Here is a 56,618-nt window from a genome sequence, read left to right as displayed (position 1 = left end):
TTCGCCCTCGCCCACATCGACGAGAAGATCAGCGGCGAGGCCCGCTGCCTGCGGGCCTTCCGGCCGATGCATCAGTCCTGGGTCCTGCGGCGCACCTTGGTCATCTGCAGTCAGGTCCGCGTGGACAGGTTCGTTCTGCCGGCCCCGTGCACGAGGGGGCCGGCGACGGACGGGCACTTCACGGTGCCGTCCTGCCTGTGGCTCGGCTGGCACGTCTGGCGGCTCCGTGGATGTCGGTGAGATCCGCACAGCACCGACTCCCGGGTACGGGTACGTACCCGTACCCTGAGGGGATGGGAAGGAGCACCACGATGTCCGATGCCAACGTGAGAATCCCCGAGGAAGCCAAGGACCGCCTGGCCGCGATCGCGGCCGCCGAGGGGCTGTCCCTGCGCGCGTACCTGTCTCGGCTGGCCGAGACGATGCTGACGCCGGCCGAGCGCGCCGAGCGGGCGGAGAAGGCGCAGGCCGCGTTGCGGGCCTGGAACGGGTACGCGCCGACGGCCGCCGAGCAGAGCGAGCTCGACGACGAGCTGGACCGACGCCTCGCGCGGGTGCAGCGCCCGTGAGTGAAGCGATGCACATCGTGCTGGACGAGACGGCGATGGCGGCGGCCGGGGCGGGCAATGTGTTGGCCTCCCGGCTGATCCATCGTGCGCACGCCGAGAGCGGCTGGTTCCTCTACGCCCCGTCGTGCGCCCTCGTGGAAGCCGACCGGGCCCGCCCCGGCACCGCCGAGCACTTGGCCGCCCTGCCCGGCATCACCGTCCTCGACCTGGACCTGCCTGCCGCGCTCGCGGTGGCGCAGCAGGAGACGTGGGCGGCTGCCCACAGTCAGCAGGCGGCACAGCCCACCGCGGACCGGCCCGATGGCGCGATCGTGGCCACCACCCTGCCGAAGCGCTGGGAAGGCCAGCCAGTACGGATCCTGGACCTCACCCCATGATCTGCGACCTGGCCGGCGCCCCGGTGAAGCACTGTGAAAGGAACTTCGCGTCCGGTCTGGCCAAGGTTCGTCGCCACCGTACCGAGCTGCGGCAGGTTCGCGGGCTCACAGGCTGTCCGGCCTGCGGAGCTACCTGATGACGGCGAGCCCGACCCCCAGTAGACCGGTCATCAGGGTCAATGTGCCGCCGAACGCGACCCCCGCGCGGAGGAGGGACGCAGGGAGGGTTGCACCGTCGATGCGAGCCAGCACGCCGGTGAGGGCAGCGGCCAGGCAGGCGATCGTTGTGGAGATGAGGAGGATGAAGGCGAGCACAGTGATCGCTGCAATCGAAGGACGCATAGTTTCTTCCATTCCGTAGAGGTACGGCTTCGGTTTGGAGGACCATGCGGTGATCGACGTACACCGGCGTTCAACCGAACGAAGATGTACGTCCGGGTACTTGGGTGAGGGGCAGCGATGAGTAGGGAGCTTGCCGAGCTCAAGGAGCGTCTTCGTCAGTTGCGTGCCGAGCGCCGGCTGTCGATGGCGGGTCTTGAGCTGAAGGCTGGGCTTGGGCATACGACGGTAAGCCGGGCGTTGAACGGGGCCACGGTGCCGAGTGAGTCCACTGTCGTTGCACTTGCCGGAGCTCTAGGAGCAGACGCTCGTCCGCTGTTGCAGATGCGCCGGGCCGCTCTGCCCAATGAGCAGCCCGCCAGCGCTTCTGTCTGGTCGGCCCAGAACTCAGAAGAAGGGCCGTTCGAGCATCGGTACCGGCGCTTTGTCGAACACCGACACGGACAGTTGTCGATTGTCGGCCTGGATCTATCCCGTCCGGACCGTGCCCGGTGGCCCCTGGACGCCGCTTACCTCAGCCTGGAGTTCGCTACGTCCATCCCCCGGAGTGCACGGGATGGAGGAACAATTCGCGACTCTGTTCTGGAGCAGCGAACGTACCGAGCGGAGCAGGCTCTGGCAGGCAAGCGGCGCGTTCTGGTCCGCGGGTTGGCCGGCGGAGGCAAGACCACCCTGCTGCAGTGGCTCGCCCTGGCAACAGCCACCGGGAAGCTACCGGGCGGTCTCTCCCACTTGGAGGGCTGCCTTCCGTTCTTTCTGCCGTTGCGCTCCATGGTTCGGCAAGGAAAGTTGCCCAGCCCGCAGCAGATCCTCGGCTCACTCGGCTGTCCTTTGGCCGACGCACAGCCCCCAGGATGGGCGGACGGTGTCTTAGCCGGGGGCAGGGCGCTTCTCCTGATCGACGGGCTGGATGAGGTTCCGGAGGAGCAGCGCGCGCTGGCTCTGGCGTGGCTGCGCGACCTTGTGGCTGCCTATCCCAATTCTTCCTACGTCCTAACGACTCGTCCCTCCGCCGTGGCCGAGGGGTGGCTTGACGGCGATGGGTTCTCCGAACTAACGGTCCGCCCGATGAGCGCCAGGGACGTGGCTGTGTTCATCACCCGATGGCACGTCGCGGCAGCCGCCGGATCGTCCACGCCCGAGGAATACGCTCGGCTAAGTGCCTTGGAAGCATCTTTGAAGGACACCGTACGCTCCGAGCGGGATCTGGCCCGGCTGACAACCACGCCACTACTGTGCGCCCTCGTGTGCGCACTCCACCGAGATCGCGGTGGACATCTCCCGAACGGCAGGATGGAACTGTACGAGGCGGCCCTCTCCATGCTCATGGTTCGCCGAGACCGGGAACGTGATATTACGGCTCCCGAAGGAATCGTGCTCACCGAACGTCAAAGCGTGCAGTTTCTGCAAAAATTGGCTTACTGGCTGATCCGCAACGGCCAGTCGGAAATGGACCACGAAACGGCTGTCGGGATCATCGAAGATGCTCTCCCTGCCATGCCTCACGTCAGTTCTCAAAGCGACGCGGCAGGAGTGTTGTGCCATCTCTTGGCGCGTTCCGGTCTGCTCCGCGCTCCAGCCGTAGACACCATCGACTTCGTACACCGAACATTCCAGGACTACCTCGGAGCGAAAGCAGCTGTCGAAGCCCGAGACCTTCCTCTGCTGGTACGACACGCCCACGAGGATCAATGGGAAGACGTTCTACAGATGTCCGTCGCGCACGCCCGACCCGACGAACGTGTTTCACTGCTGCGTCGGCTGATCGCCCGAGGCGATCGCGCCCCTAAGCAACGAGCTCGACTCCACCTGCTTGCCATGGCGTGCCTTGACCACGCCATCGAAGTCGACCCAGCGATACGGGAGGAAGTCGAGAGACGAGCCGCAGCCTTCATGCCGCCGCGTAGCCCCAAGGAGGCAGCAGAACTATCTGCAATCGGGCCCGTCATCCTGGGTTTGCTCCCCGAACCTGATGCACTCCAGAACGATGAGATGACAGCCGCGATCCTGACAGCGGCACTCATTGGCGGAGATTCGGCACTCACGGTGCTGAAAAAGTTTCGCCACTTCGAAGCTGCCGCGTGGGAACTTGCCGAAAGCTGGGTAAATTTCGATGCGCAGCAATATGCCCAAGAAATCTTGTCGCACCTGCCAGTGCCGGCCCCACTGATCGTTCAGTCAGCAGACCATTTGCGCGAAGTATCCAACCTCCGCCCTTCATATTTGACTCTACGGGGAGACTTCGGAACCGAAGAAATCGAAACCTCTCTAGGGCACTTGAACTTGAGCCTTCTAGCATTAGATTCCAACCAAAAGGTCAATGATCTTAAATTCGTTCGATCCCAGCCGAACCTAACACACTTTCACTTGTCTTCATGCTTGGAAGTTTCATCCTTTGATCCAATTGCAGAGCTGTCAAATCTGACCAGTCTCAATCTGCGCCATGCTAAATTTATGGATCTATCGGTACTGAGCAAGCTCTCCGCTCTATCTCGGTTCCACTTCGACCTACCGATACAAGGCGATCTGGGCAAGCTACCTCTGACTCCGAAGGCCGCTGAGCTAGGCTTAGGTGTTATCGCTTGCGCCACACTTACTCTTGAAGGGGTAATGCGTTGGCGCAACCTGGCGCGATTGACGTTGCTCGGAGGAATTTCAGGGGTCTCAGAAGTCGCCAAATTGCCAAACTTGAAAGAACTCATTCTAATGAACCCCGATGCCGTCTCGTTGCTCCAAGAGATGCCGCCGATGCCGCAAGTCAATCAGCTCTCACTGGGTCCGGTCCAGGGCGATGTAGAGGTTGTTCGCGTGCGTCAAATTTTCCCAAATCTGCAATGCCTTCGACTTTGGCCAGCTAGCCCCAGCGCGACGGTCGATCTCGGCCCGCTTCGTGACATGGACAGCCTGGCCATCACCATCGACGGGGAGTGCACCGTGGTTGGTGCAGAGGACTTTCCTGGGCGGAACATTGTTCGCATTCCGCGCCTCCGGTATCACTGAAGGCCAACGGGCCCACTCGTGAGTTGTCGAGGCGTTCGCTACCGGCCAGCGGGCACGCCGGCGCAACACCAACAGACCTGGTGTCGTAGCCCTGACCTGCGAAACCGGCGCTCAACGGCTGCGCTCAGGTGTGTTGGATGCTCTTGTCCGCCGCCGTGCACTGTCACCGGTGCTCGCTGATGCGGGTCTGCCGTTCCTCACGAGTTCCCGCCACCGGGTCCGAACAACGTCCGGGCCGTCTAGCCAAATGCTGGGACGGGAGCGTGCACGGGCAGGCCGGCCATGTCGTGAGCGATATCGGCGTAGTAGGCGTAGTCGCCGCGATCGGCGAATTCGCGCAGCCGATCTACGCGGGCCTGCTGCCCCTCCGGTACGCCGCAGTGACGATCGCGGTCCTCTCGCCGCTCGCAGTGTCCTGGGCTGGTGGAGCGAGCTGGTCTGCGACACGATCGCGGCCCGCCGGTGCGGACGTTCCGCCACGATCCGCGCCCTGACGCACCGCCTCGATGAACGTAGGGCCGAGCCCCTACGACTGCGCTACCTCTCCGCCGTAAACGGGCTGCGCAGTCACCCGCCGCTCCTGCTACGTCGCTGGTGGATCCGGATCGCACCGGGGCTGCCTGCCACGGACGCGGCGACGCCTACTGCGTTCTGGAACATCGGGCGCTGACTCGGCGACCGGTACGGGTCATGTGCGGGAGAGGGCCTTCACCAGGTCCTCGCGGGTCATGTTCGAGCGGCCGGGAAGGTGGGCGGCGGCCGCCTTCTTGTAGAGGTCGGCCTTCGACAAGCCCTCCAGGTCCTGCTTGGGGGTGGATCGGATCCGCTTCTTCACCGTCGGCTTCTTCGCGCCGGTGGTCGTGCCGGATGCGGTGGCCTTGCCCCCGGTGGCCTTGGAAGTCCCCGGGCGTTCGACGCTGGCCCGCAGGGCTTCCATGAGGTCGATGACACCGGTCGGCTCGGCGGCCGGCTCGGCCTTCTCGACGGTCTCGCCGGCCTTCTTGGCCTCGATGAGGGCGGCGACCTTCTCCTGGAACGTGTCGTGGAAGGCGCCCGGGTCCCAGTCCATGCTCAGGGCGCCGATGAGCTGTTCGGCCATCTTCAGCTCCTGGGCCGATGCCCTGGTCTTGCCGGGCAGGCCGTCGATCTCCTCTTTCGGGTCTCGTAGCTCGTCGGCCCAGTGCAGGGTGTGGAGGGTCAGGAGTCCGTTCTCGGCCTTGAGGGCGACGAGGTACTCGTGCTGGCGCATGACGAAGGTGGCGATTCCGGCCTTGTCGGTCTTGGTGAGGGCCTGTTCGAGGAGGCTGTAGAGCTTGCCGAACCCCTTGCCGCGGGGGCCGAGGTAGTACGTCTTGTCGAAGAAGATCGGATCCACGTCCGCCAGGTCGACGAACCCTTGGATCTCCAGCGTCTGCGAGCGGCCTGGGGCGATCTCGTCGAGCTCCTGCGGCTCGACCAGGACGTACTCGCCGCCGGTGTCGTAGCCCTTGACGATGTCGTTGAGCTCGACCTCCTTGCCGGTACGTTCGTTGACCCGGCGGTTGCGGATCCGGTCGGAGGTGCCCCGCTGCAGTTGATGGAAGTGGATCGTGTGGCTGTCCGTGGCCGTGTAGAGGCCCACCGGCAGGCTGACCAGCCCGAACGACAGATTCCCGGCCCACACCGGACGCGCCACGACCGCCACCTCCTCCACCGGCCCCTCTTCCAGGACACGGCCCCTGCACGCTCCCCACCACCCGACCAGCAGCGGGCCCCGAGGCGCGGTCGTTGAACGGGTCGCCAACCGGAGCGTCGACTTCCCAATTGGATTCGAACAGATTTACGATTCAATGGTGACCGACATCAGCTCCTTCCCCGACGACCTCCTCCAGCTCCAGGAGCGCCTCCACCACGCTCACGCCGAACACCGTGCCTACCTCGTCGGCCTTCCCTGGAGCGTGGAACCCCTGACCGGGTGGGCGCGGAGTGAGCGGTTCTCCCACCGCGGCGACGTTCCCGACAGTCCCGGCTGGAGCGACGAGCAGAAGGAGACCGTCGACCGGGTGTGGGACGAGATTCGGGAACTATCGATCACGGTCGTCGACCACCCTCGCTGGGCGACGGTGGCCCGCGAGGAGATGGTGGCCGCACGGATGCGGCTGAAGAAGCAGACCCACCCGATCGCACCCGGCGACGTGACCGAGGCGGCGTAGCCCGCCATGCAGGTCCCCCTCCTGCCCCTGCCCCCGGCCCTGGACCAGCTCCTGGTCATACGCCGCTGGTTGGAGCTCACCCTGGCCCGCGTCGACGAGCGCATCGGCGCCGTGCGGGAACTGGAAGAGGAGCGGGCCCGGCGGCGGCCGCTGCCGGAACCGCCGCGCTGGTGGATCGAGTACGGCATCGGCGTCTCCCGCCGCCCCGACCGCGTCCACACCGGCGAATGCCGCATCACCAGCCGCGGCAAGCCGGCCACCCGCGAAACCATCATCGAGGTCCTGCGGACCGTTCCCTCGGTGATCGCGTGCCTACTGTGCCGCCCCGCCAGCGAACTGGGCCTCCTCGACAGATGATCAAGTACGCCTTCGTCTCGCGTCACGGGGCCTGGCGTCGTCGCGGCTACAGGTGGGCCAGGTGCTCGCGTACGGGGTCGGCGAGTTCGGCGTAGAAGTCGGTGAGGTCCTGGGCCTAAAGGATCTGGGCGCACACGGTCAGTAGACCGGTGCGGGCCTCTGGCCGGTCCAAGACGGGGGCGAGCTCGGTGCGGATGCGGGCGGCCGTGGCGGGGGTGAGCAGTGGCCGGACGTATGCCACACCCGTGGCTAGGACTCTGCCGACATCGTGGCAGCGTGCTGGGTGGCGGTTCTTCGACCCCGGCGGCCTTCCGGGGCCGGGACGGGTCGGTTTCGGTGCACCGGCTGGGGTGCCGGTCTTCGCGCGCAGGTTCCTGAACCCGCGACGGACCCGGGCAGGGGTGAGTCTGTTCGGTTCCGCCGGCCGCTCCCACGGCCGATGGGGGTGTGTCCGGTGCGGCGGATCTCGAGGAAGCGGGAGACGGCGAGGTCGAGGTGGAGGGGCAGGCCGGTGCGTGACGACATCATGGGAAACGGGAAACTGGTGTGGCCCGGACCGTTCCGCAGCCCGGGCTACACCAGTCTTACCGCGCATCGAACTCAGTTCAGGCAGAGTCCGGCTTCGGAATGGCATTGAGGAATGGTCGCCCATGCTCGCGCATCTGCTGAAGAACTTGGGTGTACTCGTCCTCATCCTCGATAAGGAGCGCCATCTGGGATTGGTAGTTGTAGACGGTACCGCCAGACTTCGTCAGGATAACTACCCACCCTTCTTCGGATCCATCCCACAAGTAGTCGTAGGTCTCGTCGGTGGTCACCAGGGTTGCCATTCCGAAAACTCCGAAGTGCCATTTTTCGTGAAGGTCGTCACAACTCCACCAGATCCTACAGGAATGATCTTCGACGAGCGCATAGGCGATCCTGCCATTTCGAACAGCTCCAGCAGAGCCTTGTCCGCGTCACTGGCTGACGGGGTCCCCCTCGGATGCGTGTGATAAACCAGAATGCTGTCGGCGGTGACGGGCACCTTCACTCTGGCGACCTGACCCGAATAGAGCGTGTACTGCCCGCCCCTCCCTCCACGGCCAGGCCCCAGCTCGTAGACAACGGCAAACTCCACGTCGTGCTTGACGGTCATGTTCTCCAGCTCGGTGACAGTCGGACGCCGATCGATCTTGACTCCTGCAGAGCCAGGAAGTCCTTCCCCCCTGCGTGCTCCGTACAAGAGTCTAGTGACCGGGCCCTCGGCAGCGACTGCGCTTGGGTTCGCCGCCGTCCCCCGGCTCCATATTCCCCTGACTCCGTTCCAGGCTGGGCCGATGAGACTGCTGCCCGCTCCGCCTGTGGCGCCGATGAGGAGGTCCGAGGGGTCGGTCGGGCGGCAGTAGGCTTCGTTGACGGCGTAGGAGAAGCCGGCTCCGACGCCTGCGTTGACGGCGGTGGAGGTGGCGAGTGCTCGTCCGCCGGTCAGTCCGAACCCGCGGGCAGCGACGTTGCCCGCTCCGGGCATGAGAAGCCCGGCCACTCCGCCGACAACTGCGCCCCGGCCTGCGGCCCTGCCGAGTCCAGAGGCGGTGAAGCCGCCGTTGCGGTGTTGCCAGGTGTAGATCCCTCCTTCGACCACCGCCCCGAAGGCCGCTCCAATGCCGGCGCTGACGCACAGGGGGCATGCGCCGGAAGGGTCGGACTGGTTGACAGGGTCGTTGTTGGCGTAAGCGTAGGTGGAGGTGTTCGTCGGCTGGGCTGTATCGGGTCGTGGGTCCGGGGTGGTGAAGCGGCCCGTCTTGGCGTCGTAACTGCGCGCTGGGAGTTGGGTACGGCCCGTGAGGAAGGGGTCCTTGATCGTGCCGTTGTAGCCGAAGGAGCTTCGTTGCTGGGTGCCGCCGCCGGCCGTGCCGATGACATTGCCCCACGTGCCGTAGCTGTACTTGTACGTGTCGACGTTGTTCAGGTCACGGACCGCGGTGATGGAGTTCTGGCGGTCGTGGAGATAGAAGAAGCTTGAGGTGCTCGTGTCGAGGGACTGCGGCTCGCCGAGGGGGCCGTAGTGGTAGTCGCTGAGCAGGGCGCCGGTGGCGCTCAGATCGGTGGCGGCCCGGGGAATGGGAGTGTTGACATCCCACTGGGTGGAGCGCTGGAGCGCCCCGTTCTTCTTGGTGGCGGTGCGATTGCCGTCGGCGTCATAGGCGAAGGTGAAGGTGTCGGCGCCGACGGTGTTGGACTTGACCCGGCCCAACGCATCGTAGGTGTAGGTGCCGGCAACGTCCTTCACCTGATTGCCATCGGCGTCATAGGTGAAGTCAGTAGTTGCGCCACCGGTTGTTGAGCGGGTCAGCTGATCAGCGACATCGTAGATATTGGTTGTGGTGGTGGCACCCGTTGTGGCTGTGAGGCGGTTTCCGACCTTGTCGTAGGTATAGCTCTCTCCACTCGTGCCCGGCAGGCAGGAGACGTTGGTTGCAACGTCGCTGCAGGCTCGCGTGACGCGGCCGGTGTTGTCGTACTCGTAGCGCTTGGGGTAGCCGGTGGTGGTTGCGTCCCGGTACTGCTCCGCGGTAACGCGGCCTGAACCGTCTCGGGTGAACTGACGCACGCCGGCGCCTTCGCTGATGGAGGCCATGCGCCCGGCCTGGTCGTAGGTGCGACTCTCGGTGGTGGCCGGCGTGGTCGGGACGACCGTGGTCAGCAGGTTGCCCGCTTGGTCCCAGCCGTAGGTTGTCGTCCGTCCGTTTTGCGTCTGAGCCGTAATGCGGCCGTCAGCATCGTAGGCGTATGAGGTGGCCCGCCCGTTGGGGTATGTACGGCTACTGACTAAACCGTTGGCACCATAGGTGTACTTGAATGGGTTCGCGGAACCAGGCGCGCTGATGGTCAGCGGTCGTCCTGTCTTGTCGTACGTGATGCTCCGGGTTCCCGTTGCGTCAGTGATCGTGGTGGGCTGGCCAGCGTTGTCGTAGGCGTAGGAAACCTTCGGCGTGCCATCCGAATAGGTGCTCGAGGTCAGCAGGTTTCGGCTGTCGTAGAGGCTCGTGATTGTTTGGCCTCGGGCGTTCGTGACCTTGTCGCGGTTGCCGTCCACGTCGTAGCTGTACTGCGTGACTCGGTTCAGCGGGTCAGTGACCTTGGTAAGGCGCCCGGTCTTGTCGTACTCGTATGCCGTGGTGCGCTGGTTGGCGTCGGTACGGGTAGCGAGGTTCCCGCTGCTGTGGAAGGTCATCTTGGTGACGCCACCGTCAGGTGCATTCGTTTGCACCATCCGGTTCAACTCGTCGTATGTGTAGCTGGTCTTCTTGCCCTGGGGGTCGTTTCGTTCGATGAGGTTGTTGAGAGCGTCGTAGGCGTTGGTGATGCTGTTGCCTAGCGGGTCCGTCTCACTGATGGCGTTGCCGGCGGCGTCGTAGCCTGTGCGCCAGGTAAACCGGGCAGGGTCGGCGCCAGTCAAGTTGCCACGTGGCTCGGTCCGGGCTACCGGTCGCCCGTCGACATCGTAGGAGTACGTCGCCTTGAAGCCGAGCGGAGACGTCTCAGTGATTCGGTTTCCGTCGCTGTCATACGTATAGGTGAGCGTATTTCCGTTCGGATCCTTGACAGCGGTCATTTGATTTGCTGCGTTGTAGGTGTAGACGGTCTTCTTACCGAGGGCGTCGGTGGTCTCAACTAAGTTATCTGCGCCGTCATACCTGGAAAGTGCGATGTTTCCAATCGGGTCAGTCATGGAAATGGGACGGTTTTCCTTGTCGTAGGAAGTGAGCCTCACGTTGCCAGCAGGGTCTGTACTGCTGATTCGGTTTCCAACCTTGTCGTAGACGTACTTCCAGGTGAACCTTGCGGGATCAGCGCCGGCGACGTTACCGCGGGGGGCCGTCAAGGTGATCAGTCGGCCCGCCTTGTCGTACGTATAGGTCGTCTTGGCTCCGGCAGCGTCAGTGCGCGAGCTCAGCTGCCCCATATTGTTGTACGTGAACCATTCGGTGGCGCCGCCCGGGCTCTTCGTGGAAGTCCGTCGATTCGCGAGATCGTACGTATGTTCAGTAATGCGGCCGGCGGGGTCCGTGACTGTGTGAAGGTTTCCTGATGCGTCGTAGGAATTTAGCGTTGCGCCACCCTTCGGGTCTACGACGGAAATGATCCGATCAGCACTGTCATAGACATACGCAGTGGTGTACTGCGCCGGATTCACGCCAGGAGCGTTTCCTCTGGGATCGGTGACAGTCCGCAGGCGTCCAGAGGGGTCGAAGGTCCGAGTCTCCCTGCCACCTGAGGCCGTAGTTACTGAAGTTTGATTTCCGTCCGCGTCGTACTCGAATACAGTGCTGCCACCGGCTGGTCGGGTCACTGACTTGATCTGTCCAGCGGCTGTGTATGTGTAGCGGGTCAAGCTGCCCAGGGGGTCGCGAGTTTCCGTGAGACGCCGCCCAGTATCGGTCCTGAAGGACCACTGCCCTTCGCCCCGGCCCAGCAAGCTGATTACACCGTCGGATCCGTACGAATAGCGCGATGACGTGTGAGGGCCTTGCGCCTCGACAGGCCGCCCCGCCGAATCAAAGGCTGTAACGAAACGACTTCCTAACGGATCGACTACCGCCACTCGATCCAATTTGAAGCTGTACTCGAAGGAGGTTTTATTTCCGAATGGATCGTATTGCGCTTGCAGAACGTTCTTCGCGTGAACGTCTGTCCATATACCGCCGTCAGGCATTGTCACATCGGTGGCATCACCATTATAGGAGAAAGTGATCTTTCCCTTAAGGAGGCCTATGGTTTGCTCAATCACCCGGCCGGCACCATCGTAGACATTCTGAATGGCTTCGCCGCCCTGTGTGACACTTTGGATTCGGCCGCTTGAGTCGTAGTTGTAGTCTACTTTCCTTCCATCGAGCCCTATGAAAGATGTAAGTCTGCCACCGCTGTAGCGATAGGACACCTTCCGGCCGTCCCACAGCGTTACATCGGTCAGCAGATTCTCGGCATATGAGAAACTTGCCTTTCGTCCCAAGTCCGTGCGCAGGGATGTAAGGCGGCCTGCCGTATAGTCGTAAGTCACCTTTCGCTGTTGCTTATCCACCCGCTGGGCGAGGTTTCCAGCGGCATCGAAAGCGAGGGTTTCCCCTGCCCGCGACGTGAGTTCATACCCTCCAGCAACCTTTCGCAGTCCGGAATCAACTCCTGCGGGAGCGGTAAATTGACCATCGGGATTTCGAGTGAATAGGTACTCGGATCCATTTTCAGATTCGAATACTAAGCTTCCGTCGCTCTGGGCCCGCAGGTGAGAGTCCCAGGAGCCGGACCACCCAATACCAAGGGCCCCTACGTGAGGGTTGTTGGAAGAGTAGTCGCGGGAGATATCGACAGGAAACCCTCCCGGGATGCTCAGATCTGTACTGTGCTGGGAGAACGCTCCGGTTGAAGTGTTGACGCCAGCTCCATGCGAACCAGAGCATCTTGACGCGCTGGCCGCATTTCCGCCACACTTGGAACCTAAGGTCTGGCCGGTCGGAAGCTCAGGAAATGCACTTCCAACGAGATAGCTACCATCAACTAATCCCCATCGTACATAATTCCCACCATTGTCGAAATCCTGCACCGATATGGTGGTCGTGAAGTTCATCGAGCGCTGGTAAGGCTTGGGTCTCGGTTGCGCCTCATTTTCCTTCACCAAATCAGAACACATGCTCTCGCGATAGGTGAGGGAATGCGTAACCGGAATGCCTCCACTTTCAATGCTGGGCGCGGTAATTGATATTGGATCCGAGTAGAATATCTGCTGCTTGGAGGTCGGATCCCCATCGAGTGCGCAAGCCCAAGCGAACTTGAAACTAACGTTCTGCGGATATGAGGGAATACCTATACCGACGGGCACCGAAGTGATGAAGTACTTCAGCGTCAGCTGCTCCCCATCCTTCGGCACGTAGCGAGGTACCACAGGATCCCTGTTACTCTGCGCTGCCCGCAGCCGCCCGGAGGAATCCCAGATTTCTGCACGCCCGACCCCAGCCCTGTACTTTAATTCGTCTGCGGAGGACTTGCCGACCGGTTTCGGTTTTCCGGGGACGGGTTCCTGAACATCAAGGCGAATTGGATACGAGGCCGCGAAATTGTCTTCGCTGACTTGTTTTCTCCGCTGCTGGAGAGTCATTGGTTGCTGAGGTGGTGGCGCAATGGTGAAATCGACCCTTTGGGTTCTTTCGATCGCGCGCACGGGCTGCTGATCGGCGAACGCTCCGGTTGTGGCGCCTAGCAGGATTGACAAAATCAATCCTATGGTCAGCCCGATGCATGGGTGTGGAAATCTCGTCACTCGGCGGTCTCCTTGGTTTCGCCAAACCCACGGTTCTTGTCGAGAGGAACACTTCACCAGAGGCGCTGCGAAGCGAAGATGAATCTCGTGGAATGTCTTATTCCTGACCCGAGTTGACCATCAAGCCCTTCTTGACGATGCTTCGGTGTTCGGCGGCTCGTGCGTTCCCTGGCGGCCGCTCTTCCAGAAGGGTGACTCCTTTGCAAATTGTTTGCAGAGCCTCGGCGCGCTTTGCTCCTGAGGTTGTTCCATTTTCTGGACCCGATCGACGACGCGATCGGACGCAGGCAGCCCCGCACGCGCTCCACGACCTGATGACTCCTGAGTTATTCGGTGGGCTTGGCCGTCCAATCGTTGTCCAGGAGCCGTTCGTTCCGCGGCGCGCGCACCCAGACCCGCTCTTCGGGTAGCTCCACCATGTCTTCTGCAGACCATTCCGATGCGCCCGGAGAACGACCTTCTGGTCCCCGGTCAGCAACTTCCGGATGGAGACCGGCACCGGCTCGAAAGTGAGGGACCGTTGCAGGGCCTCCACCGTAGGTGCCAGTGCTGTGACCTTGACTGATAGCTGGCCAGCCCGGGCCGCAGACATGGTGGTGTCCCAACCGCGTTGATTCGTAGATGGCCAGAGATTTGACGTCGACCTGGCCAACGCGGGCTTCCATCGGGGTGATGCCTGTGGTCAGGAGGCGATGGGAACGCCGTCATCGCGTTCAGTGCGGGCGGGAATCAGGCGGGGGACGAGGCGGACGTAGGCGACCATGCCCAGCACTTCGAACAGGGTCTGGGTGACCACGGCCACCGAGGCGACGGCGAGCGAATCGGGCAGGGCCAGGGCCAGGGGTAGGACGACGAGGGAGTTGCGGGTCGCGCCGGTGAAGACGATCGCCCGCCCTGCGGGGGCGTCGAGGCGGAACAAGCGGGCCACGGCCTTCCCAGCGAACGCCATGACGACGAGGAACAGCACGTAGAACGGGACGACGGCGGCAACGTCGCCGAGGCTGTCGCCGAGCTTGGGGACCTGGGAGGCCACCACGGTCAGCAGGGTCGCGGCCATCAGCGAGACCATCGTGGTGGTCGCCGCGGCGGAGACCTTCTGCCCGGCGGGCCGGCGGCTGGCCCACGCCTGGAGCGCCCAGGCGAGGGCCAGCGCGATGACGATCAGGATCAGGAACGCCTCGAGGAATGGTCCGACTTCGACGATGTCGGCGAGCTCCGAGCCCATGAACAGGTAGAGGAACCCCGGCAGCAGCAGCATCTGCACGACGAGCAGGACCGGGGTGGCGGCCAGCAGGCGGCGGCTGGAGCCGCCAGCCAGACCGGAGAAGACGATGACGTAGTCCACGCACGGGCACAGCAGCACCAGTAGGACGCCCAGGCGCACGGCCTGGTCGGCCGGCAGGAAGGTGAACATCGCGGCGACGACCAGCGGCACCACCACGAAGTTGACCACCACAGCGGCCGACAGGAACCGGCCGTCGCGCAGCGACCGGAGCAGTTCGGCGGCGGGGACCTGGAGGAAGGTGACGAACAGCAGCGCGCCGAGGACCGGGTTGATCGCGTGCTCCAGCCCCGGGCCGAGGCCGGGGGCCGCCCAGCCGAGCAGTCCGCCAGCGGCGAGTGCCGCCAGGTAGATCGCGACCTGGTGGTGTTCCATCCGCTCGACCAGGCCCTGCGGTCCCTGCTGCGACACCCGAACTGCTCCTCCGTACGGTGCCGACCGCCCAACGGCGGCCGGACGCTCCATGCTCACAGATCCCCGTGCGGGGTCTGATCGGCGGTTTTGTTCAGTGCGCGGTCTTGCCGCCCTCCGGCGGCGGGCCGAGGGTCGGCATGCCGAGGTCGGCCTGGGCCGGGGCGGTGCGGCAAGCCGTCGTACGGCGCCGGTGCCGTACGACCAGGACGCCGAGTCCGGCGGCCACGGCCAGCACCGCGAGGGCGGGCATCCACAGCGCGCCGATCGCGGAGGTGACGCCGATGCCGCCGAGGACGGCCAGGACCGGGCCCGCGCAGCACACCGCGCAGGCGGCGACCGCGGCCGCGCCGGCGCCGAGCGTGCCCCAGGTGCGGGACGGGCGGGGAGAGGACGGGGTGGTCATGCGGGTGCTCCAAAGAGGTCGGCCAGCATTCCGGCGGCGGACTTGGGTGCCCGTACCTCCAGCTGGAGCGTGGTCGGGGCCAGGTGGAGGGTGAAGTCGAAGAACGCGCAGCAGCCCTGTTCGGCCGCGGCGAGCGCCGCGAGTTCGCCGGCGAGGTCGGCGCCGGCGGGGAAGGACAGCCGCATCCCGTCGGGGATCGTCTCTCAGTGCTCGGCTTTGCCGACCAGGGCTCGCCACTGCTCGGTGCGCTCGCCCAGCTCGGCGCCGCCGAGGGTGCAGGCGACCGGGACGTCCCGCCACGGTTCGGACGTGGCCTGGGCGGGGCGGGTCGGGGACAGCTCGATCGACACTGGCCCGGCCGCCGGGGTGCCGGTCGTGGTGCAGCCGCAGTCCGGGCCGCACGCCCCGGCCGGAGCCGGGCCCGAGAGCTCGGCGTGGACGCCGGCCAGGTGCGAGGAGAAGGCTCGCAGCTCGGCGATGCGGCCGTCCGTCTCGGTGATCCGGCCGGCGACCAGGGGCAGCATCCGCGCCCGCACCGACGCGCACACCCCCTCCTCGCGGACGTCGAGGAGGTCGCGGATCCCCTCCAGGGCCAGGCCCAGCAGCTTGGCCGAGGATATGAAGGCCAGGCGCTCCACCGCGTCCTCGCCGTACATCCGGTAACCAGACGGCGTGCGGTCGGCGGGCAGCAGCCCGGCGTCCTCGTAGAAGCGCAGCGTCGTGGCCGGAACGCCGGAGCGCTCGGCCAGCTGCGAGATGCGGTAGGTCGTCACACCGCCGACGGTAAACCTTCGACCCGACTCGAAGGTCAAGCCGCGACCCACACGTCCCAATCATTCAAGATTCCCTGAATTCAGGAAGCGCTGTATTGTCGTGGGGTGCTGACCGTTGCTTCCGATATCGACGTGCTGGCCCGCTTCGGCCGCGCGCTCGCCGATCCGATCCGCTGCCGCATCCTGCTCGCCCTGCGACAGGAGCCGGCCTACCCCGCCGACCTCGCCGACACGCTCGGTGTCTCCCGCACCCGGCTGTCCAACCACCTGGCCTGCCTGCGGGACTGCGGCCTCGTCGTCACCGTGCCCGACGGGCGCCGCACCCGCTACGAGCTCGCCGACGAACGCCTCGGCCACGCCTTGGACCACCTCCTGGCAGCGGTGGTCGCGGTCGAGTCCGACCAGACCTGCCCGGACGCCGCCACGAAGGACTGTTGCTGATGAGCGCGATGTCCCTCGGGCCGTCCCCGGCCCGCCGCGACGTGCTCGCCAAGCGAATACGGCTGTTGGTCACCGGGACGATCACCTACAACGTGATCGAAGCGATCGTCGCGCTGACCGCGGGCACTATGGCCTCCTCGACCGCGCTGATCGGCTTCGGTCTCGACTCGATCATCGAGGTCTCCTCCGCCGCCGCGGTCGCCTGGCAGTTCTCCGCCCGCGACCACGCCCTGCGCGAGGCCCGTGAGAAGACCACGCTGCGGATCATCGCTGTCTCCTTCTTCGCGCTCGCCGCGTACGTCTCATTCGACGCCGTCCGCGCGCTGGCCGGCACAGGCGAGGCCGACCGCTCGATCCCCGGCATCGTCATCGCCGCCCTATCGCTGGCGATCATGCCGTTCCTCTCCGCCGCCCAGCGCCGCGCCGGCCGCGAGCTCGGCTCCGCCTCCGCGGTCGCCGACTCCAAGCAGACCCTCCTGTGCACGTACCTGTCCGCTGTTCTCCTGGTCGGCCTGATCCTCAACGCCACTCTCGGTTGGTCCTGGGCGGATCCCATCGCCGCCCTGGTCATCGCCGCGATCGCCGTCAAGGAAGGCCGCGACGCCTGGCAGGGCAAGGGCTGTTGCGCACCCACCACCCGCGCCCCGGAGCCCTCCGGGGCCGTCGCGGTCGAGGCGGATGCGTGCGGCTGCGAGCCGGGCTGCTCCTTCTGCTCGTGAACATCTCGTTGCCACTTCGCGTTCTCCACGCCCGCTGCGTCGATACTGACCGGGCGATCGAAAAGCGGCGAGAGCAGTGGTGGAGTGGACGATCTGAGCCGGGTTCGCGGCAGGCCTGCTGACCGCTCCGGTCGGCGTGTCCGGGGCGGTCTTCCTCCTGCCCGTCCATATCAGCGTCCTCGGTGTGCCGAGTCCGGCGGTCACGCCGACGAGCCTGCTGTTCAATGTGGTGGCCGGGCCGGGCGCCTTGTGGCGTTACCGCCGCGACGGCGCTCTGCGCGGCGGACTGGCCCGGCGCCTCGTCGTATGGACACTGCCCGGTGTCATTGCCGGCGCCGCCATCCGCGTCTTCGCCCTCCCTGGCCCCGCCGTCTTCCGCATCCTGGTCGCCGCGTTCCTGCTGCCGCTCGGAACCTGGCTGTGCGCACGGGCGGAGTGGAAGGCTTTCACCCGGCCGCGCCGAAAACCGCAAAAGCCAAGATGAAAATCCTCCTCACGTGCGCGAAGGGCTCGGCCAGGGGCCCTGGCCGAGCGCCTGGGCGTCTCCCGCCGCACGGTGGAGCGCTACCGCGTCGGAGCCCTGACGATCCCGCAGAAGCGGCTCCAAGCCGCCCTAGTGGAGGAGGCGAACGGGAATACAGGCCCGCGGTCACTGTGATCGATATAGCTCGCTGATCGGTGGCCGAAGCGCGTTTCACCGGGACGGTGATGGCCACCGGTCGAGGGCCTGCCGGATCGCGGGCAGCGCCTTCCGCTGCCTGAATGTCCCTCAGGGAAAGCGCCACGAGACGCAGCGGGATGATCTCTCCCGTAGTCGGCGTCCTACCTTCGCAGCGCCTGCCCCGTCCTCCCGTTCAACCAAGTGCTGGACCCTACGTGGGCACCTGCTGGCCAGCGGGATGTGAGGGGCAGCGACCCTGCTGAAGTTCGGTAGCTGGCTTGAGTCGCTCAAAGAACCAGCAGGTCAGAGGCATGTACTCACCAGAACAGCGACTGAAGCGACTGAACCTCAGGTATATGACGACATTCCTGTGTGCGCGTGTGCGTCATATATAGGAGGCTTCAGTCGCTTCAGTCGCTGTCGATTGCATTGAAGGGTTCTGACCTGCGGTTTCTTCAGCAGCGGCTGAAGCGACTGAAGCGTGCTCAGTCGCTCGGCAGCCGAGTTCGGTCGCTCAGCAGGCCTTTTTGGCCGGCAGGCACGACACGCCGGAAAGGTGCGTGCGAAGGACTGCCCCCGCGCCCCGGCCGCTTTCGCTAGGCTGTGTCTGTTGTTGAGTCGCTTCAGTCGCTGTAAGGGGAAGTAGATGCCCGCTGAGCTGCGGTTTTCTCGCAGCGACTCAGGGCAGCCCACCCTTGAGCGCTCAGTCGCTGGTCTCCACCTGGCCCAGTGGTGCGCCAGCCGGGGCTGGCCCGTCCACCCGCTGGCCCCGGGCCGGAAGACCCCTGCCGCCAACTGTCGGGACTGCAGTACTCCTGGACACGTTCACACCGACTGCCCTTGCCACGCCGCCGGCCGTTGGTGTCACGGCTTCCACGCCGCCACCCTGGACTACGACCGCATCCGACAGTGGTGGGGAACCACACCAGGACTCGGCGTAGGAGTGGCCTGTGGTCCGGCGGCCCTGGTCGTCATCGACATCGACGCCCATCAGAGCGAGCCCCCGCAACGGGACAAAGCCCTTCCGGGAATCCCGATCGGCGAACACATCGACATCTCAGGCATTGCGACTGGCTACCACTCGCTCGCCGTACTCGCCGCACTCCGAGGCGAAGCCTCCCCGGCCGATGACATCTCCACCCTCCGCGTCCGGACGCCCTCGGGCGGCATGCACGTTTGGTACCGGGCCACCGACGGCCGCCGCTGGCAGTGCTCCACCGGCTCCGGCAAGCGCGGCCTCGCCTGGCAGGTCGACGTCCGAGCCCACGGCGGCTACATCATCGCCCCCGGAACCACCACCACCGCTGGTACGTACACGCCCGTCGGAAGCAGTCGACAACCCGGACCGCTCCCCGCCTGGCTCGCCCAGGAACTGCAGCGAACCGGACACCTCCCGGCCCCCCACATCCCCGCGCCCCGGCCGGTCCCACCGCGGGCCCGACAGGCCGTGCTCGCCGCTGGAGGGGGCCGGGACCAGACCTCTCGCCTCCTCACGGCCCTGCTGGCCGACGTCGCGGCCTGCGCCCAACTCCTGGAAGGCGCAGGGTTCACGGAGAAGCTGAACAGGGCCGCCTACACGCTCGGCGGACTTGCCGCGGCCGGGCACCTTGCCGAATCCGCAGCCGAGCAGGCTCTGCGCGAAACTGCGGAGGCGGCCCGCCCCGGCCAGGCACACCGCATCGACCAGATCATCCGCAGCGGCATGACCGCCGGCGCCAAGCGCCCCCTGCACCTCGGAGGCCGCCGGTGAGTCCCACGCCCGAAACCGACGACTTCCTCTTCGACTTCGACCCCGAAGCAGTCGCCGCGCAGATCCTCGCCCAGGCCCCGCCGGCTCCCCTGCCCTCACAGGCCGGTGAGCAAGTCCACCTCGATCACGCCACGCCCGCGGGTCTACTGCCGGACACCCTTAGCGACCGAGGCAACGCGAAACTGTTCGTCCGCCTCTACGCAGGCGACTACCGGCACGTGCCCGGACTCGGTTGGTACCGATGGGACACCACCCGCTGGCAGATCGACGAGGACGACACCGTCGTCTGGGCCGCCGGAGACCTCGCCGAGGCCATCGCGACCACAGACCCGCGCGGAATCCACAGCAACCAGGCACTGCAAAAGCACCGCCGCCGAGCTCTCAGCACCTCCGGCATGAACGCCATGCTCACCCAGGCCAAAGCCGCCCCAGGCATGGTCCTTCGAGCCGAACTCCTCGACGCGGACCCTTACGCCCTGTGCACCCCGGCCGGCATCGTCGACCTTCGCACCGGCCTGAGCCGTGCCCCGCAGTCCGACAAGGACTTCCACTCCCGTTCCACCTCCACCGGCCCCAAGTCGCAGCCCACCCCGCGCTGGAACCGCTTCCTCACCGACACCTTCGGCGACGACGCCGAAGGCAAGGAGATGATCGACTTCCTGCACCTGATGCTCGGCTACTCCATCACCGGCGACGTCGGCGCCCAGGTCATGCCCTTACTCTTCGGCTCAGGCAAGAACGGCAAGTCCGTCCTCCTGGACGTCCTCATGAAACTTCTGGGCGACTACGCCGACGCCGCCCCACCCGGTTTCCTGATGGCCCGAACCTTCGACGGCCACCCCACCGAACTCGCCGAACTCCACGGCCGCCGCGTCATCGTCTGCTCCGAGGTCAAACCCGGAGACAAATTCGACGAAGCCCGCGTCAAGCTCCTCACCGGCGGAGACCGGATCAAAGCCCGACGCATGCGACAGGACTTCTTCTCCTTCGCCCCCACCCACAAACTGTGGCTCATCGGAAACCACAGGCCCGAGGTAGGCACCGGAGGCTTCGCGTTCTGGCGCCGCATGCGCCTGGTCCCCTTCGAGAAAGTCGTCTCCGACGACCGGAAGATCGACAACCTGGCCGACATCCTCGTCACCGAAGAAGGACCCGGCATCCTCGCCTGGCTCATCGACGGCGCCCGCCGCTACCTCACAGGCGACAAGGACCTCACCGGACCCGCCCCCGTCCGCATCGCCACCAACGCGTACGCCGAGACCGAAGACCACACCGGCCGCTTCTTCGAGGAGTGCTGCACCTTCCACACCGACCACAAGGCCGAGCAGGCCCGCCTCTACAACGTCTACCGCACCTGGTGCCAGAATGAGGGAGCGCCCACCGTCTCCTCCCGCGCCTTCGCAGCACGGGCACGCGAACTCGTGGGCCTTGCCTCACCCAAAGAAATGATCTTGTCCAACTCCAAGAAGTACTACCCTGGCATCGGCTTGCTCGCAGAGGAGGAGAACGCGTGAGCTCCCTCATCTCCGACGACGAGATCCACCACGAAGTCGACCTCGTCTGGCTCGAGGACGTCACCGAACTCGACTACGTCCGCCAATCCCTCGACCGCCTCCCCACCCGCCGAGGCAAGCCCGCATACCACCGAGACGGACGCCTCGTCGGCTACGCACAACTCGACAGCAAGGCCAAACCCTCACGCTCCAGCGGCACCTTCCGCCGTCGCGTCTTCTGGCTCCTGCCCCACGACCGCGACACCGTGCCCGACGGCCTCTACGCCAGCGGCGCACCGGCCGAAGCCGTCGACCCGACCACCCTGGCAGCCGGCAGCAGAGGCCGAAAGACGGAACGCTCCGAACGCCCGGCTCAAGCCGCCGACGCCTGATTTACTGCGCTCCCCGTCGGCCGTCATCAAAAACGCCAGATGTATCGGACCTTGAGTCGCTTCAGTCGCTGAAAGTTGCGCCAGACAGCTCTGACCTGCGTCGATGAGACAGCGACTCAAGCCTTGGACCCACGCAAGGCCAGGATCAGCGCAGCGCCGGGTTCACCCTTTGTGGCCCCGAACGCCCACCGGGCGATTGGAAGCAGGGACATCCACTTCCGGACGGCCCTGGACGTGGCGTCTCCGTCGAGCCCGGACGGGTCCACGCAGGTTGATTCGCGTACCTTGAATTTTGAGTCGCTTCGGTCGCTGAAAGCCTCTTCATCGGTGCTTTGACCTGCACTTACGTGATAGCGACTGAGCGGTCCCGGGCGAGTCCGGCGTTGCTGCCGCAGGCACAGCGGCGGCGGGACCTCGCGGGGATCGTTTCCCGGCCTGGCACTCCTGTCAGGGTGCCGGGCCGAACCGGCGTCCATGGCGCTGGATGTTTGCGCCCGGGTCGTGGTGTGAGGCTTGCCGGAGAGCGATGACATTCCTGGGATTTCCCATCCGGTGCGGGGTGGCTTCCTAACGTCCACCAAGTGGATCGCCCGATGCCGACACCGAAACTGGTCGTTGCACTCCTCGCTGCTGGTGCCCGCGGTCTGTACGGCCGTCGCGCGGCAACCGATCCGGGGGTCGCGGCTGAGGCCGCGGTCGCTGCGAGCAGGACGAGGCCGCCGATGAGGAGGCCTGCGAAGCTCACCACATACGCAAGCGCGTCATCCACGGCGCCGTCGCCGCGGCCGTCCTGACCCTGACCGTCGGGTATGCGGCTCCCCGCCATCGTCAAGTCGGCGGATGCCGCCGGCTCCCAGGGCGTCACAGTCCTGGCTCGCCTCCAGGACGCCGACACGGCCTGGCGCCCCGCCTACGAGGCGCCAGGCAAATACGCGAGGTCGGCGGGCCGGACGGTGCTGCTCCAGCAGTACATCCCGGGGCGCGAGTACAGCGTGGAGTCATTCACCCAACACGGGCGGACCACCCACCTGGCCATCACCACCAAGACCACCACCCGCGGCACCCACCGGGTCGAACTCGCCCACACCCTGCCGACCCAGCTTCCACCCCCGCTGAAACAGGCCATCCATCAGGAGACGACGAAAGCGGTTCGCGCCGTCGGCATCCGCAACGGCGCCTCCCACACCGAGATCATCATCACCCCCACCGGCCGCCCGTACGTCATCGAGATCGCGGCCCGCATCGGCGCCGGCCACATCGGCGACCTCCTGCACCACGCCCTGGGCGTCAACCCCTGGACAGCCCTCCTGGACATCGCCCTCGGCCGCCCCGCCCACCTCACCCCCTCCCGCCACCACCACGCCACCGTCCGCTTCCTCACCAGCCCGACCGCGGGCCGCCTCACCGCCGTCACCGGCCTACCCCGACCCGGCCCCGACACCCCCCTCGTTCGCATCCGCGCCCGCCCCGGCGACCTGGTCGGACCCGCCCACACGAACGCCGGACGGCTCGGCAGCCTCATCGTCGTGACAGCCAACGCCGCCACCACCCAGACCCGCGCCGCCCAACTCTTCGACGACATCGACATTCACGTCGAACCCCAGCCCGCCTGAACACAGCGCAGGGCGCCACCCGGATCCGGGTGGCGCCCTGCGCTGTGTTCGTGGTCAGGTCAGCGCGGCGAGTTCCTCGGCCACCGCCCGGTAGGAGTCCTCCACGCCGGGCTCGTTGCCGAGCCGATGCCGCTCCAGCCGCAGCGCGCCGAGGTGGCGCACCTCGTACACACGCTTCCGCCACCGGGAGCCCTCGGTCTCGGCCGGACGGCCGTAGGAGTCGAAGAACGCCAGGCGGGCGTCCTGCTTGGCCCGGGCCATCCGCATCGTCCAGTCCGCCTCCGGATCGCCCCACCAGGTGCGGTCCATGTCCAGGACACCGCAGATCGTGGGGACCGGGGCGGCCGCGAGCATCGTGTTCACGGTCCACAGGTCCCCGGTCAGCAGCCGAGGCACCGCGACCTCGTCCAGAACCTGCGCGCCGGCCTGGGCGGCGTCGGTGGCCTTGCGCAGGTCGGCCGCGTCCAGGCCGCAGCTCTCGACGTCCTGGGCGATCAGGCGCAGGGACGTGACGACGGCCTCGCTCCAACGCGCGTGCCCCGGGCCGGTGATCGGGCCGAACCAGGGCCCGGCGACGGCGTGGACGGCCGCCGTGATCTCCCCCATCTGCCGGAAGAACGCCCCGTGCGTCTCCTTCGGGTACGACCCGAGCAGCTCGGGTGCCGGGGTGCCGGGTAGGAGGGACTGGATCATCCAGTCCCTCCCGATGACGGCCTGGGTGAAGTCGACCGCCAGGACCCGCGGCATCAGGTCCGCGATCGACGCGAGCCACGGAACCGACGCGTACTCCGCGCGCATCAGCTCCCGCTCTGAGTGGAACTGGCGGCCCGCTTCAGGGGCAACCCGCAGGACGACCGGCTCCTCGCGGCCGGCCATGTCGATGCGGTAGGTGGTGTTGTACATGCCGCCGCCCAGTTCCGTCGCGGAACGGACCTCGGCGGCGGGCCCGAAGGCGCGTCGGGCGACCGCCAGGATCTGGCGCTCGGTCAGACCCTGCTGAAAGGCGTTGGCGGACCGCTCGATGACGTGGAGTTCCACGGGACTTCCTTCCGGGCTGTGAGGACTTGGGGGAACGGGGCGGGGTTATTGGTTCAGGCCCTGCGGCTGCGGGGCTGGCCGTTGCGTTCCAGCACGACGCCGAGCTGCGAGGGCTGCATCGCGGCGGCGATGCCGATGGCCCGGCGGTTGGCGTTCGGGCTGGTGCCGTCGGTTGCCGGATGTGACGCTCACGGGACTGCGTCAGGTGGGTGATGATCCGGCTCAGCAGAACCGACGCTCTGCGTGAACTGGTCCAGGCGCAGGCCAGCACCACCGGCACGTGGCCCTGCACCAAGGCCGAGATCAGGGGACGCCACTTCCCCCGGAGCTCCCCGACCTGGAGCGCACTGCGGTAGCCGACGGCCGGGCACCGCACCACAGGAACGGGTAGGGCATCCCGCTGGGCAAGCCGGCTGTGCAATGTGTCGATTTCTGCGCGGCTCCTGCCACAGTTCTGTCCCGTTGTGAATTACCGCTGATGGAGGCTCCGACCTGCTCAGAGGCAGTGGGGCGAGCGCCGGAGCAGGCCGAATCCCACAACACGTCGTCGCTCAGGTCGCCTCCCCCGGCGGCGTGCGAGTGCCGGGCGAACGACTGGAGGGCGGGCCGGCCGGCGATATCACCGCCCAGGAAGCCCGGCCTGTGCCACGGATGCGGTTGAGACCGTGAAATTGCGTGCGCAGTGCCACCTGACGGATGACATGTAATTCGTTCGAGTGAATGTGAGGCTTCCCCGAAGTGACCCCATTGAGCCCCGATGGCCCCTTAGTTTCATAATCTGACCAGCTGGTTGATGAATCTGCTGCATCTGTGCTGGAAGTGGGCTCTGCTGGGTTGAGTGCGGGGGATGCGGCGGCCGGGACCGGGGTTGCGGATTCCGTTTTCACGGCTGCGGTGTTCGTGGCGTGGGGGGCTGGCCGTCGCTACGGTTCGAGTTCCTGACCCGGACGTCACCCCGACATGGAGAAGGGCCCCGAGGGTTGCCCCCCTCGGGGCCCCGGTGCGTCCGATCAGCTGCCCCTGCCTAAGGAGAACAGCGATGATTGAACGCACGTATCGGAAATTCATGGGACGCTCTCCGTTGCCGCCAGAAAGTACCATTCCGTCTTACTGGCTGCCTCAAACGGAGATTCTTAGCATCCTTTCGGTGGTGCTTCGCTTCGGTTCCGTACTGACCGCAGCCGCGGTCGTGGCGGTGTTGCTGGGGGCGGCGCCCCAGGATCTGCTGCTGATGGTCGCGCCCGCGGCGCTGGCCGACCGCAGCGCGCTGATCCTCACACGTATCCGGCGGTCTTGAGCCCAAGGGCGGCGCCGAGCCTTCGTCGGCGCCGCCCTTGCGCGCGTCCGCCTCCCAGCAGCCTCTCGAACACTTCGTGCGGGACAGGGGGCCTCGCCCTGGGCGTTGCCCGGGCGGGGCGGGATCCGGACATTACAGGGGCACTTTTTTCCTGCCCGCATCCGCCGATGACGACCGGCTGAGGACCTGATGCCCGACACCCCCTCCCCGAACCGCCGACACATCACCGCGCCGCCGCTCTCACCGCGCGGCCCGCAGCCGGCCGGCTGTACACGCGACCTGGCGGGCCTTGCCTACGAGGCGTTCTGCACCACCCACCGGCCCGTCTACTCCCGCTACGCGGCGGCCCGCCTGGGCAGCGACCGCCTGGGAGAGGACGCAGCCCAGGCCGCGCTGCGCGCGCTCGCCCCGCTGTGGTCCTCTGCTCTGACCTGCCCCGCACCGGCGGCGGTGTCCTGGCTGCTGCTCACCGGCGTCGTCAACGCCCAGCCTCGGGCAGGACGCGATTTGGACCGGGGCCTGTCACGGATCCACGCCGACACGGTGATCCTCCACGACCGCCTGGGACTGCCGCGCCGGACCGCGGCCGCGGCGATGGGACTGCCACTGCAGCAGTTCGACATGGTCCACAACGCTGCACTGCGTGCCACGCAAGGCGACACAGAAAATACCTGAAGCATATTCAGAGATGCATTTATGCGCAGGCTGGGCGGCGTGCGCCGAATTCATCGGCGTATGCCGGGCCGCGCTGCCAGATGAAAGGGCGGCCGGTATACGCCCCTGTGCATCACTCCGAGGGGCGAAGGGCTCTAGTCGGGTGCCAACATGCGCTCCTAGCATGGGCCGACCATCGTCGCCGGCCGGAGCCGCAAGAGTGCGGACCGCCACCATCCTGGGGGCCGACCTATTCAATGATCGACGTGAGCAAACCCAGCGTTGCCCGCATGTATGACTACCTGATCGACGGGAGCGACAACTACCCGTCCGACCGGGAAGCCTGCGCCCAGCTGCTGGAGATGGCTCCCTCGACACGGGAACTCGCCCGGATCAATCGGGCCTTCCTCGTGCGGGCCGTCCGCTACCTGGCTCAAGAGGCCGGGATCCGCCGCTTCCTCGACCACGGCTCAGGGCTCCCCACCCGTCCCAACGTCCACCAGGTCGCCCGCGAGACGCACCCGCAGGCCCGCGTCGTCTACATCGACAACGATCCCATGGTCCTGGCCCACGGGCGCGTGATGCTGGAAGAGGACCTGCACACCACCGCGGTGATAGAGGCCGACTTCCGCCACACCGATGAGATCTTCGCGGCGCCTGAAGTCGAAGGCCTGCTGGACGGCGGGCCCGTCGCCGCCCTCTTCGTCTCCGTCCTGCACTGCATCCCCGACAGCGACGACCCCTGGGGCTTGATCAAGGACGTCGCACAACGCCTGCCAGCGGGCAGCTACATGGTCATCTCCCAGCTCGCGAGCGATAACCCGGCCCTGCGGGACGAGGTCACCACCTTCATGAGTGAGATCACCGGCAACCGGTGGGGCCGAGTTCGCAGCACACAGGAAGTGCGGCGCCTCTTCGAGGGCCTCGAACTCGTCGAGCACACCGAACCGGTGGAGGTTTCCACCTGGCGCCCGGACACCGAGCTCTTCCCGCGGCAGCAGACCCAGGAATGGATCGAGTTCGGGGGCGTCGCCCGCATCCCCTAGTGCGGCTCGGCCAGCTCGTCGATCCGGGCCTGCAGGAACCGCATCGTGTCCGCCTTGTTCAAGGAGTGCTGGAACACTCCCTCCAGGGAGGCCTTGTGCTCCAGGAGACGAACCGGGTCCTCCACCCACATCGCGCTGACGTTCATGGCCTCCACGTAAAGCATCTCCGGCGGACCCTCCAGATCGGGCAGCTTCAGCAAAGTCATGGCCGTCGTCAGCGGCGGGCACACGCCCCACGCCTCGGTCGGGAACACCCGCACGTGGACATTCCCGCCCCGCTCGCACCTGCCGTAGACGCGCCGCAGCTGCTCCAGCATCACCGCCCGCCCGCCGATGGGACGGCGCAACGCCGCCTCATCGATGATCGCAGTGAACTCCGGCGCCGAACCCGACTCCAGGATCTGCTGACGCTGTGTCCGTACCTGCCTGCGTAGCTCAAGAAGGCTGCTCTGGGCCGTGGTGTCCTGGCCGAGGTACGGCACCGCGAACACCGCGTTCATGTACGCGGTGGTCTGCAGCAGACCGGGGATGTGGTCTCCCTCAAAGCAGATGATCTCTGTGGCGGCCTCTTCCACGTATCGCAGCTCGTTGAAAGCCGCAGCCACGCCCTTGCTGCCCGGCAGCCGGGGGTTGCCGATGGCCAGGATCTGGCGGACACGGGAGATCACGCTCTCACGCTCTTCGCCGTCCACCCCATACAGGTCCAGGAGCCTGACAATGAGCTTCTCGTCAAACCGGACGTTCGTCGCCCCGTTCTCGATCCGGCACAACTTGGGTGCCGACGAGATGCCCCCGAGCGCCGCGACCTCAGGCTGGGTGTAACCAGCCGCCTTCCGGTGGCGCTGCAGCGCGGCCCCCAACAGGTTCCGCAGGATGGGAGAGACGGAAGAGGCCGGCTCGGATACCCGGCCCGTCCCCTCCCCTCCCACGATCTCAAACGGCCTGGGCCGAGCGCCCACATCATCTCCTTGATCACAGAAATCTCACTGACGCGATCCTGGAGCTCCGCAAGCACGCGACGCAACCCGGGGCCACGCCATTTCAGACAGTCATGGCGTCAAACTCTCCGGCCCCCGCACCCGCGATGAAAGCGATCATCTCCGCGCGCGTGAACACGAGGGCGGGGCCATCCGGGAAACGCGAGTTCCGTAAGGCGACCTGGCCTTCCGTAACCCGTGCAATTTCAACGCAGTTGTTGGTGGCATCACTAGCGTGCGCCTTCACCCACGCCGCTCCGCTGATGGAACTGGCCCGCGTCCCGTTGCTGTACATGGTCTCCATACGACCTCCAGATAGCTCTCGTCAGGGATAATCCCGACCTGCCGCCGCCTGAGGACCCCTCTCGACGTCCCTCAGCACACCCCGTGAAATTTCATGGAGTTGCAGGCGGCGACGAGCCTAACGGCCCCGAATGATGGCCGCTGTCCCCCGAAAGAGCGTTCCTCCAGGTCACTTAATCGTTCAAAAAGAAAGGAGTTCTGGCCATGATCGCCTCTATATGATCACCAAGAAAATGGCCGAAGATACTCCCAAAAATGACGGGCTCACCCCTCGCACCCTGACCAGCGCACCTTCGAGGTTCAAGAAGTCGCGCTTACCGGTCGCCGGGGGTGACGTCCGCACAGGTTCGAGTGCCGCCGCACCTGCAGAGGTTTCTCCCCGGGGGCGCCGTTCCTGCTCTACGGCTGCTTTCTGCGCATTCGGTCTGTGTTGTGGTGGCGGCCGGTGCTGCGATGGATGGCCGCGAGGTTGGTGCGTGCTTGGAGGGTGTCCGGGTGTTCGGCGCCGAGGAGTCGTTCGCTGTCGGCGAGGACGGCCTCTTGCAGGGTCAGCGCGTCGTCGTAGCGTCCGAGGTCTCGGTAGGTGACGGCCAGGTTCGCGCGCGCGTGGAGAGTGTTGGGGTGTTCGGGTCCGAGGAGGCGTTCGGTGTCGCTACAGACGGCTTCTTCGAGGGCCAGTGCTTCGAGCTGGCGGCCGAGTCCGCTGTATGTGACGGCAAGGTTGGCGCGGACGTGGAGGGTGTCTGGGTGTTCGGCGCCGAGGAGTCGTTGGCGGTCGGCGAGGACAGCCTCTCCAAGGAGCAGCGCGTCGTCATAGCGTCCGAGATCGGTGTATGTGGCGGCAAGGTTGGCCCGTGCTTGGAGGGTGTCCGGGTGTTCGGGTCCCAGGAGTCGTTCGCGGTCGGCGAGTACAGCCCTTTGCAGGGTTAGTGCGTCATCGTTGCGTCCGAGGTCGCTGTACGTGGTAGCGAGGTTGCCTCGGACGTGGAGGGTGTCTGGGTGTTCGGGTCCGAGGAGTCGTTCGCGGTCGGCGAGGACGGATTCTTCAAGGGCCCGCGCGTCGTGCGGGCGCCCGAGGGTGCGGTAGGTGGCGGCGAGGTTGGCTCGGGCGTGGAGGGTGTCTGGGTGTTCGGGCCCGGAGAGTCGTTCGCGGTCGGCGAGGACGGACTCTCCAAGGCTTAGCGCGTCGTGCTGGCGCCCCAATGCCCGATAGACGGCGGCGAGGTTGGCTCGGGCGTGGAGGGTGTTGCGGTGTTCGGGTCCGGCGAGGCGTTCGGTGTCGGCGAGGACGGTCTTTTGCAGGGTGAGTGCGTCCAGGTGGCGTCCGAGGTCGAGGTAGGCGGTGGCCAGGTTGGCGCGAGCGGTGAGAGCGGCTGGGTGGTCGGGCCCGAGGACGCGCTCGATGTCGGTGCGGACGGTTTCATGGATTGTGAGTGCCTCGTGGTGGCGTCCGAGGTCGTGATAGGAGGCGGCGAGCTGAGAGCGGGCGTTGAGCGCGAACACGTTGTCGGCGCCGAAGTTGTGGGCGGCTAGCTCAGCAGTCGTCAGCCAATGGTCGTGGGCGTCCTGATGCAGGCCGCCGGCTCTGAGGCTGAAGCCAAGGAGGAAGATCACCGGGTGGACGCCGCCGGTCCAGAGATGCTGTTCGGCGTGGTGGCGTAGGGCGATGGTGTTGGTGCGCATCGCGTGCGCGACATCCCGCGGCACATCGGCGGGTGGCCAGGCGTCCTCCAGGGCATCCGCTGCGGTGATAGCGAGGTTGGCTTGCGAACTGGTGGGGGTGGTTTCACGAACGGCGCGGGCGGTGAGGGCGTGCATGCGGATCTGCCGGAGTGGGCTGTGAGGATCGATGGTGATGAGTGCGTACCGGCGAAGGATCCGCAGCGCATGCACGACCTCCTCCTCGGTGGTCGGCTGCTCGCGGTCCAGGCCGCGCGCCGTGGTGAGGAACGTGGTTACGGATGGGGATGTCCAAAGGGATTCAGGGTGGCCGTCGGCGGCCATGAGTGCGAGCATCCGCACCAGCTGCGTGATGACGCCTACGGGCCCGGCCTGTTCGGCTGCGGCCAAGGACAGGAGTAGGCCGGCGGTCACCTGCCGTTGATAGCTCTCAGTATCCGTCCACTCCGGGAGGACGTCCTCCAACCTGAGTGTCCTATCGCCAAGCCGTTCCAGATAGTCGGCGCAGCTGATCTCTTCGGCCAGGAGGTAGGCGGCTGCGTGCCCCATCGCGAGCGGAAGGTAGCCGAGGGCACGAGCGAGCTCCCCCTCCCTCCCGTCCAGAAGATGCCCGCCACCGTCACCGACGACCCGTTCACTGAGATAGGCGCAGGCCTCCTCGGGGGTGTACACGTCGACGTCGATACGGACGCGGCCACCGCCGGTCAGCCGGGGGTCGTGCAGTCGGGTGGTCGCCAGTGTGAATCCCGTCCCCGGTCGCAGGGGAGGCCACCAGGGGCGTACTGCTTCGACGTCGCTGATGTCGTCCAGGACCACCAGCCATGAACGCGAGGTCGTGGCCAGCCACTCCAGGAACATCCGGGCGTCCTGCTCGGGATCCTCCCCGGTGGCGCCCACAGCCCGAACCCGCAAAGCGGCCTGACCGAAGAGGGTGATGATCTGCGTACTCTCACCGGCCGGCACCCACATCACCAGCTCGGTTCCCTCGGCGAGGGCCTGGTGGGCGTACTGGGCGGCCAACTGGGACTTGCCCACACCGCCCATGCCCGACAGAACCCCGGCGGCTGCCGGCCGGGCCTGCGTCAGTACCGCTCCCGTGCCAGCGTCACGCGCGGCGGCGAGGCGTTCACGCAGCTCGGAGCGCGGCTGGAACGAGGACGCCAACGGGGGCGGTGCCCCCATCAGCAGAGGCCAGGAGACTTCCCGCACCAGCTCGACGGGAAGGAAGAACTGATTGACCGTGCTGTTCTCCCCGAGGGCACTTCCATTGATGTTGCCCCCGGCCGCCACCGCGCGAGGTCCCGCGGTCACCGACCCCGGCCGACCCGGATCCGCCCCACCAGGGCCGCCGGACACCTCCTGCGGCGCGGGCCTCTCCTCCTCCTGCGGCCCGGCCTTGTCCGGGCCGCAGGGGACCGTGGGGGAGAGGTCGTCGTTCCTCTTCCTCGAAAACCAGTTGGGTGTCACTGAACCTGGCTGCCGTCACCCAGGGCGCTGCCCGTGATGTCCCCGCCGGCCGCGATCCCGCCGGGCTCGGCCGTCACCTGCCCACCTCCAGAAGGAGCGATGCCGCCCGCACCCGGCGCGGCCGGAGCAGCCTGTCCACTCACCCGGGAGTTCGCCCCCACAGCACTACCGTTGATGCTTCCGCCGGCCGCGACACCACCCTGCCCCGCCCGAACCCCACCCGAAGTGTTTGCCGGACGAACCAGCGCCACCACCGCGACCACGAACCCCGCGGCAGCCAGACCCGCACCCACGAGACTGGCCACCTTGTCACCCGTATCAAGATCAAACACAAGCACCACGACCAACAACCCCACCACCAGCAACGCGCTCACCACGACCGCGCCCCACACCACCCTGCGCGCCGTACCAGCCACCCCGCACCTCCGCTACGCCCACCGCGACCGACCCCTCTCCGAAGGCTAAACGGCCATCCGAAGGCATGTGGATGCATCGTCGGATATCCCTGGGCGCAGGCGATGCCGCCTCCGGGCCCGGTCCGCGCCTGCTGCTTCCTCCAACGGCGCACTTCGCGTTTGCTGATCAATCCTGAGTAGGGTCCGGCTCGCCTGAAGAACAGACACAACGACTTTGGGGAGCGGGCTTGTGAAGCGCTGGGCACAGTGGGTGGCGGTCGCAGCGGTCGGGGTGCCACTGGCATTCGGCGCGGTCGCGTGTGCCGGGGAGAAGTCCCTGGCGGAGGCCGCGAAGGGTACTTGGGACTGCACGATCGCAGCCGGTGGCCTTGGGAGTTCCGCGACGGTGACCGTCGGGGACGGGACCTACCAGGTGAGCGAAGGAGGCCGCGAGGGCAGCTCCGGAACCTGGCAGCTCTCCGGAGCCAAGCTGGAGGTCAAGGGCGACGACGGCCCGTACCACGTCAGTGGTGTGCCCGAAGAAACGAAAGAGCTGATGGGCATGGAGTTCGGCGAAGGCGGGGGTGAAAAGCTGTCGCCGTGGAGTGTGGGATGGAAGGGCAACACCATCACCTTCCCGTACCACGGCGCCAAGGCCACCTGCCAAAAGATGTAGATCTGAGGGCCCCGGCGTTGCTGTGCCCTGTGCCGGGGAGCGGGGTTGACCACAGCACGCCGCGCGCCTACCGAGCCCTGGAGGGGCAGGTAGGGGTTCAACCTGCCCAGCACCAGAACCAACCGCTACTCCCTCAGCGCCACCACCATCAACGCAGGCCTCCACTTCACCGCCATCCACGCCCCCACCCCGCTCTACTACGTCTTCGGCGACCTCAAAGTCCTCACCCCGCCGAAGTCCTCCACTACACCGACCACGCCCTGCGCCACTCAAGCGGCGCCTACCACCTCGTCAACACCCACCGCGCCCACCTCTTCGACGACGTCTTCGGCCCAGCCGTCGCCCGAGCAGCCTGACGGGTGAACAACCCTGGCCCACAGCCACGCCGCGGCGCAGCACGCCAAGATTTCGCGGGAGGACGCCGGTGCCGTGTTTGTCGGTGGTGGCCGGCACTATCAGGTTGCCTGCGCCGCGGCCCAGAATGCGAGTCTTTCTCGGCAGAAGACCGTGTCGGGATGGTCGGCGCCGAGGATGCGGGTCCGATCGGCGACCAGTGATTCGAACAGGTCGCATGCACCGGCCGGGTCACCTGCCTGTCCGGTGTAGAAGGCCAGTGCCTGCCGGGTGCTGAGGGTGTCGGGGTGGTCGGTACCGAGGACGCGGGTCTGGTCGGCGACCAGGGGTCCGTAGAGGTCACGTGCGCCGGCCGGGTCGCCTGCCTGTCCGGTGTAGAACACCAGGTTGTGGCGGGCGTTGAGGGTGTCGGGGTGGTCTGCGCCGAGGATGCGGGTCTGGTCGGCGATCAGGAGTGTGTAGAGGTCGCGTGCGCCGGCCGGGTCGCCCGCGTCTCCGACGGCAGCGGCCAGGTTGTTTCGGGTGTTCAGGGTGTCGGGGTGGTCTGCGCCGAGGGCGCGGGTCTGGTCGGCGATCAGGGGTGTGTAGAGGTCGCGTGCGCTGGCCGGGTCGCCTGCCTGTCCGGTGTAGAAGGCCACTTGGTGCCGGGTGGTGAGGGTGTCGGGATGGTCGGCAGCGAGTACGCGGATCCGGTCGGGTATCAGCGATTCGAACAGGGTCGCGTGCGCCGGCCGGGTCACCTGCCTGCCCGGTGAGCTGCGCCAGATGGTGTCGTGTCATGAGGGTGTCGGGGTGGTCGGCGCCGAGGATGCGGATCGGGTCGGCGATCAAAGACGCGAACAGGTCGCAGGCGCCGGCCGGGTCACCTGCCTGCGCGGTGTAGAGGGCAAGTTGGTGTCGTGTGATGAGGGCGTTGGGGTGGTCGGCGCCGAGGATGCGGGTCTGGTCGCCGACCAAAGGCGTGTAGAGGTCGCGTGCGCCGGCCGGGTCGCCTGCCTGCCCGGTGAACTCAGCCAGGTGGTGCCGTGTGGTGAGGGTGTCGGGGTGGTCGGCGCCGAGGACACGGAACCGGTCGGCTACCAAAGATGCGAACAGGTCGCGTGCGCTGGTCGGGTCGCCTGCTCCTGCTGTGTAGACGGCCAGTTCGTGTCGGGTGCTGAGGGTGTCGGGGTGGTCGGCGCCGAGGATACGGATCCGGTGGGCGGCCAAGGGCGCGTAGAGGTCGCGTGCGCCGGCGGGGTCGCCTGCCTGCCCGGTGTAGCAGGCCAGGTTGTGTCGTGTGGCGAGGGTGTCGGGGTGGTCGGCGCCGAGGACTCGGATCCGGTCGGCGACCAAGGGTGCGTAGAGGCGGCGTGCGCCAGCCAGGTCGCCTGCCTCTCCGGTGTAGAGGGCCAGGCTGTGCCGGATGGCAAGCGTGTCGGGGTGGTCCGGCCCGAGTAGGAGAATTGAGACTTCTGCTGCGGTCTGAGCCATCCGCTGTGCCATGGCGAAGTCACCACTGTCGGCCGCTGCATGGGATCGCTCTCGAAAATCTTGCACAAGGTCAGTGCCGGGGGGGAGAGGAGGACACATCCTGGCCGGGGCCTGCTGTCCGAGCCTCGTCCGTGGTGGGCAGATCCGGGCCGCCGGCCAGGGAGGTCAGAACTGCAAGGACGTTGCCAGCCGTGCTCGGTCGTGCCCGCGGGCTCTTCTCCAACAACCCAGCGACCAGTGCTTCCAACATCGGCGGGGCATCGGGGCGCACCGTACGCAAGGAACGAGGTACCTCTTCGATATGTCGGCGCATGACGACGTACCGCTGGCCGGTGAAGGGTGGGGTACCGGTGAGGAGCTGGTAGAGGACGCATCCGAACGCGTACAGATCGCAGCGCTCATCCGTCTGCTCGGCGCGCCATTGCTCCGGCGCCATGTAGAGCGCGGTTCCACCGGGTCCATGAGGCCCGGTCAGGCCGGCGGTCAGGCCGGTGGCGCGTGCGATGCCGAAGTCGCAGATCTTCACCTGCCCGTCGTGCAGGAAGAGGTTCGCCGGCTTCAGGTCACGGTGCACCACCCCTTGCTCATGAGCGGCGGCCAGGCCCTCCGCGACCTGGACGGCCAGCGCGACCACCTCCTCCACCGGCAGTCCGCCGGGCGCCCCGGCGATGAGGGCGGCGAGGTCGATGCCTTCGAGGAGCTCCATCACGATGAACATGCGGTCGCCGTCACGCCCGATGTCGTGCACCACCGTGATCCCCGGGTGCCGCAGCCGCGCGCCGATCGTTGCCTCACGACGAAACCGGGCACTCGCCACCGGGTTCTCCACATCGTCACGGATGACCTTCACGGCGACCGGACGCTGGAGGAACTGGTCGAGGCTTCTCCAGACCTCCCCCATTCCGCCCGCGCCGATCCGTTCGACAAGCTCGTATCGGTCGGCCAGCCGGTCTCCTGCTCTCACAACGCCCCCGTGTCATGGTCGTGATCACCCCGTGGTCGCATTCTTCCCGCCGGCAGCCCGACAGTCAGCAGGTTCGACCGGTCGTGACCCGGAACCGACCCGCCGGCGCCCCAAGGCACGACCGGGGTCGCTCCTTCCAGGCCGGCGTCATCTCTTCGTGCATTCGGGTCCGTTCGCCGTGCCGGCTGCGGCATTGTCGGAGTTCGGCGGCGGTCCTGGCCGGGGCCGCCGGAACGTGCGGCGGTGGAGGGGTGTTGTGGGCGAGCGGGAGACGTGGACGGCGGAGGAGTTCGGCAGGTCCCATGAGGGCTGGGTCGGCGTGGTCCTGGCCGACGGCGGGGTTCCGGGGCCGGTGTTCTTCGACTCCGGGTCGGGTGCGAGCGGCCGGTCGGTGTCACAGTGGTCCGTCTACGACGGCCGACGCCTGCGCGGACCGCGGGCGGCCGCGCTGCGCGCGGTCTGTTCCTGCGGTTGGACGGGGGCCGAGCACCCTCTGGACTGGACGCTGATCGGCGACCGGGACCTCGCCGAGGCGGGTGACGGGCAGGCGGACGCGTGTGTGCGGGACTGGGACGGTCACATCGTTGCGGTCGAGGCGACCACCACCCCCCTGCCCGAGGCGATCACCGACCTCCTGGAGCGGCTGGAGGAGGAGATCGAGAAGCTGACGAAGACCGCGCCGGTCGCGGCGGTCCGCGCGGCCCGCCTGATGGAGGTCACCGCGGTACGGGTCGGCTACTGGGCCGCCAACGGCACCCGGACGGACCTGAGCACCGAACAGGCCGCGACCGCACTCGGCCTGAACGAGGACGCCACGCGTTCACTGCTCGCCCGACTCGGCGGCTGGAACCGGTACGCCTGACCCGGTCATGTCGCCGCGAACTCACCGGACGCGGACCCCTCCGGTGGCTTCCAGGTGGCCGATCCCGCCCGGAGGAGTCAGGCCACCATGGAGCGGCGGGAGCGGGGACATGGGGGTGCAGTGGCGTTTCGTCGGTGAACCCGGTGCCCCGGCAGGGTGAACCGGATCCCTGGGGACTGTTGCTGACGTGGTGTGGGCCGATACAAACGGCTCATGATGATCATGATGCGGTCCGTTGTCGCGGCTGCCGCTCTCACCCTGCTTGTGCCCGCTACCGCGGCGTGGGCGGTGGACCGTCCCGCGGGCGTGCCGCAGGTTCTGCCGATGGGGGTGGCCGTCTCGGCGCTTCCGCTCGGGGTCGAGGACCGGACCGGCTACCAGCGCACCAGCTTCAAACATTGGAACTCCGGCGCTCTGCCGTCGGATGGCTGCAACACCCGGCAGGAGGTGTTGCTGGCCGAGGCGATCGAGTACCCGCGGATCGGGCCGGGCTGTGCTTTGACGGGCGGGGTGTGGTGGTCGTACTACGACGATCGGGAGGTGACGTCGGCCGGGGCGTTGGACATCGACCACATGGTGCCGCTGGCCGAGGCCTGGGATTCGGGCGCCGGTTCGTGGACCGCGGCCCGTCGGGAGGCGTACGCGAACGACCAGGGACAGCCGGCCTCACTGGTGGCGGTGACGGCCCGATCGAACCGCAGCAAGTCCGACCAGGATCCGGCGGAGTGGCTGCCGCCGTCGGGCTCGGACGAGGTGCTCTGCCGCTACGGCGCCGAATGGACCGCGACGAAGCTGCGCTGGGGTCTGGCGGTGGATGAGCTGGAGCGGGACCGGCTGCTGGACATCGCGGCCGGCTGTGGTGGCACGGACGTGGAGTTCACCCCGGCCCCGTAGTCGCACATCGCGCCGGGGATCCCGGGCGGGCGGGCCTTCGCTCGGGCAGGGCGATGCCGGACCTCCGGCCCGTGCCCGCAATCCGTTTCCTGCCGCACCCGCCCGACAATTTCCCGGCGGGCGCAACGACGAAGGAGTTCCTGATGACTGCTCCACCCTTCCGCCGTGTGGTTGGCGCGCCCGCGGCAGCCTGCCTGTCGGTCCTGCTGGCGACTCCGATGGCACAGGCCGCTGGTCCCGACCCGGACGGCGGCGGTGAACTGCTGATCCTGTCGAACGAGGAGTACGTCCAGCAGTTCGGGGACCGGTGCGCGCGGGCGGCCGGCGTGCCCGTGCCGGCAGACCGGCTCGCACACGGCGATGGCCGGTCCTCGGCCGGTTAGGGCCTGGCGGAAGTGCGACGCCCGCGGTGGCGGGTATTCCTGGAGTCCTGCGGAGCGGGGGTGGTGATCGTTAGGGTCATGCCCAGTCCGCGCCGGCATGGGGCGTGGGTCAGGACCGGTACCCAGAGCGCTCTGGAGTACGACCGGACCGCCCTCGGCCCCTGACGTCCCCCTCCGTGCGGGATGTCGGGGGCCGTGTCCCGCCCCTCGGACCTGGTGGCACCGGACCGCGACCGCCTGAGGCCGCACTCCGAGCCGATGCTGCCGCGTCACAGTGCGCGGTGTCCGTCGTTGGGCACGGGTGAGCGACAACAATCCCCGCACCGGCAACGTCCGGCCCCTACGACCGGCCGCGCCCGCAACGGCCTGCCGGCTGTGCTCCGACTCCGACAGGACGTCCGTCGAGTCGGCACCCCGCCCCGGGCCGGACGAGTCGACGCTGTGCGCGCCCTGCCGGTTACGTCGACCCGGGCGAAGGCGACCCGGACTCGGCCCGGCCGATCTTGCCTGGCGACGGCTGGAGCGCGATATCGCCCGTCTGAACACCGCGTACGAGCGGGGCCGCTGGATTCCTTCGGCTGATGAGCTGGAGTTCACCGCGGGCCTGGCGCGGATGCCATGGACCGAGCCCGCGATCCGCACCGCTCTGCGCGAGGGCGGCAACAGCGTGCGGGTCGGCCGGCTGGCCCGGCTCCTGGACGGCGACGCGATCACCGTGCTGCGCCATGTGAGCGCGGATGATTACGCGCTGCACGCTCTGCGCCGCCTGGTCGATGTTCTGGCCGCCGAGGCGGAACGCTCGCCGTGGCCGCCCGGGGCTGCCTGACTCGCGGCGCGCCGGCGGGCGTGATCCGCAGGGTCAGGTCCCTCGAAGGGCTACGACTCCAACCCCAACCGCGATGAACTGCGCAAACGTCGGATCCTGCAGCATCTTGGCCGGCTGCTGGCCGACAGCGCGAGCACGTACGGAGCCCCCTACCAGCAGGCCTTCGCCGAACTCGCCGCAACGCACCGCGGCCGGCGCGTCGCCGAGATCCTTCCGCTGCTGTGCCGCGCCGCCGACGACGCGCTGCTCGGCTTTATGGGCGCGGATCTGCGCGAGCAGGCTCAGGTCATCAGCACGGGGGAGCCGTACGTCCTGCGTGTGACGGTGGCCTGACCCCAGGGCCGCATCGGTCGGCCACGGGAACGCGGCTGCCCACCGCTGGCGCCATCGTCGGCGCGGGAGTCTCGGCCGGCCCACTGGGAGGAGGTCAGCCGGGACGGTCGCCTGCCGGGCCTGGGACATGACGCGCCCGGCCGGCAGGCTTCAACGGGCTAATCCAGGGAGAGAGGGGGATGGCGCGAAGTGCAGCTTCTGAGGTCCTTTCCCTTCGCCCTTCCAAGGACCCGTCAGGGGCGGGGACATCCCCAACACGCACACCGTCGCCCGCGTCTTCGAAGCCCGCTGGGGCTTGGCCGAGACCGCCCGTGAGGTGATGCAGCGCACCGTCCGCATCGCCGCGGCGCTCGCGCACGAAGATGCAGACTTCCTCAACCGGCTGTGCGACGCAAGTCTCCGCGTGCACGAGCACCGGGCGATGACGGCACCTTGGTCGGCCACGCGGTCGCGCTCCCCGGCGAACGCGTCGACGCCGGGAGCCGACCGGTCTGGTTCTTCAGGAGCTCCCTCGCCTACGAGCTGTCCCTGCCCGCGTACGGGAGCGCTACGAGGTGCCGAACGCCCGGCGGACTGGTCGCACGCGGAGCGCTTGGTGCGCACGGCCGCGGCCGCGCTCGCCCGTTCAGGCCGGGCCGAGGGCGCCGGCCAGGCCTTCTCCCCGCTATTCGGCGACCCACGTGGAGCCTCGCCACGGTGACGGATCCCAGCCCGATCCGCTCCATGGTGACGGCACGCAGCGATTCGTCAGTCCTGCCCGACCACACCACCGCCCGGCGCGTCGGGCCCGGAGGCCTCTCGAATCTCCGCTTCACCGTCGGGGGGGCCTGGAGCGGTCGGCGGCCCGCCGGGCCGTGTCGAGGTTTCGGCGGGCGGTACGGGTTTTTGCGTCCTCGGGGCGCAGGGGCCGCTCGAAGTCGGCGAGGGTCTCCTCCAGTAACGCTGCGGCAAGGGCGGGGCGGCCGGAGTTCAGATAGGCGATGACTAAGGGCTGTCCCGTAAGCGGCCATCGGGCCTGTGCCTGCAGATGTGGCCGGTCCAGAATGCTGTCGTGACCGAAGACGAGCAGAGCGGCATAGAACCGCGTTCGTTCCTGACATGCGTGGACAGAGGTGGCCCGGCTGCTGGGCGTCGGAGACGTCAGCATGGAGCCGAAGGACCGGCATGCCCGCCACCTCGCCCATGCGGTGCGTAAGCCCCTGCTCGAACGTACAAGGCTCCCTGAGGAGTGGTTCGCCCCGCTGATGGCGGCAGCCGTGTACGACCCGGATCCCAGCTTCTGCCGCTGGTTCGTCGAGCCGGCGGTCTACGCATTCGGACGCCGCCGGGTGATGGCCGCATTGGTCGACTACCTGCGGATCGGCACGGACGCCGAGCGGGCAGGTGCCGTGCGGGCCTGGTACAGCGCCCATGTGCCCTTGCGTGCAGATCGGACTCCAGCGTACGGACCCCGCGGGGTACGTGATCCCGCTCTGGACGAGTCACAGGACATCAAGGCCGCCTGGCTGGAGACATCCCAGGTGTTCGCCGAAGCCACCGACCTGCAGATGCGCCACCGTGTCCTGCTGGGCCTGCCTACCTCCCGCGCGGCATACCCGCCACCCCTGCACGAACTACTTGAAAGCACACTCGCATCCGCCCGCGTCCATCCCGACCCACACATCCGTCGCTGGGCCGCAGCAGCAGACCAGCCCGGCTCTTACCCCTCCCGACAGATACGGGGCAACCCTTAGGTTCTCGCGTGACCTGCGGGTCCGGCGGTGATCGGGCCCGATAGCGCGCTTGCGACCCGCGTAGGCAGAGGAAGGGCGGCCGAAGAGCAAGCAGGACGCGGTCAAGACCATGGTCGTCACGGATGGCGATGGTCGGATGCTCTTCTGCAGCCCGGCCCAGCACGGTAGCTGTGCGGACATCGACCATGCCCGCCAAGTAGCGCTGGTCAGGCTCTCGGAGGGTGTTCCGGCAGCCGGGATCCTCGCGGGTGCCAGCATTTCTGCCTACCTGACTACCCGTCGGAGATCCCGCTTCATGAAAGCGCGAGGCTAAGCTCGACCCCACCCCACCAGTGAACGGACCCCCTTCCATGACTAACGGCCTCACCTGGATAGGTGCCCACGCCTACACCGCCACGCCCGTCACCGGAATGCGCGGCGGTATCTCCCTTACCCTCGCCCGAGGCATCGACCCTGACGAGTTCCTGATCAACCTCGGGGCCGACCTTGATCAGCTCGCCGCCCGCACCCCGCTGGCCGAACTGCGTAGCGAGCCCACCCCGACCGGCCACGACCCCACCCGCTACGCCTACGCGATGTACGGCAGCGAGGGTGAGTGGACGTATGTGCTGGAGAACGACCACGCCGCGACCTGGGCAACCGGCTTCCGCCGTGTCCCCTCGATGCGGCCCGGCCCGGGTGAGGAGATCCTGTGCGCCAGCCGGAACCTGTACAGCCCGCCCGCCGCGCTCCTGCACGTAGAAGGCGACGAGGTGATACGGCGCGCAGAGTTCGGCACCACCACCGGCCACGAGTCGGAGTTGGATGCGGCGCTCACCGCCGCCGGCGCCGTCTTCCCCTCCATCCCCGACGCCACCGCCGACGAGGTGACCGCCTTCTACGAGCAGCACGGCGCGCGCCTGCCCGCCCTTGTGTTCACCGCGCTGGGCGCGTACACGGGGCTGAGCATCGACCAGGATGCCGCACAGGCCGGGAATCTCCCCGCTGTTCACCTCCTCACTCCTTGAGTCGCACGCGCCTGCACAACGGCTTCGGCCCCCACCCTGACGGCAGGGTGGGGGCCGAAGCGTGCTGGCACTGGGGTGTTATTGCGCGACGAGTTCGCAGATCACGGGCTGACCGCCGCCGACACCGTAACGGCAGGTGCCGCCGTCGTTCATGCGCGTATCCAGCCAGTACGCATCCTTGTCCTTGATGCGCATCTGCTTCATGAAGTTCGCGAAGTGGCCGCCCATGGATTCCTGGTTGTGCATGCCCGAGATCGCCGCCCGGCCGCACACCTCGTTGAACGTGGGGTCACCCCCGTTCTGTGAGAACAGGTGGATCATGCTGCCGTGCTTCTTCGCGTACATCGAAATGCACGCATCCCCGCTGGGCGTGGTCTTCCCCGGCGGGATCGCCGGGTTGATGCCGCCCTCGGTGGACGACATGCCGCCGCTGTTGTACGAGGACGCGAACGCGAACTCGTCACAGTTCAACGTGTCGCCCGCATCCACCAGGGCGGAGGTGTCGCCGTTGTTCGCGGCCCACCCCGTGGGGCAGATCCGCGTACGGGAACGGTTGTTCTGCGACTCATCACCCATGTAGTATAGGGGCTTCTGATCAACCATTGAACCCGGGTGCTTGGCCGTGGCCTTCTGAATCAGCCACGCGTGAGCGGCGGCCTGCGGGAACGCCTTCGCGTTGAACGTGTACGTGGGAGCGACGTTGACGAACACACAGCCCGGAACCGATCCCGCCGGGGCGTCTGCTGCGGGGGTGTCGCAGCGGATACGGTCGAGGTCCTCGGTGCCGCCGTCGTAGTCAAGTGACCACTGGTAGCCGGTCTTGAACGGGCGGATCTTTCCGTCGGCGGGGAGAATGTTCGCGTCGATCTGTATGTCAGGCTTGAACCGGTAGTCCGTACCGGCCAGCGACGTATCCCAGCTGAACGGCGTCGTCAGCGTCGCCGAGTGCATTTCACCCGGCACCCACCACGGCTTGCCCTTCCACGCCGTCACCGGCTGCTCCTGCGGCGTACACGAGGTTTCGCACAGGTGATTCCAGCCCACGAAGTTGATCTCACGGAACGCGGGCGGGATCTGCTGGGCGGGCTCGATCGTCAGGTGCTCGGTGAACGTGTTCTGTCCGTCAAGTTCCAGCATCCGCAGGAACATGAAATTCGCCACAGCCTGTGGCACACCGTCCATGCTGATGATGACCGGCACCGTGCGCACGTCGCACTCGATGAACCGGGTCGCGAGAATGGACTCGAAGTCGGTATTGCACCACTCCACACCCGCGGTCGCCGCCGCCGCACCCGCCTTCGCGGACGCATCGGGCGCCTTGTCCTTGGGGGCTGGGATCGACTTGCCGAAGCACACCTGACGGCCGTCCGCGTCCGGCTCGCTGCACTGCTCCACTGCATCCTTCGCCGCCGACGTCGGCCGCGACGACAGCGGCGTACCGGCCTGGCCCAGGGGCTTGGTCTGGTAGTAGTGCGGCTGCTGCGCGTCGAAGTGGTTCGGGTTGGGGCTCGCGTAGTTCGGCGTCGGCAGGGTGAGATCCACCGGCAGCTCCACCCGGAACTTCGCCCACGGAGACCACACCGTCTCATACAGCGAACCGTCGTAGGCGTTGGTGCGGAACACATAGTTCGTGTTCAGCGCCAGCTTGCCCGCCGGAACGTCAACCGTCGCCGTACCCCCCGAAGCCACATTGGGGGAGACGATGACGCCATAGGCGGAGTCGTTCAGCTTGACCTTGGTTACCGGCTTCCCGGCCGCGTCCGCGGTCCACACCTCGAACGTCAGATTGGCCTGATCCCCATCGGGGTCGGTCACCGTGTTCGTAAGCTGCACCTTTTGCGAGTTCACCCGCTGGAACCCGCCAGGCGCCGCGTTCCTCGACAGCGGCGCAGCCTTGGGCGTCTTACCCGAGGCCGGGCGCGCGCCCGCCGCCGCAGCGAACGCCTTCTCTGGACCGTGCACCTTCGGCGGTGCCGCATTGGGGTCGGGTTTTACGGCCGGAGCCGCGCCCGCCACTCCGCCGGCACTTAACAGCATCAGTGCCGCGGTGCCCACAGCGAGAGCGGCCTTCCTTCTGGTTCTCGACGTGCCGAACATGGCATGTCCCTTCTGGCCCCACCGCCCCTCAACCCGGACGGCAGGACATTGCTGGTTCGTGTCGCGCCGCCCCCTTTCCTACGCGCGCTGATGATCAGCCAGCAACGCCCCCAAGTCGGGAGGTTCTTCCTTATCCGGAGTTAACAGGCGTGACGCACAGCACGGTTGTACCGGCACGGGTAAAGGCTTGGGGGAGACGCCACACACCATCGCCACACTCCACCCTTCAACGCGCCCGAAAACGCTCCCCGCTCGCCCTGTCGGGCCGCCCGCCTACCAGCGCATTCCTACTGTTGTGCGGCAGGCCGCAGGACCAGTCATGGCCCGCGAAGTCCGTGAGGCGGTGGGGACGGACGTCAGCGTGCGGGCCAAGATGGAACAGCTACGCGTCAAGCTGGTCAGACTTGTCGATCCCGGCTTGCTGCGGAATCGCCCCGACGGCCGGTTCACCACGTGCCTGTGACCACCCGCCACGGACGGCTCCGGCCGCGCCTACCGCGACCCCGCCGGCCGCCGCTCCGGCCCCCGCTCCCGCACCCGCGGCCGGTGCCCGGGTACCGGCCGACGACCCGTAGGCACCGCCCGCCCGACCGATTCCCGCCCCCGCTCCGGCAGCGCCCGCTCCTGCTCCCGGGGTGGCGGTCGGCGCCGCGAGGGACGTGCTGGCCGAACGCATAGGCGCGGCCGGTGACCCGTGGGCCGCGCCCGCCGCGTCCGTGCCTGCGAGTTCGGATGCGAAGCGGGTATGGGTCCCGCTGACCGAGGGCCTGACCGTTCCTCGCGGCCTTGACCTCGGCAACCGGCCCCGCGCCCTGAAGCAGCTCAGGGTGCAGCCGGCGGCGCACTCCCAGATGGTCGCGATGGTCAAGGAGGTCCTGCCGGAGCGGGAAGCCGGGCTCCTGATCGGCTCACGCCCATGGCCGCTGCTCGCCGCTCGCATGCAGCAGCTCGGCGAACACCACGGCACCGACACCGTCGCCCAGTACCTGAACCGCTTCACCACCAACACCTCCTGGCAGGAAGCCACCGGCCCCGCCCTGGCCCGCCGCCTCATCGACGCGACCCTCACCTCCCTGACCGCCCCACCTGGTAGGCTTACCCCCGCCCGGCCCCGGGTCTCCGCGGCCGCCGCCCAATCCCGCTGCACCACCACACAGGCTGGCGCCGCGTCCGTCCGGCCAGCCCCGGCGGAGGCTGCGGTACCCGCCCTCGACGAGGTCATGCGCAAGCTCGGCGGAACGACCCGCCGGTGGCGCTTCGACCGGATGGCGACGGTCTGTTACCCCTCCAGCGGGCAGGTGACCTCCTCTTTCGCCGCTGTCGCCAAGTACTACGGAGTCGGCGTGGACATCTGCCCGCCCCGCCGCGGCAACCGCAAAGGGGTGGTGGAGAAGACCAACCACTCCGCCGCTCAACGCTGGTGGCGCACGGTCCCCGACGGGCTGACCGTCGTCCAGGCCCAGTCCGGCATTGCCGCAGTCGCCGTCTCGGCCCTCGTTGCCGGGGTGCTGATCCTGCTCCTCGTCAAGGCCGTACGGCGCGGCTTCTCTGCCTGGGCCGGACGGCGCCGTCGGCCGGAAGGCTGGGACATCCGATTCCTGGGCGGCCTGCATCACACCGAGTTCGAGGAGGCCGTGCGGGATCTGATGCGCCGTGATGGCGCCCGCGACGCCGTCCGCGTGGGCGGCGCTGGCGACAACGGGGCTGACGTCAAGGGGACCGACCCCGCAGGTCGGCGCTGGGTCATTCAGTGCAAGCACCGCCGCGACGGAGCTGCAGGGACTGCAGTTGGCACACCGGACCTCCATGTCCTCAACGGCACCGGACGCCCCGTGCACAGCGGCGATGTCGTCGTCCTCGTCACCAACGGGCGGTTCACTGCACCGGCCGTGGCCTTCGCCCGGAGCCAACGGCTGCACCTGGTCGACCGTGGACTCCTGGACCAGTGGGCCAGTGGGACGGCTCCCTTGTGGGAGCTCCTGCCGCACCTTCCGGGTCCGAGGCGCCGCCGTCCAACATTCCGGAGCGGCCCGCAGGCCCCACCCAGCGAGCCTTGAGAATGAGGAAGCGGGTTGTTGACCGCGGTCAACAACCCAGAGGGGTCGTGCCTCCGGCGAGGCCTCTTCGGGCCGGCCGTGGAGTTGTTGACCGCGGTCAACAACTCACTGGTCCCGCGACCGGGCTGAACTCTCTCGGACTCGGCCCCCGAAGTGTTGATCGCGGTCAACACTTCCGAAGGGGGACGCTGCTGACCTGTCGCAACGAAGTTAGTCGACCAGCTCGTGTTGACCTGCGCGGACTGGATTGAGTGAGACACGAGTGGGTCGGCGATTTGCCTGTGTGCGAGGTCGCTGTCCTTGGCGCTGAGGTTTGACGGCTCAGGCACTCGCCCGCGTGACCAGCCGCCGCGTCGGTAAGATGCGAGCGATCACGTGTGCGACAACGGCTCGTGTGTGCTCCAGGCCGGGGCGTGTAGGTTCGAATAAGGGGGAGCACTGTGGCTCTGGCAGAGCGGCCTTCGCTGGCGTGGGATGTCGCTGACCTGGTGGCTCAGCAGTTGCTAGTCGTGCCGAATCCCCTGGCCGCGTGGAACAGCGACACGTTCTGGGTCTCCGTGTGGGACTCGGACCCTGGCCAGGTCCTTGTCTCCCTGCATGTTCCGCGTGAGAGCGCCGATCCGTTCATCCAGTTGAAGATCGGGTTTGCGGTGTCCGAAGAAAGCCCCAAGCTCCAGGCCGACCGTATCGTCGCCGCCGTCCGGCGCCCGCACCCCCTGAACGGCGCCGTGGTCTGCGCGGGCTATCGAGAGTGCGCCGAAGCCTTCGGATATGACTGGCCGTCGTCGCTGGAAGAGTGAGTCACCAGCCACCGGTCAACTTCAGTGGCCAAGGACAGCTGCTTGACGAACCGCCTTCTTGTTTCAGCGGTCCCTGTCTCATCGAAGTTTGACCAGTATTACCAAAGGCTGACGAGGTGGCCTTCGTATCGGAGTTTGACCGCCGCCAGCTGTGGCGGTGTGGTCACGCTGATGCCTGGGTGTCCACCGTCGCCTCACGTTCGGCGAGGAAAGCGTCGAGGAGCTCGAACAGGACCTCGATGGCCCGCTGCTCGTCCTCGGGCGGCAGGTCCCAGATGTTCTCCCATCCTTGGGGAAGAGCGATGTGCAGGACCTGGCCCGGCCAGCCGTGGTTGCAGTCTCGGCCTCTGTGGGCGACCAGCCACTCGTGAAAGCCTGCGAGAGGGTCTGGACCGCCGTGGCGGTCGGCGTGCGTTGCGTAGCCGGCGAGGAAGACGGTCACCATGTCGAACGAGGTCTTGCCCACGACCATGCTTGGACGCCGACCCATGAAGGCGAAGAACTCGCGCTCGCTCATCTCCGACGGTTGCTTCATGTGCGAGAGCCTATTCCGCACCCAGGTTCTCAAAGGCCCTGCGCGCAGCGGAGGCCGGTCTCGACGTCGATCCGAAGGAGTCCGCGCGCTCCAGCGGGCGGATGTTGTTGAAAGTCAGTACCCGGTACGCGGAGGGCCGTGTCGGTGCTCTGTTGGACGAGGAAGACGTCAGCTCGGTGCCGGCGCCGGCGCACCATTTCGAGGCCGCGCGCCTGATGGGGGCGGTCATGGGCATCGCGGGCATCGCGGTGGGTGGGCCGATGTTGGGGCTTTCCGGGCCCATGACCGTGGCGGCATCAGTCCTGGTGGTGGCTGTCGTGTACCGGAACGCCGTGTTCACCGGCCTTGGGGTTCTGTCGTTCCTGTACCCCGTGGTCTTCCCGGGGAAGTAACGCGTAGGAACGCGCTGGGTGAGGTCGCGGTATCGCGTTGTCCGCTGCTGCTTCGACGGCCCGGCTCCACGGGTCACCCGGTACCCCCTGCGGGGAGAGCGCTGGAACAGCGGATGTGCGGAGCTGTACCGAGGGTCGGGGGAGGGCCGGGCTGCCCCAGCCCGAGGGGCGCGGTGAGGAGGCCTGGGGGCGCCCGAGGAGCCGCATCGGACGGCGGGGAGGGCCTTTCATCGGCCGAAGTGGCCGCATCGCCGGACGGGTTGCGGGCCCGCATCCTACGATCGCGGCATGACGATCGTCCGGGAGGCCCTCGCCCTGCGGTTTCTGTCACTGGAGCTCACCGGCCGCTGCCAGCTCACCTGCCCTGCCCTGCCCTGTGCTACGCCGGGTCGGGTCCGACGCGGGGCCACGGCGGCATGGGCGAGCAGGACTGGTTGCGGACGATCGACCAGGGCGTCGAGCTCGGCGTCGAGGAGGTCCAGTTGATCGGCGGGGAGCCGACCCTGAACCCCGGCTTCGCCGCGATCGCCCGGCACGCGCTGGACGCGGGCCTGCGAGTGCGGGTCTACAGCAACCTCGTCCGCCTGCGCGATGAGCACTGGGAGTTGTGTGAGCACCCCAGGATGCGGCTGGCCGCGACGTACCACAGCAGCATCGCGGCCGAGCACGACGAGGTCACGGGCCGCCGCGGCTCGCACAGCGCGACGCGTACCACATCGTCGAGGCGCTGCGGCGCGGCATCGCGTTGAAGGTCGCCGTCCTCGACTCCGGCGTTCCGGGGCGGGCCGAGCGGGCCCGCGCGAAGCTTGCTGCCCTCGGCGTCCGCGATATCCACGTTGGGAGGGTGCGGGCCGTCGGTAACGCAGCGGGCACCGGGCTGCCGTCGAGGTCCGAGCTGTGCGGGCGGTGCGGGGACCAGCGGGCGGCGGTCCCGCCGGACGGCGACATGGCGGTCTGCGAGATCGGACGCTTCCTGACCACGGGCAACGTCCAGGAAGCCGACTTGGCCTCGGTGCTGTCCGGCCCGCGGTGGGCCGAGGTGAGCGCGAGCGTCCCGCGGCATACGGGCCCGACGTCCTGCCACCCCGACTGCCAGCCGGCCAACCCCGACTCCTGCGACCCCGGCAAGAACACCCCCTGCGACCCGATGGGCTACGCCCCCGCGACCGATTCGCCGGTGGCCGCCGTGCCCGCGCTCGCCTGAAAGGGGAACCTGTTCATGAAGTGGACGCCGGTGGGCTGGGAGAAGCACGCGGTCCGGATGGCCGACGCGACGGTGCGGCCCGAGTCCCGCTGGCACGGGCCCCTGGCCACGGTCCCCCGGCACCTGCTCGTACCCCGCTGGTGGAGTGCCGGTGAGCGGAACGGTGCCTGGGTGTACGAGCTCCGCGACGGCGCCGATGACCCGCACGCGTGGATGAGCAGTGCCTACGACAAGGGCCTGAGCGTGATCACCCGGGTTGGCCCCCACCACGCCGACCACGCCGCCGACGGGGCGGTGGTCCCGGAGGCGTGGCCGACCTCGTCGGCGACGCTGCCGGCGCTGGTGGTGAAGATGTACCAGCACGCCGTCCTCGCCGACACCTCCCGCCTGTTGGTGACCTGCGGCAGCGGCTACGGGACCGCGCTGGCGTGCCGGCGGATCGGCGACGGCCACGTCACGAGCGTGGACGTCGACCCGTACCTCGTCGACGCCGCCCGGCGGCGCCTGGCTGCGGCCGGGAACCGGCCGCAGCTGGAAGTCTGCGACATCACCGGCGGCCTGCCCGGCGTCTACGACCGCATCGTCTCCACCGTCTCGGTCCCGGCCGTCCCGGCCTCCTGGCTGAAGGCGCTGGCCCCGGGCGGACGGATGGTGACGAACCTGTCGGGCACCGGTCTGCTCGTCGTCGCGGACAAGACCCCGGACGGCGGCGCCACCGGAAAGGTCGCTCCGGAGCCCGCCGGATTCATGAGCACCCGCCACGGCGACGACTACCCGCCCACGCCCGAGACCGCAGACCGGTGGGCCACCGCACGGACGGCCGACGGCGAGTCCGTCACCACCGGCCGCTACCCGGTGATGAGGGTCAACAGCACCTGGGACGTGCGCTCCACCCTGGAGCTGACCGTTCCCGGCATCGAGCACCGCATGGAGAGCGCCGCAGATGGCTCCCGCACCGCCTGCATGCTCCACCCGGAAGGATCCTGGGCCCGGGCCACGGCACCGACGGCCCGCGAACTGCCGACCGTCCACCAGGGCGGCCCGCGCCGACTGTGGGACGAACTGGACCGCATCCGCACCTGGCTCGTGACCGACGGAGATCTACCCATCTCGGGCGCAGCCGTACGCATCGACCCGGACGGCGCCTGCCACTTCAGCCGCAGCGGCTGGTCGGCGACCGTCAGCCCCCGATAGGCCACGCCCACGCGAGGCCACACCCGTCCTGCGAGCACCCCGCCGACCGGCCGCGCTCGCCACCCGCCGCGCCCCGAGCCGCCCACGGTGGGTCGGCCCGAGGCAGGCCGCTGCGCCGCCGGCCGGACGGGTGCCCCGGCCTGCCGGTGGTCTTACCTCCGGAGCTCGGCCTGTTCACGGCTGGTTGGGGCCGGCCCGGGTGCCGGGGCAGGTCGATTCGTGTGTCAAGGATGGACTCGGCCCGAGCTGCGAGTGTCTTGCGTCCGGGGGCCGCGCCCCCGACGGTCGGGCTGCGTCCCGCAGGGCCGTGGGGGACATCTGCTTCGAGCTCGTCGAGAGGGGCTTCGGCGCCGGCGACCTGGCGGCGAACGGAGGCATTCTCCTCGGCGTCGCGCTGATGGTCGCCCCAGCCGAGTGCGTCGGGGTCGGTGTGCCAGGGCCGGGAGGCTTGCCGAGGTACCGGCGGCCGTGCCCCCCGGAGCGTTCCCTTCCTGTTTCGTCTGCGCGGTATTGGACGGTCCGAGGGCACCGGCGGTCCCGGATGTGTGAGACGCCGTGGCGCATGCCCGGCTTCTCTCTTGCCCTGAACGGTGGTGCGGGGCCGACCGGAAGTTGGCCGGCCCCGCCTGTCAGGCGTCGGTGAAGTCGGCGATGATGTCGAGCGTCGACTCGACCGAGTTGAGTTGGGTGTTGAGGTGTCTGATCCACCGGCCCTTGGGTTGGAGGACGGCGTGCGGGGCGACGGTCCCGGTGACGAACCGGCGGATCTCGGTGAGCTTGCCGCGGATGACCGCGACCTCGTACGCCTGGAGCTCGACGGGGTCGGCACAGAACTTGTAGCCGTCCTTCAGGGTCCAGATCAGGGGCGGCCAGCCGCGTTCGGTGATGATGTCCCGCAGGCAGGCCAGGCCCGAGCGGGTCTGGTGGGGGGAGAGTTCGCTGGAGCTGACCAGCTGAGGGAAGGTCAGTCCCGCCGGACGGGCCTTGAAGAGCACGAACCGGACGGTGTCGGCGTGCCGCTCGGCGGCGGGGGATCTGCGCTCCGTGGCGCGGGGCATCGCCTATTCACCTTGCAGCAGTCGGGCCAGTTCGTTGTCGACGTCCACCTTGCCGGTGTCCACCGCGGTCTCGATCCAGTCCAGTGTCGCCCGGACTCTCGCGACGTTCTCGTGCACGATGGTGCGCTCGGCGTCGCCCAGTTGGCGGTCGCGCAGGCCCGGGACGACGCGGCCGGACGCCGCGACGAACGCGTGGCAGGCGGTGACCAGGTCTAGGAATTCCACCGACCGGTCGATGTTGCGGATCGCCGGGGCCACGGGGCTGGTCTCCTCGAACTGCTCGCGGGCCTGCCGGCCGTGGTCTGCCTGGGCCCGGTTGACCTGGTGGCGGGCGATGGTGTCGCTCATCGCCCGGTTGGCGATGTCCGGTCTGCGCAGAAGACCGGTGGTCACCTCGGCGGCGACGTGCTCGTCGCGGGTCAGTTCCTCGATGACCTTCACCTTGTCAGTCTTGGGTACGTGGGCGACGACCGAGGGGCGGCGCAGGAAGTCCGGGGCGACGGCCGCCGCGACCTTGTCCTCCCGGGTGAGTTCCTCCACCGCCCTCACCTTGTCCTCGTGCCGGACCTGGGCGACGACCGCCGGACGCCGCAGCAGGTCACCGGTGATGGTCGCGGCTACGCCCTCGTCCTGGGCGAGCGCGTGGATCGCACTGATCTTCTCCTGAGGGGTGATGGGTTTGACCACCTTCCTGCCGACCCTGCGGTTCGCCGCGTCCGGCGTCCAGCGCGACCTGCCCTCGGGTGGGTTGTGGATGGTGGCGAACCGTTCCTTGTCGTCGGTGACGGACGCCAGGATGCAGTGGACCGTGAAGGACACTTCCGCCACTCGCTGCGGCTTGGGCCACCTCGATGCCGTCCATCGGGCCTTGTCCACGGTCGCGTAGGACAATCCGATGTCCTCGGCCAGGCGAAACAAGGACTCCTTCACTGTGAACAGCGACTCGCTCCGCTCCGTACCGCCGTGCTCGCGCATCGGTTCGACTTCGAGTGCGAAGTCACCGACCGCGAACTGGACGCGGCTGGCGGTCTCCACCAGCTTCCTCAGCGCGGCCACGATCTCCGCGTACCGGCTCGCGCTGACTCTGCCGACCTTGTCGGCACGTTCGATCTCTGCAGTCATGGGCATCTCACCCTCAACTGCGGTCTGCGGCACGGTACTCAGGGCCGTGCCAGGACGCAGCCCGCCTCGCGATCGAGAATCGGACCGATAATCGTAAGATCGCAATGATTGATCTGAAATGACCGAAGTCTGATGGAAGATGCAACTCGGACGCCTTCGCGCTGCGGCCACTATGACCGTTCGACGAAGAATTCCTTTCAGATCCACCAGACCCTCGCGACCATCGCCGGGACCGGGGAGCGGTTGAACGGCCGTCCATCGGATGAGTGCGGGCATTGAGGAGATAGCGGTGCGCGGCCACTTCACCGCGTCGGGAGCCTGGTTGCGGCCAGCGTGGCCGGGACCTGCCCGGCGGCCTGGACGATCTTCAGCGGCGCAGCCGGCATGGGTGGCTCGAAGGTTGTGCGGGGCCCGCGACGAGTTCGTGGATCAGGGCGCTGACTCCCTCCTTGCCGATTGGGCCGCCGGCTTCCGTCGCCTGTGGGACCTCCTGCGCGCGCTTCCCCCGGCGGGCTGCCGAGAGGCTTCGTGAAGCGGGCACTCACCGTGGCGCAGCACCCGGTCGTTCAGGTGTCCTTCGTCGAGGTCTACGGATCAGGCACGTTGTCCAGAGCGTTGGCCTGCGGTGTGGGCAGCGTTTCCCGGCCATTCTTCGGGGGATGGCTGCGCAGGATCCGCGGCGGATCGGGTGGCGCGCGGCGAGTTGAGGTGGGGCAAGGGATGCCTTGGGAGGCTGTAGGGGGAGCCCGCTTTCGAGGCCTCTGCGGTTGGGTCGTTGCTCCGGGGCGTAGCGCCACGCACTTCGGTTAGGGCCTGGTCGATCGACTTGAAAGCGCTTGGCTGTCAGCTGAGTTGGTGGTTACTTTACTCAGCGTTCGAACGTTCGAATCAAGCTTTTGGCGTGGTCGGGGGCGTGCAGGCGCCGCACTGCCCCTCGTCCTACGCCGTCCTGTCGTTTTCCTTGTCCGGGATTGGATTGGCATGAGCCTGAGCAACCGCAGAACAGTACGAGGTGTCGTGGTCGGCGTCGCCCTCCTCGGTCTGGCCGGCATCACTCCCGCCTACGCGGAGGGCAGCTGGAGCTCCAACATCAGCGGATGGACCCGCGGTGACGAGTCACGCCGCTGGGACGACCGCAACTCCGATGGCGTCAGCACCTCCGTCGGCTTCGGTGGCTGCGTCACCGACAGTGCCAACGGATTCAACAACGCCACGCTGCAGCTGTGGAAGGACGTCTTCGGTCCGGACGAGGAGCAGGGCGTCCGGACGAACTACTGCAACAGTACCCACTGGGGCGACAAGGCCGCGGCGAAGTACTACTTCGAGCTGTGGGGGCTGGGATCCGGCCGCGTTCTGTCGGTGAACAGCGTCTACACCCAGTACTGATACACATCGAGTGACCGCCGCCTCAAGATGCCTGCAGGGCAGGTTTCTTGAGGCGGCACGCTCGCAGTGGACCATCTACCAGCCGCCCCGCACGGCGGGGGCGGCGGATTGCGCACCCTCATGGCTCTGGTATTCGACGGCGTAGCCTTCCGGTACACGCGGAGGAATGACGTGTTCGACGGGTTCGACCTGCGTCTGGACAGTCCTGCGACGGTCCTCCTGGGACCCAACGGCGCGGGCAAGTCGACGCTCATCGCGCTGGCTTCCTCGCAGCTGCGCCCCCGCGTGGGGAACCTGTCCTTCAAGGACCTCGATCCCGCCAGGCGTCGGGAGCGGGCGGCGTTCCGCCGTCAGGTCGCCTGGATTCCCCAGCAGGTGACGCCGATGCCCGGGCTGACCGTCCGCGAGCAGGTCGCCTACACGGGCTGGCTCAAGGGGATGTCCCGCGCCGCCGCCTGGCAGGCCTCCGAACGCGCACTCGCTCGCATGCAGCTGGGCAAGCTCGCCGACCGCAAGAGTCACCAGGTTTCCGGCGGCCAGCTCCGCCGTATGGGCATCGCGGGCGCCCTGACCCACCGCAGCGAGCTGATCCTCATGGACGAGCCGACCGCCGGCCTCGACCCGCAGCAGAGATCCGTGTTCCGCCGGCTCGTCGAGGAACTCACCGGGGACGTCCAGATCCTGGTCTCCACCCACCAGACCGAAGACCTCTTCGACCTCTACAGCCAGGTCGTCGTCCTGGACGAGGGCACCGTCCGCTTCCAAGGGACCACCGCACAGTTCCACCAGCTCGCCGACCACGGGGAATCACCCCGTGAACACGCGGAGAGCGCCTACGCCCGCCTCGTCGGCAAGGAGGCCTGAGATGCTGCTGCGCACCATCGTCCGGTCCTCCTCGGCCACCTGGCTGCTGCCCCTGCTCGCCCTGTTCGTCGTGACGGCCCTGGGCGACGACCTCACCAGCTGGGTCACCCCGCTCTACTGGCCCTCCGCGACCGGCACCGCGACGTTCGCCCAGCCCTTCATCGCCGCCGCGTGCGCGGCGGCCGGAGCCTGGGAAGGCGCCCGACTCCACCGGGGACGGGTCTTCGACCAGGGCCCCGTCCGCTCCCCGCTCGCCATCACCTTCCCCGCTCTCGCCCCCGTCGTCGTGATGGGCGTGATCGCCCTCCTCGTCGCGTTCGCCACCGCCGCGGCGGCCGCGGATCTCGGCCTCGGGATCCCGCACCTGGGCATCCTCGCCGTCTCGACGGCCATCCTCATCGCGAACACGCTCGCCGGCTGCGTCCTGGGACGCGTCCTGCCCGGTGTTCTCGCGGCCCCCCTTGCCCTGATCGTCGCCTTCATCGCCAACGCCTACCCGGCGTCCTGGTCCACCCGCTGGATCCGGCACATCGTGGCAAGCAGCCTCGACAACTGCTGCGCCGTCGACCAGGTCATCGACCCACGCGCGCTGTGGAGCGGCGCCGTCTTCGCGATCGCCGTCAGCTGCGCCGCCCTGGTCGTGATTCACTTCCGCGGCGTCCTCCCGGCGGTAGTGGCCGCGGCCGTCCTTGCGGTCTCGGGCGCCGGCATCGCCGGATACCTCGCCCGGGACATCGACTACGACCCTGTCGTCGCCCGCCCGACCACCGAACTGATCTGCGACGACGGCACGCCCAAAGTATGCCTGTGGCCGGAGCTGACCCCCCGGGCGGACATGATCACAACCGGAACCCGGGCGGTCACGGACCGCCTGTCCAAGGCCGGACTCACCATCGCACCGACCCTCACCATGGCCGCCGAACCCGGCCCCGGTGAGACCAAGCTCGGCATCCCCACGAAGCCCACCACCGGCGATCTCGCCGCGGGCGTGGCCTCCGGGTTCCTTCCCCGACCTCCCGCCTGCGCCCTCAACGGCGATCCCTATCCCGCGGGGGTCGCGCAAGGCCCGCTCGCAGCCTGGCTCTACGCCACCGCCAGTGGAGAGACCCGCATCGTCGAGGGGCGCTTCGACCCGCGCGACGTCGCCTTCGTCACCGAGAAGGTCCTCAGCCAGCCCAAGGACGTCCAGCTCGACTGGTACAAGCGCAACGCCGCCGCTATGGCCAACTGCACCGACAAGCCCCCGATCGCCCTCACCGCCGGGAACGGCCAGTGATCTGGTGGTGCAAGGCCCGCGCGGTCCCCGCCCTGGCGGCCACACTCCTCGCCACCATCGCCCTCGGACTCCTGATCGGAGACGCCCAGCTCCCCGTCCCCGCACTGACCGGAGCGTCCGGAGACTTCCTCATCGGACACCTGATCACGCTGGCACCGGCGATCGTCCTCCTCTACGGCATGGGCCGCGGCGACCTCGCCACCGAAACAGTCGCGAGCCGACCCCTGCGCACCTGGGACACCGCCCTCGCCGGAACCATCGGCCTCCTCGGCCTGAGCACCGCGGCGATCAGCCGCCTCACAGACACCGACGGCCTCACCATCGTCCTGGGACGCAACCTCGCCGGCTACACCGCCCTCGCCCTCTTCCTCCACCCCCTCCTCGGGCAGCGCCTCTCCACCTCGGCCCTCGCCTGCATCCCCCTCATCTGCGCCGCCACCGGCTGGGCAAGCAACGGCGACCCCGAACACTGGGCCTGGATCCTCCACCCCGCCGACTCCCTCCCCGCCCTGCTCCTCGTCACCGCCCTGCTTCCGGCGGGCATGGCGTTCGCACTGATGTGGCGCCGCCCGCCCCTGACCATCAGGGGCCTGTAGCACGCCACCCCCGGACCCGGCCTCCCAACAGGAGGCCGTCACACCCCATGAAGGAGAAACGTGCACCACATACGCAAGCGCGTCATCCACGGCGCCCTCGCCGCGGCCGTCCTGACCCTGACCGCCGGTATCACCCCCGCCCACGCCGAGGGCTACTTCACCTCCAGCCTCTCGGGCTACACCGACGGCGGTGAGTCCCGCCGCTGGACCGACAAGAACATCGATGCCACCAGCACCGCCGTCGCGCTGTGGGGCTGCAGCGGGTCGCCCCACATGTCGACCGGGTTCCGCCTCGAGGTCTGGAAGGACGTCTTCGGACCGGACGAGGGCAAAGGCTCCAAGCAGAACAGCTGCAACACCAACAACTGGGGCAGGCTTGCCTCCGGCACCTACTACTTCGAAACCCAACTGCCCGGCGGCTTCTCCGTGTCAGCGAGCGGCGTGCGCGTCGACTACTAGACACCAAGCCGATTCAGCGCACGGGGCGGGGGGGCGGACCCGCCCCATCGGGGGCCCCCCCCCGGGCGGCGCGGGGGGGGGGTATAAACAAAAACGAGCCCCCCGGCCCGCATAAAAAAGCGTTTTGGGGGATGGGGATGTAA

The 56,618-nt window shown here is 67.7% G+C and carries 52 protein-coding genes and 3 pseudogenes; 34 read left to right on the top strand and 21 right to left on the bottom strand.

Features of this window, described 5'->3' with window-relative positions:
• Positions 1-311: 311 nt before the first annotated feature.
• Positions 312-569, top strand: a complete 258-nt coding sequence (locus ACFVS6_RS14235) for a hypothetical protein (protein ID WP_389703673.1) — start codon at positions 312-314, stop codon at positions 567-569.
• Positions 566-946, top strand: coding sequence for a hypothetical protein (locus ACFVS6_RS14230; RefSeq protein WP_389703671.1), 381 nt, complete (start codon positions 566-568; stop codon positions 944-946). Before ACFVS6_RS14235 ends, ACFVS6_RS14230 begins: the two co-directional genes overlap by 4 nt.
• A 129-nt stretch (positions 947-1,075) precedes the next feature.
• Here the strand turns inward: ACFVS6_RS14230 and ACFVS6_RS14225 are convergent, their stop codons facing one another.
• Positions 1,076-1,288 (bottom strand): hypothetical protein, encoded by a 213-nt coding sequence (locus ACFVS6_RS14225; protein WP_389703669.1) that lies wholly within the window; start codon positions 1,286-1,288, stop codon positions 1,076-1,078.
• A 117-nt stretch (positions 1,289-1,405) separates the two neighbouring features.
• Between ACFVS6_RS14225 and ACFVS6_RS14220 the strand changes: the two genes are divergently transcribed.
• Positions 1,406-4,285, top strand: coding sequence for an NACHT domain-containing protein (locus ACFVS6_RS14220; protein WP_389703667.1), 2,880 nt, complete (start codon positions 1,406-1,408; stop codon positions 4,283-4,285).
• 688 nt (positions 4,286-4,973) lie between these two features.
• On the opposite strand, the gene ACFVS6_RS14215 is transcribed toward ACFVS6_RS14220, so the two are convergent.
• The gene (locus ACFVS6_RS14215) at positions 4,974-5,960 is read right to left on the bottom strand and encodes a Ku protein (protein ID WP_389703666.1); all 987 of its coding nucleotides are present in this window, start codon (positions 5,958-5,960) and stop codon (positions 4,974-4,976) included.
• A 157-nt stretch (positions 5,961-6,117) separates the two neighbouring features.
• Between ACFVS6_RS14215 and ACFVS6_RS14210 the strand changes: the two genes are divergently transcribed.
• Complete coding sequence (locus ACFVS6_RS14210; RefSeq protein ID WP_389703664.1) at positions 6,118-6,477, top strand: hypothetical protein; 360 nt, start codon at positions 6,118-6,120, stop codon at positions 6,475-6,477.
• Between the two features lie 6 nt (positions 6,478-6,483).
• Positions 6,484-6,834, top strand: a complete 351-nt coding sequence (locus tag ACFVS6_RS14205) for a DUF6233 domain-containing protein (RefSeq protein ID WP_389703662.1) — start codon at positions 6,484-6,486, stop codon at positions 6,832-6,834.
• 115 nt (positions 6,835-6,949) lie between these two features.
• On the opposite strand, the pseudogene ACFVS6_RS14200 reads toward ACFVS6_RS14205, so the two are convergent.
• From ACFVS6_RS14200 to ACFVS6_RS14170, 7 genes and pseudogenes are all read right to left on the bottom strand, one after another.
• Positions 6,950-7,273, bottom strand: a pseudogene (locus ACFVS6_RS14200) (hypothetical protein); the annotation flags it as partial.
• Positions 7,274-7,439: 166 nt separating this feature from the next.
• Positions 7,440-7,664 (bottom strand): hypothetical protein, encoded by a 225-nt coding sequence (locus tag ACFVS6_RS14195; protein ID WP_389703660.1) that lies wholly within the window; start codon positions 7,662-7,664, stop codon positions 7,440-7,442.
• Entirely contained in the window at positions 7,649-13,132 is a 5,484-nt protein-coding gene (locus ACFVS6_RS14190) for a DUF6531 domain-containing protein (RefSeq protein ID WP_389703659.1), read from the bottom strand. The genes ACFVS6_RS14195 and ACFVS6_RS14190 overlap by 16 nt, the downstream gene beginning before the upstream one ends.
• 682 nt (positions 13,133-13,814) lie before the next feature.
• Positions 13,815-14,789 carry a bile acid:sodium symporter gene (locus ACFVS6_RS14185; RefSeq protein WP_389703861.1) on the bottom strand — a complete coding sequence of 325 codons (975 nt, stop codon included), beginning with the start codon at positions 14,787-14,789 and terminating at the stop codon, positions 13,815-13,817.
• Between the two features lie 130 nt (positions 14,790-14,919).
• A complete protein-coding gene (locus ACFVS6_RS14180) occupies positions 14,920-15,231 on the bottom strand; it encodes a hypothetical protein (protein WP_389703658.1) in 312 nt (103 codons plus the stop codon).
• Positions 15,228-15,416 (bottom strand): hypothetical protein, encoded by a 189-nt coding sequence (locus ACFVS6_RS14175; RefSeq protein WP_389703656.1) that lies wholly within the window; start codon positions 15,414-15,416, stop codon positions 15,228-15,230. Before ACFVS6_RS14175 ends, ACFVS6_RS14180 begins: the two co-directional genes overlap by 4 nt.
• A gap of 18 nt (positions 15,417-15,434) precedes the next feature.
• The gene (locus tag ACFVS6_RS14170) at positions 15,435-16,004 is read right to left on the bottom strand and encodes a heavy metal-responsive transcriptional regulator (protein WP_389703655.1); all 570 of its coding nucleotides are present in this window, start codon (positions 16,002-16,004) and stop codon (positions 15,435-15,437) included.
• A 105-nt stretch (positions 16,005-16,109) separates the two neighbouring features.
• Between ACFVS6_RS14170 and ACFVS6_RS14165 the strand changes: the two genes are divergently transcribed.
• The 7 genes and pseudogenes from ACFVS6_RS14165 (at position 16,110) to ACFVS6_RS14135 (ending at position 23,073) form a co-directional block, all read left to right on the top strand.
• Positions 16,110-16,445, top strand: coding sequence for an ArsR/SmtB family transcription factor (locus ACFVS6_RS14165; protein ID WP_389703654.1), 336 nt, complete (start codon positions 16,110-16,112; stop codon positions 16,443-16,445).
• Complete coding sequence (locus tag ACFVS6_RS14160; protein WP_389703652.1) at positions 16,445-17,164, top strand: cation transporter; 720 nt, start codon at positions 16,445-16,447, stop codon at positions 17,162-17,164. The genes ACFVS6_RS14165 and ACFVS6_RS14160 overlap by 1 nt, the downstream gene beginning before the upstream one ends.
• A 100-nt stretch (positions 17,165-17,264) precedes the next feature.
• Positions 17,265-17,633 (top strand): annotated as a pseudogene (locus ACFVS6_RS14155) (TSUP family transporter); the annotation flags it as partial.
• Positions 17,634-18,471: 838 nt separating this feature from the next.
• The gene (locus ACFVS6_RS14150; protein WP_389703650.1) at positions 18,472-19,575 is read left to right on the top strand and encodes a bifunctional DNA primase/polymerase; all 1,104 of its coding nucleotides are present in this window, start codon (positions 18,472-18,474) and stop codon (positions 19,573-19,575) included.
• Positions 19,572-21,089 (top strand): phage/plasmid primase, P4 family, encoded by a 1,518-nt coding sequence (locus tag ACFVS6_RS14145; protein ID WP_389703648.1) that lies wholly within the window; start codon positions 19,572-19,574, stop codon positions 21,087-21,089. The genes ACFVS6_RS14150 and ACFVS6_RS14145 overlap by 4 nt, the downstream gene beginning before the upstream one ends.
• Positions 21,086-21,460: a DUF6009 family protein gene (locus ACFVS6_RS14140; protein WP_388903258.1), complete on the top strand. Its 375-nt coding sequence runs from the start codon at positions 21,086-21,088 to the stop codon at positions 21,458-21,460. Before ACFVS6_RS14145 ends, ACFVS6_RS14140 begins: the two co-directional genes overlap by 4 nt.
• A gap of 809 nt (positions 21,461-22,269) precedes the next feature.
• A complete protein-coding gene (locus ACFVS6_RS14135; RefSeq protein ID WP_389703646.1) occupies positions 22,270-23,073 on the top strand; it encodes an ATP-grasp domain-containing protein in 804 nt (267 codons plus the stop codon).
• Positions 23,074-23,127: 54 nt separating this feature from the next.
• On the opposite strand, the gene ACFVS6_RS14130 is transcribed toward ACFVS6_RS14135, so the two are convergent.
• Positions 23,128-24,111 carry a phosphotransferase family protein gene (locus tag ACFVS6_RS14130; RefSeq protein WP_389703644.1) on the bottom strand — a complete coding sequence of 328 codons (984 nt, stop codon included), beginning with the start codon at positions 24,109-24,111 and terminating at the stop codon, positions 23,128-23,130.
• A 1,039-nt stretch (positions 24,112-25,150) separates the two neighbouring features.
• Between ACFVS6_RS14130 and ACFVS6_RS14125 the strand changes: the two genes are divergently transcribed.
• The 3 genes from ACFVS6_RS14125 to ACFVS6_RS14115 all read left to right on the top strand — a co-directional run bounded on the left by ACFVS6_RS14125 (position 25,151) and on the right by ACFVS6_RS14115 (position 27,108).
• Positions 25,151-25,408 carry a hypothetical protein gene (locus ACFVS6_RS14125; protein ID WP_389703642.1) on the top strand — a complete coding sequence of 86 codons (258 nt, stop codon included), beginning with the start codon at positions 25,151-25,153 and terminating at the stop codon, positions 25,406-25,408.
• Between the two features lie 189 nt (positions 25,409-25,597).
• Positions 25,598-26,083: a hypothetical protein gene (locus tag ACFVS6_RS14120; protein WP_389703640.1), complete on the top strand. Its 486-nt coding sequence runs from the start codon at positions 25,598-25,600 to the stop codon at positions 26,081-26,083.
• A 236-nt stretch (positions 26,084-26,319) separates the two neighbouring features.
• Positions 26,320-27,108 (top strand): SAM-dependent methyltransferase, encoded by a 789-nt coding sequence (locus ACFVS6_RS14115; RefSeq protein ID WP_389703638.1) that lies wholly within the window; start codon positions 26,320-26,322, stop codon positions 27,106-27,108.
• On the opposite strand, the gene ACFVS6_RS14110 is transcribed toward ACFVS6_RS14115, so the two are convergent.
• From ACFVS6_RS14110 to ACFVS6_RS14095, 4 genes are all read right to left on the bottom strand, one after another.
• A complete protein-coding gene (locus ACFVS6_RS14110) occupies positions 27,105-28,067 on the bottom strand; it encodes a helix-turn-helix domain-containing protein (protein WP_389703636.1) in 963 nt (320 codons plus the stop codon). The two genes, ACFVS6_RS14115 and ACFVS6_RS14110, sit on opposite strands and share 4 nt — an antisense overlap.
• 82 nt (positions 28,068-28,149) lie before the next feature.
• Positions 28,150-28,389 (bottom strand): DUF397 domain-containing protein, encoded by a 240-nt coding sequence (locus ACFVS6_RS14105; protein ID WP_389703634.1) that lies wholly within the window; start codon positions 28,387-28,389, stop codon positions 28,150-28,152.
• Between the two features lie 398 nt (positions 28,390-28,787).
• A complete protein-coding gene (locus tag ACFVS6_RS14100; RefSeq protein WP_389703632.1) occupies positions 28,788-31,535 on the bottom strand; it encodes a tetratricopeptide repeat protein in 2,748 nt (915 codons plus the stop codon).
• Positions 31,532-31,951 carry a hypothetical protein gene (locus ACFVS6_RS14095; RefSeq protein WP_389703630.1) on the bottom strand — a complete coding sequence of 140 codons (420 nt, stop codon included), beginning with the start codon at positions 31,949-31,951 and terminating at the stop codon, positions 31,532-31,534. Before ACFVS6_RS14095 ends, ACFVS6_RS14100 begins: the two co-directional genes overlap by 4 nt.
• A gap of 229 nt (positions 31,952-32,180) precedes the next feature.
• Here ACFVS6_RS14095 and ACFVS6_RS14090 point away from each other — a divergent pair, with 229 nt between their 5' ends.
• A complete protein-coding gene (locus tag ACFVS6_RS14090; RefSeq protein WP_389703628.1) occupies positions 32,181-32,606 on the top strand; it encodes a hypothetical protein in 426 nt (141 codons plus the stop codon).
• Between the two features lie 455 nt (positions 32,607-33,061).
• Here the strand turns inward: ACFVS6_RS14090 and ACFVS6_RS14085 are convergent, their stop codons facing one another.
• From ACFVS6_RS14085 to ACFVS6_RS14075, 3 genes and pseudogenes are all read right to left on the bottom strand, one after another.
• Entirely contained in the window at positions 33,062-33,700 is a 639-nt protein-coding gene (locus ACFVS6_RS14085; RefSeq protein ID WP_389703626.1) for a tetratricopeptide repeat protein, read from the bottom strand.
• 100 nt (positions 33,701-33,800) lie between these two features.
• Positions 33,801-34,433, bottom strand: a pseudogene (locus ACFVS6_RS14080) (tetratricopeptide repeat protein); the annotation flags it as partial.
• A gap of 70 nt (positions 34,434-34,503) precedes the next feature.
• Positions 34,504-35,397, bottom strand: a complete 894-nt coding sequence (locus ACFVS6_RS14075) for a serine/threonine-protein kinase (RefSeq protein WP_389703624.1) — start codon at positions 35,395-35,397, stop codon at positions 34,504-34,506.
• A gap of 256 nt (positions 35,398-35,653) precedes the next feature.
• Between ACFVS6_RS14075 and ACFVS6_RS14070 the strand changes: the two genes are divergently transcribed.
• The 6 genes from ACFVS6_RS14070 to ACFVS6_RS14045 all read left to right on the top strand — a co-directional run bounded on the left by ACFVS6_RS14070 (position 35,654) and on the right by ACFVS6_RS14045 (position 41,435).
• Positions 35,654-36,259, top strand: coding sequence for a hypothetical protein (locus tag ACFVS6_RS14070; RefSeq protein WP_389703623.1), 606 nt, complete (start codon positions 35,654-35,656; stop codon positions 36,257-36,259).
• Between the two features lie 213 nt (positions 36,260-36,472).
• Positions 36,473-37,153 (top strand): HNH endonuclease family protein, encoded by a 681-nt coding sequence (locus tag ACFVS6_RS14065; RefSeq protein ID WP_389703621.1) that lies wholly within the window; start codon positions 36,473-36,475, stop codon positions 37,151-37,153.
• A 143-nt stretch (positions 37,154-37,296) separates the two neighbouring features.
• Positions 37,297-37,536 carry a hypothetical protein gene (locus ACFVS6_RS14060; RefSeq protein ID WP_389703619.1) on the top strand — a complete coding sequence of 80 codons (240 nt, stop codon included), beginning with the start codon at positions 37,297-37,299 and terminating at the stop codon, positions 37,534-37,536.
• 301 nt (positions 37,537-37,837) lie between these two features.
• Entirely contained in the window at positions 37,838-38,362 is a 525-nt protein-coding gene (locus tag ACFVS6_RS14055; RefSeq protein ID WP_389703618.1) for a hypothetical protein, read from the top strand.
• Between the two features lie 1,478 nt (positions 38,363-39,840).
• Positions 39,841-40,428 (top strand): hypothetical protein, encoded by a 588-nt coding sequence (locus ACFVS6_RS14050; RefSeq protein WP_389703616.1) that lies wholly within the window; start codon positions 39,841-39,843, stop codon positions 40,426-40,428.
• Between the two features lie 350 nt (positions 40,429-40,778).
• Positions 40,779-41,435, top strand: coding sequence for a hypothetical protein (locus tag ACFVS6_RS14045; protein ID WP_389703614.1), 657 nt, complete (start codon positions 40,779-40,781; stop codon positions 41,433-41,435).
• A gap of 78 nt (positions 41,436-41,513) precedes the next feature.
• Here ACFVS6_RS14045 and ACFVS6_RS14040 read toward each other — a convergent pair whose 3' ends face one another.
• Complete coding sequence (locus ACFVS6_RS14040) at positions 41,514-43,532, bottom strand: hypothetical protein (protein WP_389703612.1); 2,019 nt, start codon at positions 43,530-43,532, stop codon at positions 41,514-41,516.
• A 319-nt stretch (positions 43,533-43,851) separates the two neighbouring features.
• On the opposite strand from ACFVS6_RS14040, the gene ACFVS6_RS14035 reads away from it, so the two are divergent.
• The 3 genes from ACFVS6_RS14035 to ACFVS6_RS14025 all read left to right on the top strand — a co-directional run bounded on the left by ACFVS6_RS14035 (position 43,852) and on the right by ACFVS6_RS14025 (position 46,389).
• Complete coding sequence (locus ACFVS6_RS14035; RefSeq protein WP_389703610.1) at positions 43,852-43,995, top strand: hypothetical protein; 144 nt, start codon at positions 43,852-43,854, stop codon at positions 43,993-43,995.
• Between the two features lie 1,042 nt (positions 43,996-45,037).
• On the top strand, positions 45,038-45,589 hold the full coding sequence (locus ACFVS6_RS14030) for a restriction endonuclease (RefSeq protein WP_389703859.1): 552 nt from the start codon (positions 45,038-45,040) through the stop codon (positions 45,587-45,589).
• 440 nt (positions 45,590-46,029) lie between these two features.
• Positions 46,030-46,389, top strand: coding sequence for a hypothetical protein (locus tag ACFVS6_RS14025; protein ID WP_389703608.1), 360 nt, complete (start codon positions 46,030-46,032; stop codon positions 46,387-46,389).
• Between the two features lie 163 nt (positions 46,390-46,552).
• On the opposite strand, the gene ACFVS6_RS14020 is transcribed toward ACFVS6_RS14025, so the two are convergent.
• Entirely contained in the window at positions 46,553-46,924 is a 372-nt protein-coding gene (locus ACFVS6_RS14020) for a hypothetical protein (RefSeq protein WP_389703606.1), read from the bottom strand.
• 152 nt (positions 46,925-47,076) lie between these two features.
• Here ACFVS6_RS14020 and ACFVS6_RS14015 point away from each other — a divergent pair, with 152 nt between their 5' ends.
• The 4 genes from ACFVS6_RS14015 to ACFVS6_RS14000 all read left to right on the top strand — a co-directional run bounded on the left by ACFVS6_RS14015 (position 47,077) and on the right by ACFVS6_RS14000 (position 49,714).
• On the top strand, positions 47,077-47,316 hold the full coding sequence (locus ACFVS6_RS14015; protein ID WP_389703605.1) for a hypothetical protein: 240 nt from the start codon (positions 47,077-47,079) through the stop codon (positions 47,314-47,316).
• A gap of 416 nt (positions 47,317-47,732) precedes the next feature.
• Entirely contained in the window at positions 47,733-48,065 is a 333-nt protein-coding gene (locus ACFVS6_RS14010; RefSeq protein WP_389703604.1) for a radical SAM protein, read from the top strand.
• Positions 48,066-48,160: 95 nt separating this feature from the next.
• Positions 48,161-48,520, top strand: coding sequence for an SPASM domain-containing protein (locus tag ACFVS6_RS14005; RefSeq protein WP_389703602.1), 360 nt, complete (start codon positions 48,161-48,163; stop codon positions 48,518-48,520).
• A 15-nt stretch (positions 48,521-48,535) separates the two neighbouring features.
• A complete protein-coding gene (locus ACFVS6_RS14000; protein ID WP_389703600.1) occupies positions 48,536-49,714 on the top strand; it encodes a methyltransferase domain-containing protein in 1,179 nt (392 codons plus the stop codon).
• Between the two features lie 629 nt (positions 49,715-50,343).
• On the opposite strand, the gene ACFVS6_RS13995 is transcribed toward ACFVS6_RS14000, so the two are convergent.
• Together ACFVS6_RS13995 and ACFVS6_RS13990 are read right to left on the bottom strand one after the other, a co-directional pair.
• Positions 50,344-50,772, bottom strand: coding sequence for a RacP protein (locus ACFVS6_RS13995; RefSeq protein WP_389703599.1), 429 nt, complete (start codon positions 50,770-50,772; stop codon positions 50,344-50,346).
• A 3-nt stretch (positions 50,773-50,775) separates the two neighbouring features.
• A complete protein-coding gene (locus ACFVS6_RS13990; protein ID WP_389703597.1) occupies positions 50,776-51,894 on the bottom strand; it encodes a DUF6192 family protein in 1,119 nt (372 codons plus the stop codon).
• Positions 51,895-52,875: 981 nt separating this feature from the next.
• Between ACFVS6_RS13990 and ACFVS6_RS13985 the strand changes: the two genes are divergently transcribed.
• From ACFVS6_RS13985 to ACFVS6_RS13965, 5 genes are all read left to right on the top strand, one after another.
• Positions 52,876-53,280, top strand: coding sequence for a hypothetical protein (locus tag ACFVS6_RS13985; protein WP_389703595.1), 405 nt, complete (start codon positions 52,876-52,878; stop codon positions 53,278-53,280).
• Between the two features lie 120 nt (positions 53,281-53,400).
• On the top strand, positions 53,401-54,144 hold the full coding sequence (locus tag ACFVS6_RS13980) for an ATP-binding cassette domain-containing protein (protein ID WP_389703593.1): 744 nt from the start codon (positions 53,401-53,403) through the stop codon (positions 54,142-54,144).
• 1 nt (position 54,145) lies between these two features.
• A complete protein-coding gene (locus ACFVS6_RS13975) occupies positions 54,146-55,420 on the top strand; it encodes a hypothetical protein (RefSeq protein WP_389703592.1) in 1,275 nt (424 codons plus the stop codon).
• On the top strand, positions 55,417-56,016 hold the full coding sequence (locus ACFVS6_RS13970) for a hypothetical protein (protein ID WP_389703590.1): 600 nt from the start codon (positions 55,417-55,419) through the stop codon (positions 56,014-56,016). Before ACFVS6_RS13975 ends, ACFVS6_RS13970 begins: the two co-directional genes overlap by 4 nt.
• A 60-nt stretch (positions 56,017-56,076) precedes the next feature.
• On the top strand, positions 56,077-56,475 hold the full coding sequence (locus ACFVS6_RS13965) for a hypothetical protein (protein WP_389703589.1): 399 nt from the start codon (positions 56,077-56,079) through the stop codon (positions 56,473-56,475).
• Positions 56,476-56,618: the final 143 nt, after the last annotated feature.

Source organism: Streptomyces sp. NPDC057939 (genome assembly GCF_042887545.1).
Taxonomy (GTDB): Bacteria; Actinomycetota; Actinomycetes; order Streptomycetales; family Streptomycetaceae; genus Streptomyces.
The sequence above is the reverse complement of the archived record's forward strand: the minus strand, read 5'-3'. Positions and strand labels throughout refer to the sequence as shown.

Coding starts and splice junctions, on each gene's coding strand:
- ACFVS6_RS14235 (WP_389703673.1), top strand. CDS start 312: ATGTCCGATGCCAACGTGAGAATCCCCGAGGAAGCCAAGGACCGCCTG.
- ACFVS6_RS14225 (WP_389703669.1), bottom strand. CDS start 1,288: ATGCGTCCTTCGATTGCAGCGATCACTGTGCTCGCCTTCATCCTCCTC.
- ACFVS6_RS14220 (WP_389703667.1), top strand. CDS start 1,406: ATGAGTAGGGAGCTTGCCGAGCTCAAGGAGCGTCTTCGTCAGTTGCGT.
- ACFVS6_RS14205 (WP_389703662.1), top strand. CDS start 6,484: ATGCAGGTCCCCCTCCTGCCCCTGCCCCCGGCCCTGGACCAGCTCCTG.
- ACFVS6_RS14195 (WP_389703660.1), bottom strand. CDS start 7,664: ATGGCAACCCTGGTGACCACCGACGAGACCTACGACTACTTGTGGGAT.
- ACFVS6_RS14185 (WP_389703861.1), bottom strand. CDS start 14,789: ATGGAACACCACCAGGTCGCGATCTACCTGGCGGCACTCGCCGCTGGC.
- ACFVS6_RS14180 (WP_389703658.1), bottom strand. CDS start 15,231: ATGACCACCCCGTCCTCTCCCCGCCCGTCCCGCACCTGGGGCACGCTC.
- ACFVS6_RS14175 (WP_389703656.1), bottom strand. CDS start 15,416: ATGCGGCTGTCCTTCCCCGCCGGCGCCGACCTCGCCGGCGAACTCGCG.
- ACFVS6_RS14160 (WP_389703652.1), top strand. CDS start 16,445: ATGAGCGCGATGTCCCTCGGGCCGTCCCCGGCCCGCCGCGACGTGCTC.
- ACFVS6_RS14150 (WP_389703650.1), top strand. CDS start 18,472: ATGCCCGCTGAGCTGCGGTTTTCTCGCAGCGACTCAGGGCAGCCCACC.
- ACFVS6_RS14135 (WP_389703646.1), top strand. CDS start 22,270: ATGCGGCTCCCCGCCATCGTCAAGTCGGCGGATGCCGCCGGCTCCCAG.
- ACFVS6_RS14125 (WP_389703642.1), top strand. CDS start 25,151: ATGATTGAACGCACGTATCGGAAATTCATGGGACGCTCTCCGTTGCCG.
- ACFVS6_RS14120 (WP_389703640.1), top strand. CDS start 25,598: ATGCCCGACACCCCCTCCCCGAACCGCCGACACATCACCGCGCCGCCG.
- ACFVS6_RS14115 (WP_389703638.1), top strand. CDS start 26,320: ATGATCGACGTGAGCAAACCCAGCGTTGCCCGCATGTATGACTACCTG.
- ACFVS6_RS14105 (WP_389703634.1), bottom strand. CDS start 28,389: ATGGAGACCATGTACAGCAACGGGACGCGGGCCAGTTCCATCAGCGGA.
- ACFVS6_RS14065 (WP_389703621.1), top strand. CDS start 36,473: ATGATGATCATGATGCGGTCCGTTGTCGCGGCTGCCGCTCTCACCCTG.
- ACFVS6_RS14060 (WP_389703619.1), top strand. CDS start 37,297: ATGACTGCTCCACCCTTCCGCCGTGTGGTTGGCGCGCCCGCGGCAGCC.
- ACFVS6_RS14050 (WP_389703616.1), top strand. CDS start 39,841: ATGGAGCCGAAGGACCGGCATGCCCGCCACCTCGCCCATGCGGTGCGT.
- ACFVS6_RS14045 (WP_389703614.1), top strand. CDS start 40,779: ATGACTAACGGCCTCACCTGGATAGGTGCCCACGCCTACACCGCCACG.
- ACFVS6_RS14040 (WP_389703612.1), bottom strand. CDS start 43,532: ATGTTCGGCACGTCGAGAACCAGAAGGAAGGCCGCTCTCGCTGTGGGC.
- ACFVS6_RS14035 (WP_389703610.1), top strand. CDS start 43,852: ATGGCCCGCGAAGTCCGTGAGGCGGTGGGGACGGACGTCAGCGTGCGG.
- ACFVS6_RS14020 (WP_389703606.1), bottom strand. CDS start 46,924: ATGAAGCAACCGTCGGAGATGAGCGAGCGCGAGTTCTTCGCCTTCATG.
- ACFVS6_RS14010 (WP_389703604.1), top strand. CDS start 47,733: ATGGGCGAGCAGGACTGGTTGCGGACGATCGACCAGGGCGTCGAGCTC.
- ACFVS6_RS14000 (WP_389703600.1), top strand. CDS start 48,536: ATGAAGTGGACGCCGGTGGGCTGGGAGAAGCACGCGGTCCGGATGGCC.
- ACFVS6_RS13995 (WP_389703599.1), bottom strand. CDS start 50,772: ATGCCCCGCGCCACGGAGCGCAGATCCCCCGCCGCCGAGCGGCACGCC.
- ACFVS6_RS13990 (WP_389703597.1), bottom strand. CDS start 51,894: ATGACTGCAGAGATCGAACGTGCCGACAAGGTCGGCAGAGTCAGCGCG.
- ACFVS6_RS13985 (WP_389703595.1), top strand. CDS start 52,876: ATGAGCCTGAGCAACCGCAGAACAGTACGAGGTGTCGTGGTCGGCGTC.
- ACFVS6_RS13980 (WP_389703593.1), top strand. CDS start 53,401: ATGGCTCTGGTATTCGACGGCGTAGCCTTCCGGTACACGCGGAGGAAT.
- ACFVS6_RS13975 (WP_389703592.1), top strand. CDS start 54,146: ATGCTGCTGCGCACCATCGTCCGGTCCTCCTCGGCCACCTGGCTGCTG.